Source organism: Microcoleus sp. T3_A4 (assembly GCF_036700465.1).
Lineage (GTDB): Bacteria > Cyanobacteriota > Cyanobacteriia > Cyanobacteriales > Microcoleaceae > Microcoleus.
The window spans coordinates 1-57671 of sequence record NZ_JAUBOY010000016.1; the positions used below are offsets into that span (position 1 = coordinate 1).

Genomic DNA, 57671 nt, shown 5'->3' on the forward strand with positions numbered 1-57671 from the left:
TTGAGATTGCACTCACTTTTTTCACTTCTCTATTTTATTGCGATCGCATTCCTCTTTAAAAACTGTCCGGAGTATTGATTGATAAAATGTTGAAAAAATGACAGAATACATCTCGAATCTCGCCCCAATTATCTCCGTTCAACCTTATCCGCTGCTGTTTGTTACTATCAGCGGTTCGCACTTATACGGGTTTCCTTCCGCCGATTCTGACTTCGACTTGCGGGGAGTACACATCTTACCACTACCGAAAGTAATTGGGCTGATTGCTGGAGAAGAAACCATCGAAGTTTCTGAAGTTCGGGATGGAATGCAACTCGATTTAGTAACTCACGACATCAAGAAATTTTTTGAGTTGCTGTTGAAGCGCAACGGCTACGTGCTAGAACAACTGTATTCGCCGCTAATAGTTTACACTACAAAGGAACACGAGGAATTAAAGGATCTCGCCTCAAACTGCATTACCAAGCACCACAGCCACCACTATCTCGGTTTTGCTCAAACTCAATGGAAATTGTTTGAGAAAGAACGCCCGCGTCGGGTTAAGCCGCTGCTATACGTTTACCGAGTGTTGCTAGCTGGGATTCACTTGATGCAAACGGGGGAAGTTGAGGCGAATTTGGTAAAACTTAACGAGAAGTTTCAGTTGTCGTATATTCCTGATTTGATTGCTCGCAAGCTGGCTGGGGAGGAAAAATCAGTGCTGGAAGATACAGATATAGAATTTTATCAGCAAGAGCGCGATCGGCTAATTAATATATTAGAAGATGCAAGTTTTACAAGTCATTTGCCGTCAAATCCTCATGCAAAGGTTGCTCTTAACGATTTTCTGGTAAAGGTGAGGATGTCATCTGTGAACTAAGCTGTTCCACCTCTAATTAGTCTTTTCGTGCAGCAAGCAGCCTATATATTAGTCGTTTGGTGCGCCGCCGATCACAGAATCTCCAGTCCAGGACACATCAGTACCAAAGAAAGCGGGTTTTTTATCCTGCTCAAAGGCCATAATGCAGCATTTTTGTCGTCCATCAAACCGGGTTTCAAGTGATTTACCTTGATAGGTTTCTGTTTGCGGGTTCGCTAAGGACAGGTATGCCGAGATTTTGCTCATCGGTAACTTGTGCGTTTTTTCCTGGTATGTAAATATTCCAACTTACCCCACCTATATAGGTCTTGATATATGAAATCAAGGCGTGGATAAATACAACGATGCCCACCATTTCTAATAACTCTTCAAGGGTCACTACTATCGCGTAGGATAGATCCTGCATCCCCGTTGTAGAAGCTAGGTATCCCCCTAGCAGTTCCACCCCCATTGCTCCCCCAATATAAACAGCGGATGCTGCAACAAACAATTTTCTTGTGGCAACAGGAAGGTGGAACACAAACTTACTATAGGATAATAGAAATATCGCTACCAGAAAACCGAACGGCACAACCCAAGTAAAGTAAAGAAATCCTGTGGCCTTTAGCAGGCTTCGCATCGGGTCAATCAATTTTTCGTGCAATTGACCAGCTTCGTCTATAGATATATATAAAAATATGAATGATAAAATTTTCCAGTGATGCTTGTATGGATCGCTATCCAAATTTTTCGCATAGGCGATCACACCCAGCAAGAGAGAACTAAACAGCAATGCCAAAACAGAGTAGAAGCTTGGAAGGTTCCGCTCGTAATCAACGTTGAATACCTTTGAAAAGTAAGCTGCAAACGGGGAATCCGGGAAGAAGTGCAGATTGATGTGACTTAAAGAAGATAGTACAACTAGACAGGTCACCACTCGAAGCAAAAATTGGGTTACAGCCCTAGGAGCTAAAGGGATTTGGAATTTCATGTTCTTTTAACCGTTCTCTTAAGCTTTGTTTAAGAGAATCTTATCAACAGACAAAAAAAAATCGGTCTACCCAAAGACACAGAAGACTCATCTGGGTGAAGGCCTTATTTTTGTTGTTACCGTAGGATTAAGGAATTTAGCAGACCTCGATCGCCCTTAATTTTATGGTGGCTATATAATTTTTTTTGTTTCCTGAAATGTAAATTAGATATCTCCAAAAAAGAAGCTGAAATCCTTACTACGGTTTAGTCGATATCTAAATTCGATCGATATCTGCCAGAGAAACTCGGCTTCAGGAAGCCGAGATCCCTCAGTACCGAGGATGTCTGTAATCAAAGGCCATCACTCATTAATCGAGAGTGAAAACCCTGAGAGGAAATAAGAGGTCGATCGCGATCGAGTGATTCGCCGCCATTTGTTAACCTAGACTTCCCCCAGCAAGATCAAAAAATCTCCTTGTCAAAGTTAATTAGCTTTCAGTCAATTGCTGATTTCCGAAGTTTTTGCTGCTTTACTTATTTTTCGTACCTGCGCGGCGTGTAAACCCAAACATCTCCATATTTGCGAGGAATAATCCGAGTTTGACTCGAACCGACAATCACTAAAGTTCTCATGTCTGCATCTTCCGGCTGGAATTCGCCGAGGGTGCAAACGCGCACAGATTGACCGGGCCGGCCGAGGTTTCGCCCCAATATGACGGGGGTATTAGCATCGCGACTTTGCAACAAAATCTCGATCGCCCTTGCGAGTTGCCAAATCCGCTGTTTCGAGATCGGATTGTAAAATGCGATCGCGAAATCTGCGATCGCAGCGGCCGCAATCCGCTGTTCAATGACCTCCCAAGGCTTGAGAATATCCGAAAGGGAAATCACGCAAAAATCGTGTCCGAGGGGTGCTCCGATCGCAGCAGCGGCCGCCTGCATGGCTGAAATGCCCGGTGCTACCCGAATATCGATGCCTTGCCATTCGGGTTTGGCATCAAAGTCGATCGCCTCAAACACCGCTGCAGCCATCGCAAAAATACCCGGATCTCCCGACGAAACAACGGCGACAGATTTGCCGGATGCTGCTAAATCTAGGGCAAAACGGGCGCGATCGATCTCTTCGCGGTTGTCGGAATCGTGCCGCTTTTGTCCTTCCCGCAGGGTTCCGGCTAAGTCGAGATAGAACTTGTAACCCACCCAATCCGTGGCTTCGCGCAGAATTTCCTTAACCTCCGGCGACATCCAGGGCGCGCCTCCAGGGCCGGTACCGACGATCGCGAGTTTGCCGCGGCTAAATCCGATCGCGCTAGCATTTATGGGTTCGGCGGCCAGGGCGATCGCGCAATTCAGGGATAAAGTGCGATCGCATTCGATTAAGTGACTGTTTGCACCGGCTGCTGTCAGGGCAATTTGTGCGGCCTTATTTTCGATGAATTCAATTGAGTCTAATTCGAGAAGTTCGGAGAGATTAAAAAAGCGGACGGGGACTTTAAAATATTGTGAAACTGCCTCAAGTGCCGGATTTCCCATCTCATCTTTTAATGCAAAAAATCCAGCAACGGAAGCTGCTGCTAAACCTGCATTTTCCAAGACTTGCTGCACAAATGAAACCGCTATTTCCGGCTCAATATTCGATAGTTTTGTGAGTGCAACTGCCACAATTTGCGGATGGTAAACTAAACAATCGGGCGTCGGCGCAATTGCTTTTTCGGTGACGCGGATAGTCAATTTTGCGTCGGGGGCGATCCTCTCCGAGGGCTGCGCTAACGGCAAATTGCTCTCGGAAAGCCAGCTTGCAGCCCCTTCTAGGCGTACTTTTGCCCCGGCGAGCAAATTTGAAATAAAAGTCTTCGCGTCCTCTGGATTCGCCAAATAATAGCCTTGGGGAGGACTCAGCAGCGCGGTGCGAAACCGGATATCTCCGGTGGTGGTAATTGCAGGTTGTACGCCGAGGGCTGCTGCAATCTCTCTGGCCAAATCATTAACGCCGTGCAAACCGCCCAGCAGGGGTACGACGGCGCTTCCGTCTTCGGCGACGGCTAAAACTGGCGGTTCGGCGCGTTTGTCTGACAGCAGCGGGGCGAGGGTGCGGATGATAATTCCGGCGGCGCAGATGCCGATGATTGGGGTTTCTGTGGCAAACAATTCCCGCAATGTTTCGCCGAAGTTGCTAAAGTTGATGTCTGTGTTGGAAGTGCGATCGATTAAACCGTAAATCTGGGAACCGGGGAAATGTGCGGAGATTTTTTTGGCGATCGGCAGGCTGTTTTGACCTAAGATAACTATTGCGGGAGGAATTCGATTCACGGTTTTAATTATGTGTGTGTTTGGAGTGGTTTGATTATTTTAATTTTTTGTTACTTTCAGAATAAAGATTTGACGAACCGCGAAGGCGCGAAGGGCGCGAAGGAAGAGTAAGAAGTGAAGCAAGAAGTTTTTCGGTTTTATTAGTGGCACAGGCATCTTGCCTGTGATTTTCTGCAATTAGTCTATCATTAAAAGAAGCAAATATTTCGAGGTAGGCCTGTGAAACGCATTGTCTTAATTGCAGGGTTTGAATCTTTTAATGCTGATTTGTACCGCAAAGCGGCTGAGTTGGCTGTTTCGGGGTGTCAGGGATTGGAAGTACGGGTTTTTAGCGATCGCGCCCTCGTAGACGAACCCAACGCTGTAGCAGCCGCTCTCTCGAATGCTGATGTGTTTTTCGGGAGTTTGCTGTTTGATTACGATGCGGTAATGTGGCTGCGGGAAAGGGTGCAACATATCCCGATTCGCCTGGTTTTTGAGTCTGCTTTGGAATTGATGAGTCTTACTCAAATCGGCGCTTTTAAAATTGGCGACAAACCGAAGGGAATGCCGAAGCCTGTTAAGTTTATTCTGGATAAGTTCAGCAATGGGCGAGAAGAAGATAAGCTGGCTGGTTATATCAGCTTTTTGAAAGTTGGGCCGAAGTTATTAAAATATGTGCCCGTGCAAAAAGTGCAAGATTTGCGAAACTGGCTGATTATTTATGGTTACTGGAATGCGGGCGGTGCGGATAATGTTGTCTCAATGTTTTGGATTATTACCGAAAAGTATTTGGGGCTGAAGGTAGCAGAAATTCCGCCGCCTGTGGAAACTCCCAATATGGGTTTATTGCATCCCGATTATAATGGTTATTTTGAATCGCCTCGGCAATATTTGGATTGGTATCTCGGTAATCAAGTTGGTAGCAGGCAAGATGCCCGTTCCACAAAAGAGGCTAGACATTTTGATAAAAATAGTTATAACGGGCAAGATGCCCGTTCCACAAAATTTGAGACTAATTTGTCTGAAAATTTAGACCGGGTTTTTAACGGGCAAGATGCCCGTTCCACAAAATTTGAGACCAATTGGTGTCAAAATTCAGACAGAGGTAAATCCCCTGTTGTGGGCATCTTGCTTTACCGCAAACACGTTATCACCAAGCAGCCTTATATTCCTCAATTGATTCGCTATTTTGAAGCGGCGGGAATTGTGCCTTTGCCGATTTTTATCAATGGCGTTGAAGGCCATGTGGCGGTGCGGGATTGGATGACGACTGCTGATGAAACTGCGCGCCGAAAACAAGGCAATATTGAAACTCTTTCGCTGTCTAAAGATTCTGTGGAAGTGGATGCGATTGTTTCTACTATTGGCTTTCCTTTGGTTGGCGGGCCTGCTGGTTCGATGGAGGGTGGAAGGCAGGTGGAAGTTGCTAAGCGCATTTTAACTGCTAAAAATGTACCTTATTTTGTGTCCGCACCTCTGCTGATTCAGGATATCCATTCTTGGACTCGTCAGGGGATTGGAGGTTTGCAAAGTGTGGTATTGTATGCTTTGCCTGAGTTGGATGGCGCGATCGATCCAGTGCCCCTGGGCGGTTTGGTGGGTGAGGATATTTATCTGGTTCCCGATCGCGCGAAACGCCTGACAAGTAGAATTAAAAATTGGGTGAAACTGCGGCAAACTCCGCCATCTGAAACGAAAATTGCGATTATTCTCTACGGGTTTCCTCCCGGTTACGGTGCGGCGGGTACGGCTGCTTTATTAAATGTACCGAAATCGCTGCTAAATTTCCTGCACAAACTTCAAGCAGCAGGTTATACAGTTGGAGAAATTCCGGCTGACGGGGAGGAGTTAATTCGCAGGGTGAAAGATGCGGATGATGCTGCAACCGCAGATGGGGGCGGATTAACGGGGATGAACGCAGATGGGAGGGGAGGGTTTGGCAATACTGTTAATGTTAAAACTCTGGAGAAGTGGCTGGGGTATTTGTCAATAAGTCGTATTGAAAAACAGTGGAAATCTTTGACGGGTACTGGGATTAAGACTGACGGCGACGAGTTCCAAATCGGTGGCATTCAACTGGGGAATGTTTGGATAGGTTTGCAGCCGCCGCTGGGAATTTCGGGCGATCCGATGCGCTTAATGTTCGATCGCGATTTGACACCTCACCCTCAATACGCTGCTTTTTACAAGTGGCTGCAAAATGATTTGCAAGCTGATGCTGTGGTTCACTTCGGAATGCACGGCACTGTTGAATGGTTGCCCGGATCTCCTCTGGGAAATACTGGCTATTCTTGGTCGGATATTTTGTTGGGAAGTTTGCCGAATCTTTATATCTATGCCGCCAACAATCCCTCGGAATCGATGTTAGCAAAACGGCGCGGTTACGGGGTTTTGATTTCTCACAACGTGCCGCCCTATGGCCGCGCTGGCTTGTACAAGGAATTGATGAGTTTGCGAGATTTGATTGCGGAATATCGAGAAGATACTGCAAAAAATTATGTGCTGAAAGAGGCTATTTGTAAGAAAATTTTAGATAGCGGTTTGGAGGCTGATTGTCCGTTTGATGATGCTCGCAAGTTGGGGATAGCTTTTAGTTTTGAAAATGTGGGAATGTTCAGTGCTGATGCTTTTAACCGCTATTTGGTGAAGCTTTATGAGTATTTGCAGGTGGTGGAATGTCGTTTGTTTTCTTCGGGTTTGCACGTTCTCGGAGAACCGCCTAGTTCTGAGGAAATGACCTCTTATCTTGAGGCTTATTTTGGGGATAGGTTATCACAGGAACAGGTGCAAGAACTGGTTGTTGAAGAAAATGAACCGCAGAGGCGCAGAGGGCGCAGAGAGGAAGAGAAAGAGGGGTTGGATGGGGTTTTTGAGGAGGGTTTTCTGGTTCGAGATTTGTTGTTGCAAACGACGGATGAGTTGACTAATCTTTTGCGGGGTTTGAATGGGGAATATATTCTGCCTGCACCGGGCGGGGATTTGTTGCGGGATGGGGCTGGGGTATTGCCAACTGGTCGGAATATTCATGCTTTAGATCCTTATCGGATGCCTTCTCCGGCGGCTTATGAAAGAGGCCGCGAAATTGCTCTAAAAATTATTGAGAAGCACGTTGAGGAACATGATAAATATCCTGAGACTGTGGCGGTGATGTTGTGGGGTTTGGATGCGATTAAGACTCGCGGCGAATCTATTGGAATTCTGCTGGAATTGGTGGGGGCTGAACCTCTAAAAGAAGGTACTGGCCGCATTGTTCGCTATGAATTAAAACCGTTAGCTGATGTCGGTCATCCCCGGATTGATGTGTTGGGAAATCTTTCGGGGATTTTTCGAGATAGCTTTGTGAATATTATTGAATTGCTGGATGATTTGTTTGTGCGGGCGGCGGAGGCTGATGAACCGGAATCGGAGAATTTTATTCGCAAACACGCTTTAATTTTGCAGGCAAAAGGTGTGCAGAATTATTCGGCAAGGTTGTTTTCTAATCCGGCTGGTGATTTTGGTTCTTTGGTGAACGATAGAGTTGTTGATGGTAGTTGGGAATCGGGGGATGAGTTGGGGAAAACTTGGGAAAGTCGCAATGTTTTTAGTTACGGTAGGAAGGATAAGGGGGAAGCGAGACCGGAGGTTTTGACTCAGTTGTTGCAAGGGTGCGATCGCATAATTCAAGAAATTGATTCTGTTGAATACGGTTTGACTGATATTCAAGAGTATTATGCGAATACTGGCGGTTTGAAGAAAGCCGCAGAAAAGCAGCGCGGCAAAAAGGTTAACACGAGTTTTGTAGAAAGTTTTTCTCAAGATACCACTCCGCGCAATTTAGAAGATTTGCTGCGCTTGGAATATCGAACTAAGTTGCTAAATCCTAAGTGGGCTAACGCGATGGCAAATCAAGGTTCTGGCGGCGCTTATGAAATTTCGCAGCGGATGACGGCGTTAATTGGTTGGGGCGGAACGGCTGATTTTACTGATAGTTGGGTTTACGATCAGGCCGCTGATACTTATGCTTTGGATCAGGAAATGGCGCAGAAGTTGCGGGAGGTCAATCCTGAAGCTTTTCGCAATATTGTCGGCAGAATGTTGGAGGCTAACGGGCGGGGTTTTTGGCTGCCGGATGCGGATAAGTTGCAGCAGTTGCGCGAGTTATACGAGTTGACTGATGAGAAAATTGAAGGGGTGACAGTGTAGTTTTTTTAGTCTAAATATTTAGGGGCGGGCTAGAAGCCCACCCCACAATAGTTTCACAATTTTTCAGGTGCAAGTTAGAGGCGCGGCTATTAAATACCTCGATCGCCCTGCGGTTTTGCTACAGGAACTGACGGTTTATTGTTTGGAGAATTAAAAGCTCGATCGACCAGATCTCCAAAGGGAACAAACTGCGGTGCAGACGATGGAGCTCCGGTTCTGAACGTTGTAACTGGCCCGCTGCCGTCTTGGGCAAAATTAATCAATCTCGTTAAAGCATCACCGGGATTTTTAGCATTGCGCTTGTCTAGGGTGAACAGCAGATTTTGAGAGTTGCAACGCCCCTGTCCGTTCACGTAACAAACTACGGGCAAGTTATTAACAATTCCTGTTGTTAACTGCAAGTTGCTCAATCTTCCACCATTCTGGGCAACAGCTTTTGTCAATCTATTGGAAACAATTTGACAGCGCTGCCAAGGTGTATATTCGCGGCCGAACTCGGTAGATTTCCACAGAATCATCGGATCTGTTGTGACATTTCCCCGGCGCGCAATTGTGACAAAATTCCGACCGGAAGTAACGCACTGAAATGTTGTTCTAGTGCTATTCCAAGAATTGCTGGCTGGAGCTGCTTGCACTTGGCTTGCGAAGGCGACAGTACCGGCAAAAACTAAAGCGGATGCTAATAAGGGTGCAGTGAATTTCATAATAACTCCTGCCGCTAAGGCAGCTAAATTTATGTAGGAAGTCATAGTTTTAGGGACAGGGCAGTATCATGTCCCTACCTATTCAGATTCGGCTGGTTGGCTGTCGCACCCGGATATTTTTCAAATATTAAATCAGGTTAGTTGCACCTCATGTCTGTAGGTACATAGCAGTGTGGTGTGTTTATTTCAACACTTGGGAACGTGGCTTTAGGAACACGGCACAGCTTTTTCTTTGTTTCCAACACTTCGAGACTGTGGCACAAGTATCATAGATAGTGTTTTTAGCTACATTCTGCAAAGCCAGGACAGTCAACAATGGTAAGTAAAACTACAAAGCACAGCTCGGAAATCGGCTGGCAAATAAATTTTTATGAAACCTCGAATCATTGTTTGCGGGTTGGGCCACACGGGACACAAGATTTTTTGTTTGTTGAGGCAGCAAGGAGCGATTGTGGTAGGTATTAGCGATCGCCCAATTCGCGGCGAAACTTCTGATGTGGTTGTCGGCAATTTGCAAGCAGCTTCTACCTTGTTGGCTGCTGGCATTCAAAACGCTCACACTTTAGTAATTGCAGGAGACGATGATGCTGTAAATTTGGCAATTTTGATGCAAGCGAGGATTCTCAATCCTCAGATTCGCATCATCAACAGATTGTTCAATACTAGCTTGGGCGACAGGATTGACCACACTTTGCCCGATCACGCTTCCATGAGCGTTTCATCATTGGCGGCTCCGGTTTTTGCCTTTGCGGCTCTCGGAAGTCAGGCGATCGGACAGTTGCGTTTGTTCGATCGCACTTGGCCGATTCACGAAGAATATATCGATGAAACACATCCTTGGAAAAATCAAAAACTCAGCGATTTGTGGGACGATCGATCGCGAATGTTGATTTATTATCTGCCGGCTGCTAACAAAACTGATTTAGTATCGGCGGTGCTTGCCGATCGGCAGTGTCAGCAGGGCGATCGGCTAATTGTTGCCACTCAGCCCACTCTCCACAGCCCCCAAAAAACTTTAACTCAAAAACTGCTCAAAACATTAACTAGACTGCACAGATTTCAGCAGCACAGCCAAGCAGCAGTAATTGTTGTACTGACGCTGCTGGCAATGATTGCCGTTGCTACTGCCACCTATATTTGTGTTGACGAGCATATCTCAATTGTTGATTCTCTGTATTTTTCAGTAGGGATGATTACCGGAGCTGGAGGCTATGAAAAAGTGGCCGAACAAGCTCCTGAAAGCATTAAACTATTTACAGTTGTCATGATGTTAGTTGGAGCCGGCATCATCGGCATCTGCTACGCACTGCTCAACGATTATGTATTGGGAACTCGCTTTACCGAATATTGGGATGTGGCGCGAGTTCCGCAGCGCAATCATTACATTATCTGCGGACTCGGAGGAATAGGTATCCAAATTGCTAAAGAACTGCACACTAACGGTTACGATATTGTGGTAATCGAGCAAGATCCCAACTGCCGATTTCTGAACACGGCTCGCTCAATGAAAATTCCGGTCATTCAGGGAAGTGCCAGTTTACCTGCAACTTTGGAAGCTGCTAATGTTAAGCAAGCGGCAGCACTTTTGGCGGTAACTAGCAGCGATATGTCTAATGTCGAAATTGCCTTGAGCGCTAAAGGATTGGCACCAAAACTATCAGTTATTGTTCGCAATCAAGACCCACGTTTTGCTTTGATGGTGCAGCAAGTTTTTGAGTTTGAAGGAGTTTTGAACCCGACGGAATTGGCGGCTCCTGCTTTCGCAGCGGCGGCGATTGGAGGCAGAATTTTGGGCAACGGAATGACGGCTGATAGTCTATGGGTTTGCTTGGCCACATTGATTACGCCAAACCATCCTTTCTGTGGCCACCGTATTCAAGATGCTGCTAAGTCTGCGGATTTTGTGCCTCTGTATGTGGAAACTAATTGTCAAACTCTCCACGGCTGGGATTTACTGAATTGTTGTTTGAGTACGGGGGATGTTTTGTATTTGACGATGCCGGCGAATCGGTTGGAGCAACTGTGGAGAACGACCTCGGAATTAATTAAAACTTAATGGTTTGATGCGGTAATTTATTTTGCCGATCGCTCAATTGCAACTACAAACCTGATAAAATGGGCCCTGTATAGTAAATAGGACTTACGGCTAATCCTCAGAAATCCGGTTTCTTAGGCCAAGTTCTAGTATAAATAACCAACAGAGTCTCAATTAGTTGCGGTTTAGAATGAGAAAATTTTTAGCATTATGTGTGTTTGGGCTGATAATGGCGATCGCCTCTGTAGCTGTCGCGGCTCAACCTTTGTTTCTCGCTTATCCTCCCGCCAACCACAAAACTACAGCCGATCGCATTTTTTTAATCGGTACAGCGCCTGCACCGGGACAAGTGTTGGTAAATGGCAACCAAATTTCGCGCACCGCATCCGGGCATTTCGCCCCTACTTTTCCGCTGCAACCCGGCGAAAATATCTTTACCTTGCGTTACGAAAATCAGGAAGTCAAAATTAAGGTGACGCGCGAGTCAAATCAGCCGGAAGCCCCTGTAGGATTGGCTTTTGCTAAAAATTCCCTGACGCCGAAAGTCGATGTGGCGAGTTTGCCGGGAGAATATATTTGCTTTGGGGCGATCGCACCTGCGAATGCTCAAGTTTCGGTAAAATTGGCGGGCGTTACTATTCCTTTAAAAGCGCGATCGCAAGTCGAACTACCCGACAACGCATCTGTACTGTTAGATGCAAATTCCCCCATCAAAAAAGGCGGCAGCCAACAGTATCAAGGCTGTGCTAAAACTCCCCCCACCCCACCCTTGGCAACGGGAAGCAATGAGTCTAAATCTTCCCTACCAAAGGCTGAAAAAGTTGAATTAGGAGTGCCTGTATTTGAGCTAACAATGAATGATAAAACTATCAGCCAACAAGGTACTGGCAAGATTACTATTCTTTCTCCGGCTGACTTAGAAATAGCCGAAGTAACAGCAGATCCTGGTGTCGCCCGAACTGGGGCGAGTACAGATTTTTCTCGGATGACACCGCTGCCGAAGGGAACGCGAGCAACAATTATCGGGCGCGAAGGAGAATGGCTCAGACTCGATTACGGTGCTTGGATTAAAGCAGCGGAAGTGCGAATTGTCAAGGATACAGTGCCTCCGCGCTCGATTATTCGCAGCGCCAGCTCGCGTCAAGTTTCCGGCTGGACAGAGGTATTATTTCCCTTAGAAACACCCGTCCCAGTCACCGTGCAGGAAGGAGAAGGCACTTTTACTTTAACGCTGTACAATACTACTGCTCAAACTGACATTATTCGCGTTTCTGATGACCCGGTAATTTCACGTTTGGAATGGCAACAAATCTCGCCACTGCAAGTACAATACACTTTTAATCTCAAATCTGCCCAGCAGTGGGGTTACAAGTTGAGATACGATGGCACAACTTTAGTGTTGTCTTTAAAACACCCGCCTGCGAATACAAGCATGATGCCGAATTTGCAAGCAAAGCCCTTATCGGGAATTAAGATTCTCATCGATCCGGGGCACGGCGGCCCGGAGGATGGAGGTGCTGTGAGTCCAGTGGGGATTAGAGAAAAAACAGTAGCTTTAACAGTGTCGAAATTGGTGCAACAGGAATTGCTAAATCGGGGCGCGAATGTGGTAATGACGCGGGTTGAAGATGTCGATTTGGATTTGCCACCGAGGGTGGAAAGGATTCAAAAAGAAGAACCTGCGATCGCAATTTCAATTCACTACAATGCTTTGCCAGATAACGGCGATGCCATTAAGACTAAAGGCGTCGGTGCTTTCTGGTTTCACCCGCAAGCGCACAGCTTAGCAGTGTTTTTGCACAATTATTTAGTTGCCAAGTTGAACCGTCCGAGCTATGGTGTATTCTGGAACAACTTAGCCATGACTCGTCCTGCCGTTGCTCCATCTGTTTTAATGGAATTGGGATTTATGATCAATCCCGAAGAGTTTGAATGGATTGTGAATCCGACAGAACAAAAGAAATTAGCTGAGGCGATCGCCCAAGGTGTTACCGAATGGTTTGCCTCGGTCAAATAATAGTTAGTAGTAAGAACTGAAATCCTTCTCAAAAAATTCATAGTCAGGACTTCAGTTCAGTCAATCCACGGAAATGAAATAATGCTAATTTTTACTCAATCAAAAGCCTTTTTTATTGCAGCCGTCGTTGCAAGTTTTAGCTTCTCACTTTACAGTTTTCCTGTTTTCGGCAAGCAGCAAAGTCTTTCTCCCGCAAAAGCAGAAGCTTTAAAAAAGCAAACTCATTGCTCGTTTATTACAGGTGAAGGTGGCGCTGTTAACATTCGCAAAGGCCCAGGCAATAAGTACGCGGTTGTAGCTAAACTCAAAAGAGGAGACGGAGTTAGAGCTGTCAGCAGACAAGGTAATTGGGTGAAAATTGCGGCCAGATTTTCGGGTAATCCTCCTAATGAAACTTTGACAATCCTTGACGGTTGGGTGAACAATCAATTTATTAATGGCTGTTCCGAAGACCAATTTGACAGGTGGCGGCAATAGGGAATTTGGTTTGTAGTAAGGATTTCAGTCCTTAGTTGAGATGAAAACTAAAGTCCTCACTACAAACCACACCAGGAGATTTTTAAAAGTGGTACAAAAAAGGATCTCGCCCTGATTCATTGTTGCATTCTCAACCAGCTAAACACCTGTTCAGCGGTGATATTCAGGGGAATCATTTCGGGAACCGGAACGACATCGCTACCTTCGCAGAATTGAGGTTGTTGGTTGGGTAAAAACGCTAAAATCGATCGATCGTCTGGATCGATTAGCCACCCCAACTGACAATTATGTTGCAGACAGTGAATAATTTTTCTAGTTACGCGATTTGAGCTTTGCTGTGGCGACAGGATTTCGATCGCCCAATACGGTGCAATTCGCACATCATCCACTGGTTCGCCACTGTCATCAAATTCAATTTGTTCCCATAATAGTACCGCAATATCTGGAACAATCGATCGACCGCCAAAGGTACACCGCAACTCTGGAAAAGCGTAAGCTATCTTGGGTTCCTCTACCACTTCATTAATGACACGCAGGAATTGCCCCTGGAGACGAGAATGTTTAGTTTTCGGCATAGGTTTTTGGATAATCTCGCCCTCAATGTATTCGCTAGCCGGTTTAGTTTCTGGCAGTTTCAGAAATTCTTCCAGGGTGAGGCGCCCAGTTGCGATTGTCATAAATAAATTCCTCGATTATACTATCTCCAGTGTAAGAAAAAAATATTTATCTTGCATGAAAATGGTGCTATCTCACCTAATTTTCCGGAACAATCTGCTGTTTAAACTCAAACAAATTAGGATTTGTAGGGTCATAAAAAGCCCGCAACCAATGCACGTTTGGAGATCCAAAAGTTTCAACTCTAGTAAAGTTTTTCATTCTAGGTAATTGAGTCTCATCGGTAAAACGGGGTAAAGGTTTATCGATGCGGAAATAGTGAGTATCGCCGTGGACGAATACAACTTGTCCTGGGAAATTACCTGTTTCTGTTTCGAGAGTTGCTATAAAATCGTTGTAGCCACTTCTTCTTTTGTCCGTCGGATCGAGTTCAAATCCCGGATTTGCCTGTGCAATTAACACAATTCCTTTGCTGTTGCTGCGTTTGGCTAAAGCAAAACATTCTTTTATCCAGGCTAAGTTAGCCCAATTGCGATCGGCATATTCTGCATCTGCTTCGGGAGTGCGGCCAAAATTGTTGTTGCTTCCCGGCATATTAATCGCGAAAAACACAACGCCATGATAAATCCAGCGAACATTTTCGCGGAATTTAGCAAACTGCGGGTTTTCGCTTTGACGGGTGAGAGTTAAAGTGCGCTTTCCCAAACTTTGATTACCTTGGTTGAAAATTTCCCGCAGTTTAGCGAGTCTTTCTACTGGATCGTAACTGCCGTTTTTTGAACGGTGGCAATCCGTCCATTCATTGTCACCATAAACTAGAATAAATGGAATTTCAAAATTATCAAATAACTGCTTGCGACTGAAAAAAGTTGCATCATCGCAGACACTAGAACCGTTTTTAATGTCGCCGTCGTGGACTACAAACGCTGCGGGCGATCGATTGATATCTGCAATCAAACTCGGAAATTGTGCTTCCTGTTCGGCACTGTAGGGCAAATCACCAATCAAGGCAAATTCAAAAGGTCGATTCCCCGAAGTTTGAGCATAAGTTAAAATACCAAAACCCGTAATTGATACAAAAACAATAAAGGCAAGAATTAGATAGTTTTTTTTCATCTATTTAACCGTAACTAAATCAGTTATGATACCATATAAGCCGACAAGTCACTCTCAAAAATCATGGATTTTCGTCGGTTGCTCTCGCTAATTGCCATGCTTTCGATCGCAGGCTGCAATATCCAAACGCCACAAACCAACACACAGCCTACAGAAAGTCGTAGCTTGCGGGGCGGGACGCCATCGCCAATTGCAGCCCCTGTTCCCGCCGAACCAAAGTCGGAGATCAAAGAAGCGAAACTAATTGCTGTCGGCGACATCATGATGCACAGTACCCAAACGCGATCGGGCTACGATGCAAAAAAGAAAACATACAATTTTGACAATTTCTTCGCACCAGTTAAAAGTATCTTATCAACAGGCGATTGGGTCATCGGAAATCTCGAAACACCTTTAGCGGGGGAAGATGCGGGCGGATATACGGGATATCCGCTATTTAACGCACCGGCTCAATTAGCAGATGCTGCTAAAAAAGCCGGATTTAATATCTTGACAACCGCGAACAATCATGCTTTAGACCGTGGAGAAAAAGGGGTAATTAGGACGATCGCCAATCTGAGCGATCGCAAAATTGCGTTCACAGGAACAGCCACATCAGCCGCCGAAGCTTCACGCACTTTAATCAGCACCAAAAACAACATTTCATTAGCCAAGCTAGCCTACACCTACGGCACAAACGGCATTCCCATACCCAAAGGCAAAGATTACTTAGTTTCGCTAATAGACGAAAAAAAGATAGTCAAAGACATTGCCAAAGCCCGAAAGCAAGGAGCAGATATTATCGCAATTTCCCTGCATTTTGGCGACGAATATCAGCGACAGCCAAACACCCAACAAAAACAATTAGTTGAAAACCTATTAAAAGCTGGTGCAGACATCATTCTCGGCAGCCATCCCCACGTCGTTCAACCTTACAAAATTTTTAAGTTTCCCGGAAAAAATGGCAAAACTCGCAAAGCTGTAGCAATTTATTCAATGGGAAACTTCATTTCCGGTCAGAATAAAAAATATACAGACTTAGGCGTAATTTTGCAAGTAAATATTCGCAAAAAACTTCCCGAAAAAACCACCGAAATTACAGATGTGAAAACATATCCTACTTGGGTACAAAGCTACAGCTTGAACAACAAATTAAACTACCGCGTTTTGCCCTTAGCAAAAACTGTCACCGATAAAAAAGATCCACTCTTAGCAACTTCGCAATACCCAATTTTATCAAAATATTTGCAGGATATGAACAATCATCTTAACTCTTTAAATAAACCTCCAGATAATAAGAAATCCCTCCCTTAAGGCGGGGGGACTGAATAGCACTCTATCTAAGTTTTAGGTTTTAGGTTGGATACTTAGTCTATTCCACCTACCACCTACCACTTATTTTGGAGAAGTGTTTTTTACACGTAACTGAACAAACCTAGAGCGCTCTGAGTTAAAAATCTGTCCTGCAAAACGGCAATTAATTCGTAATTTGAATTTTTTTCGCGGTAAATAGCAGTGCCAGAAATTCCCTGAATTGGAGAGCCATCTAAGAGGTAGTCAGACGCACTTCCTGGCAGTTGAATTGTGTCTGCAAAGGGCAGATAATCAGTAATTAATGCGTAGTCACCATCGCCGCCAACATTGTAGAAAGCCTGACCGGGCGCACCGAGAACGAAGGTATCCAATCCTGTCCCGCCAATCAGCGTATCTGCATCAATTTCCGCCCCGTAACCGTAAGCAATTATTCGGTCATTTCCGCTACCGCCATCTAAATAGTCGCTGCCATCGCGGCCTACGCCACTATCAGTTAGGATGTCGTTTCCATCGCCGCCGTAAAGAGAATCATTTTCCGTGCCACCGATGAGAAAATCATCTCCAAACTCGCCGTCTAATTTATCGTTCCCGCTACCTCCAATTAGGATGTCATCCGCATACCCGCCCCGCAGTTCGTCATTACCGGTACCCCCATTTAATTGGTCGTATCCATAGCCACCGTCGAGGAAGTCATCGCCATTTTCACCAAATAGTTGGTCGTTGCCAAAACCGCCATAGAGTGTATCGTCATCTTCGCCACCGTACAGAAAGTCGTTTCCGCCCACGCCGACTAGAGAATCATCCCCTGCTAAGCCGTAGATGACATCATTTTCTAGGGTTCCTTTCAAGCTGTCTGCTTCTTCAGTTCCAGTGATAACCATTGTTTTAGTTCCTGAAATTGCTAGTCGGGAGCGCAAATCGTGCGAGCGAAATTGCCATCGAGGTGGGATGGCAAAATCTAAGAGCGCGATCGCTCTCCCTTAATCAGTTATATCTACTTTAACTATTTTGAAAATTTTCGACCAGTCGCTTATTTGAGTGACACTCATTTTAGGGAACTCAACTGCTGAATGAGCCAATCAATCTCCCCTTCCACATCAGCAACCTGCTCAACATCGGGAATCTGCTGGCGCTGCACCATCACCACCGGAATTCCCAGTTCTCTAGCCGCAACAACTTTAGCATAAGTAGCAGATTCTCCGCTGTTTTTACTAACAATTATATCAATCTGGTATTTTAATAGTAATTGCCGCTCGTATTCCAATGTAAAAGATCCCTTGCTAATAACAATTTACCGTTAGGTATAGGAGTATTTAGTGCAGGAGGATCGATCGCCCGCATCAAAAACCAAATAGTCATTGATCTAGGGTGCGTCAGGGAAAACGATATTACCCGAAATCGCGGTACGGCAGTGCCGTTTCCCTACAAATCGGGCGATCGTTACATCCGACCCGGTTGATTTTACCCGTTACCCGAAATTAGGACACCGCACTGCCGTTTTCCTACCATTAACCGGGGAATCGTTATATCCGATCGCGCGATCGCCCTGGACTCCGGGAGATTCTGATGGAGTTCTTCTGTATAATTCTCACCGTGAGGACAAACTATTCTTGACGCTAAAACACGAGCGTCGAAAGTAAATTTGTCTCTCAAGTTGAGTACAAGTTTCCACCTTGACTCCCGGCAAGTCGGGAGCATCTCAATGAAAACAGGCAAGCTAGAAATTGAGATTCTCCCTACATACCTTCGGGCTCTGATGCGATCGGGCGATCGACAAGATTGCTGTAGGGAAACCGCACTACCGTTTCCTGACTGCTGTTTCCTTACCCCCAGTTTTTTTTAAAGTCGCATAAATTTTCCGTAAATACCGATCTACACACTTCCCAAACCCAAAGTTAAAATATAGCCAATAAAAAAAATAGCTCTTCCTAGCTGTTTTTTTGGCAAGCTAAATATCAGGGAGTTCATCTACGTGTCAATAAATAAAACGCTTAAAGGCAGAGCCACTACACCTGCTGCAGGTTTTACAATGATTGAGCTATTGATAATTCTTTTAATCATAGGAATATTTTGTGCGATCGTCGCCCCCTCTTGGCTAATGTTTATCAACAACCACCGTTTAAAGCTATCGCTCGATAGAGCTTATTGGGCAATGGAACTTGCCCACAGCAACGCCAAACGATCCAAAATTTCATGGCAAGCCAGCTTCAAACAAGTAGGAGAAAATGTACAAATAGCCGTTCACCCAGCCGACATTCCCCCAGCTCAAATACCAGACAGTCAATGGAAAAACCTAGAACCGCAAATTCATATAGATCCAGATGAAACAACAGTGCTCCAAGTAAATGAAAGCAACGAGCAAAAAACAAACGGCACAATCCGGCGCGTCATGTTCAACCACAGAGGTTGCCCCGTATCTCGAAGCGACCACGATTGCACGCTAACGAGTATAAGAGCCAAAGGAACCCTAACGCTATATCATCCCAACTTAAGAAACAGCCAACGCTGCATCATCATCTCCACTCTTTTAGGACATAAACGCACCTCCAAACGACAATCAAAACCCAACGAAAACAAAAGATATTGTTACTGAGTCACTGATGTAGGGTGCGTCAGGGAAAACGATATTACCCGAAATCTGGACACGGCAGTGCCGTTTTCCTACAAATTGGGCGATGCTTACATCCGATCACCCGATGAATTATGTTGGGGGTAGGGAAACGGCATTGCCGTCTCCTCCATCGCCTTGTTGTCGATAGCTATATTCGATGTCAATTTCTGACGCCACATCTCAGATATAATCAACTACTTCTTACTCGGCGCAATCTTCTCAATAGAAATCAGCGCCTCCATCACCGACTCCACAATGGGAGCCGCCACCGTACCCCCCGAAGAACCCTGATTAGGCTCATCAATCACCGCCAGCACCACATACCGAGGAGCCTCCACAGGCATTATCCCCACAAAGCTAGTAATAATCGCGTTCTTAGAATAACCCCCACCAGCATTAGCTTTTTGAGCCGTGCCTGTTTTTCCAGCAATCCGATACCCAGGAATTTGTGCAGCTTTCCCCGTACCACCATCAACCACAGTTTCCATCATTTCTAACACCTGCTTAGTAGTTTCCGGCGAAAAAACCTGCTTTGGAACCGCCCTCGGAAGCTTCCAATAAGCTTCACCTTCCCTATCAAAAAGTCCCCGCACAACGTGAGGAGTCACTAACTTGCCACCATTAGCCAAAGCGCCGTTAAGCTGCACCAACTGCATCGGAGTAATCGAAAAACCTTGCCCAAAGGCCGTAGTAGCAACTTCCACCGGAGAGTTAATAAATTGCTCTCGATTTTTAAGTTGACTGCTTACTTCAAAAGGCAAATCAGTTCCCGCAGTTTGTCCGAGTCCGAGTTTTTCTAAAGCTTGATAGTAAAGAGAAGGTTTCATTGTTCTCATGATGTGCACCATCCCCACATTACTAGAATGTTTCAAAATCTCAGTAACAGTCGAAGGGCCGCGCGCGCCTGCTCTTTGGTAATCGGAATTTTGGATAGTCCAGGGATTCATATAAATCCGACCTTCATCGTTAAACACAGTATTAGGTTTCACCGCACCCGCTTCCAGAGCGATCGCCACATTAATCGCTTTAAAAGTCGAACCAGGCTCATAAACATCAGTGACAGCCCAATTTTTATAGCGCGACAAATCGAAATTAAAATATTGATTCGGGTCATAAGAAGGTTCCGCCACAACTGACAGCAATTCCCCGTTACGGGCATCCATCACAATCACTGTGCCCCGCTTCGCATCGTGTTGCTTCATTTTTTCCTTGAGGGCACTTCGGGCAGCCCGCTGCAAGCGACTGTCGATCGTCAATTGCAATTTCAAGTCATCAAGCTGTACAAATCCCGCCGTCAGCCGATCTGGAACCCAATTCCCATTGCTCGACCTGCTAAACTGAATCGACGGCATCGATCGTTCCAACAAATTCTGCTGGCTGTATTCCACCCCGGCTTGTCCCTTCCGTTCCCCGTCCACATAACCGAGGATATCCGCCGCCAACTCCTGCTGCGGGTAAAAACGCTGCTGCTGCCGCAGCAACTCCAAGCCATCGACCAGACTCTCTTTAATTTGCATCCCAGCGACGCGATCGGCAACCTCTTGAGGCAGAGACTCCGCAATTGTAATACCGCTTTCAGCAAGATTAAACCTGCGTATCAGTTCAGTTTCCGACGTAGTGCCCGGAGTCAGTTCGATCGCCAGCATCGGAGCCAATTTAGCAGCAATTTCCGCCTTTGAGTGGTTAAACAACTTCGGGTGAGCGTAGAGCGTGTACACCTGTCTGTCGATCGCCAAAACATTTCCTGCGCGGTCAATTATCGGGCGTCTCGGTACAAAGGGCTTCGTTTTGAGAGTTTGCTGCTGCTCGGCCTGTTTACGCAGCGCCGGAGCTCGCGTCACCTGCAAATAAAACAAATTCACAGCCAGCCCCAGCCCCCCCAGCATCAACACCGCCCACACCGCCCACAAACGGAACTTGCTGCGCTTTAAACGCTCCACCGGTCGCCCCCAAGATGCAGCCGTCTGTTGTGGCGATCGGCCGAAACTGCCGGAATATCTAGGCTTTGCTGGTTTTTCCCACCCAGTACGCGCGGCGAAGCTATCCCGTAGGGAATCGCCCGCCTGTTTTTTGCGTTTAAAATTCGGCGATCTGTAGCGGTCAAAACGGGGGTCGTAGCTCATGGCATTAAAAATTCAATAGCAAGTTAGAGCGTTTTAGAATTTAGAATTTATAACTTAAATCTTAAAAGATAAAATTCACGACTTGGGAATGAGCATTCCCTATCAGGGTTTGGATCACCTACAGTTGCATTCTATTTTTTGAAGTGGTCTTAATTATTTTTAATCTGTAACTTACGGTGGGAAGCAGAAAATCGATCACGACTTGCAAAAAAGTCAACAAGGAAATTAGATCCTCCAATTCTCAAGCCCTCGGACACTCAGGCCCTCGGGCGCTCTCCGCTTTGACACAGGTTTAATAGCCCAGCGGTGTTTCCACACCGGCTCGACTCTTGAGAGCGGGCTCAGAATTTGGTGCCGCAACGGGCGATCGAGTTTCAGGGGCCGGCTGCAAGAAAATCGTGTCCCCAGGATTCTGTGGAACCAAACCGGTTTCGGAATTTTGGGCTTCTTTAGCAAGTTGGTGTTTCAAGACTTCGCTAGAAGCACTCAATTGCTGTTCCCGGAGGCGCAGAGTTTCCAGTTTTTGATACTCCTGACTCCAGCGCTGCTCGCCGTAAACTGTCAAGCCGTAGAGACTCAGAGCACCGCCCAAAAGCATAAGCGCTACCACTGAGGAGGCGCGCTGTGCCTGCAGGAGCGATCGTAACCACACTGGCTGCTGCTGGCGATTGGGCAACACTTTCAGCACTGATGCCGACGATCGAGTCTGAGCCTGTTCATCTGCTGGCGAGTAGTTGGGCAATACCGGCCCTGTCTTCGCCCGCCTAGCTTTGGCAATAGAAGTAACTTTGCTTTTGGCAGCGCCAGCAGCGGGCTTGCGGGTCGATCGGGAGCGGGGAGAATCGGGGGATCTGATAGCAGCGGTCATAGAGTTCACCAATACGTAAAATGGGGTAGCTTCAGCTTGATTGAGGTTAAAAGTTTTTTGTCTCCGAGATCGCCAGTGGTGGCTATCTGCGTTCGATCGGCTATCCTTACCAAGGATACCTCACAAGCCAACCAACCCATCCTACCACTGGTCTCTTTGACTTCAGGATTTGCCAAAAAAAAGAAATCTTTGCTGGTTAGCGATAATCTATGTGAAATTTATTAATAAATGCAGTATTGTAATCAACGAGCGAATCGTTGAGCTATTCGTGCCAGCATTGTTTCTCAAGTACACTATTCCCTTCCTTGCGATGGGTTTTCAATGTTAAGGAGTTTTTATGAACAAGGGATTAATTCGTTTGACTTTGGTAGTGGGCTTGGCAGCCGCCCTCGGCGCCTGCGGAGGTGAGACCACCAGCCCCACCAGCCCTTCTCCGGGCGGACCTGGCACTACTACTACTCCTCCTGCTGCTTCTTCTCCATCTCCAAAGGCCACTCCCACTACTAGCCCTGCCCCTACTCCTAAAAAGCCCTAACAAGGGCTCTGTCCGAGTCGGTGCCCAACGAGCCTAGCCTCGGGGTGAAAAATGGTTCGCTCCTCGCATTTTTTCATCTCATCGGTCTAGGTCTCAAGTTGGGTGGTAGTGATTGTCTGATGCTTTTACTACTAAAGTTCAGTACGTCCCGTTACCGCAGCAAAGTCCGCTGATTCGCTGCGTTACAAAAACATTCCCTTTCAACTAGAAAATTTGACCAATAATTTCTTGATGGTACCCGCCACGTGATTTATCCGTGGAATCAATCCCAAATCCAAAATCCTTGCATCCTCAAGCCCCCGGATTTATCCGTGGTGTCAATCTCAAATTTAAAATCTAAAATCTCAAATCGAATGACTCCCGGCCTGCAGGTCTTGAAACTCAAACCTGTGACAGGATGTTTGAGGACATTGCCACTGCTGCTGCCTCAACTGAATATCCACCGGAGGCAAGCGAGACTCGACGCAAATTTTGCACTCTATCCAGTCTCCCTTGCCTTCCCCGCAACTGTTCCCACAGACGAGAGGAAAGCAAGCAGACACTTGGATGCTCGTCGAAAACTGGCTCGATGACAGCATCGGCATTGCTACTCGATTTGTTGACTACGAGTTTCGCGTCTGTGCGGTCGAGCACATCGAGCCGTCTGTTTTGAGCAAGTTTAGTGATTCAATTGGCGCCGCACCAGTTCGGTATTAACCCTGCCTCGGCAAAACTCGCTCCAGTTGCGCCTCAGTGCTGCTTTAAACCTATTGCACCGTCGCTGGTAGGATGGTGCTAGTTTGGTAGGCAATTCCTTGAGGATGGCAGATATTGCTTGCTGCTGTCGCCATGCTGAGTGCTTTAGCTTTGATTCCTCAATACCGAGTTAAGCATCCTTGGCTGTTTGAGCGTATTGCCCAAATTCATGGACTTTGTGGGGAGACCCAGCCTCCAGAATCTGAAAGTCTATCGATCAGGCTATCCTCCCTACCTGAAAATTCCAGGTAAACTATTAACTGCTGACCGACACTTACAGGCTTGACCCTCCTGTCGCGGCAAATCGACAATAGTTGGAAAATTTTCCATATCACATATTAAATAATAAGTCAAGGATATTTCGGAAAAATATAAATTTTTCAATTTGTTTTAATATTTCTATACTTAGATGTTAGCAGCAAAACCCCAGCTCTGCCGCCGGCAAGGCAACAGCCTGCCGTGTGTGCAAGGGCGCGCGCTGGAGCTGCAGCAGTCAAGATCATGCTAATCAGTGGTAGGATCAGCGATCAAAAATGTATCCAAATGTAAAGTGCAGCGCCGCTCTAGGTTTTGAAAGCCATTTAGTTAAAAGATTGAGGTAAGTAGTTTTATGCCCGCGACCGTCCCCTTTGAACAGATTGACCGCATTGTTTGGAATCAGCACCACGATCCATTTGAAGTGCTAGGCCCTCACGCGATCGAAGAAAATGGCAAAAAAGTCTGGGTCGTCCGAGCTTATCTGCCGAATGCGGATGCGGTATCCGTAGTTTTGCCGGAGGCCAGGGCCGAATACCCGATGAAATCAGAACATCACCCTCACTTTTTTGAATGTACGATCGACACCCCAGAACTAGCAAACTATCAATTGCGGGTCAAAGAAGGGGAACACGAGCGCTTCATCTACGATCCCTACGCCTTTCGATCGCCCAAACTCACAGAATTCGACCAGCACCTATTCTCAGAAGGCAATCACCACCGCATTTATGAAAAACTCGGGGCGCACCTCACCGAAGTAGGCGGCATCACAGGAGTATATTTTGCCGTTTGGGCTCCGAATGCCCGCAACGTCTCTGTTTTAGGAGATTTCAACTATTGGGACGGCCGCAAACATCAAATGCGGAAGTCGCAAAACGGCATCTGGGAATTATTTATTCCGGGACTATCCGTGGGAACTTCCTACAAATACGAAGTGAAAAACCAAGACGGACATCCCTACGAAAAGTCCGATCCTTACGGTTTCCAGCAAGAAGTGCGGCCTAAAACAGCATCAATTGTCACCGACTTAGACACCTACACTTGGCACGACAGCGCTTGGATCGAAAAGCGGCGGCACACAGACCCACTGACGCAGCCGATTTCGGTTTACGAATGCCACATCGGTTCTTGGCTGCACGCGGCTACTGACGAACCCGCCGTGCTAGCAAATGGGGAAATAGAACCCCCCGTGCAGGTTTCGGAACTCAATCCCGGGGCGCGCTTTCTGACTTACCGGGAATTAGCCGATCGGCTGATACCCTACGTCAAAGATTTGGGATTCACCCACATCGAAATGCTGCCCATCGCCGAACATCCTTTCGACGGTTCTTGGGGCTATCAAGTAACTGGCTATTTCGCCCCAACTTCCCGCTACGGCAAACCTGAAGATTTCATGTATTTTGTTGACCAGTGCCACGCCAACGGCATTGGCGTACTGGTGGACTGGGTACCGGGACATTTCCCCAAAGACGGCCACGGCTTGGCTTTCTTTGACGGAACTCACTTGTACGAACACGCGGACTCCCGCAAGGGCGAACACAAAGAGTGGGGAACCCTAGTATTTAACTACGGCCGCAACGAAGTGCGGAATTTCCTAGTATCAAACGCTCTGTTCTGGTTTGACAAGTACCACATCGACGGGATTCGCGTGGATGCCGTAGCCTCGATGCTTTATTTGGATTACTGTCGCGAACCGGGAGAATGGCTGACCAACCAGTACGGGGGCCGGGAAAATATCGAGGCGGCAGATTTTCTGCGTCAGGCGAATCACGTCATTTTTAGCTATTTCCCAGGGGCGCTGTCGATCGCCGAAGAATCTACCTCTTGGCCGATGGTATCATGGCCGACCTATGTAGGCGGTTTGGGTTTCAACCTGAAGTGGAACATGGGTTGGATGCACGATATGCTCGACTATTACCACATGGACCCGTGGTTCCGCCAGTTCCACCAGAACAACATAACTTTCAGTATGTGGTACAACCACAGCGAGAATTTCATGCTGGCTTTGTCCCACGATGAGGTAGTCCACGGCAAAGCCCACATCATCGGGAAAATGCCAGGGGACGAATGGCAAAAGTTTGCAAACGTGCGGTGTTTGTTTACTTTTATGTTTGCTCATCCCGGAAAGAAAACGATCTTTATGGGGATGGAGTTCGGCCAGTGGCAAGAGTGGAACGTTTGGGGGGATTTGGAGTGGCGTTTGCTGCAATTCGAGCCGCACCAAAAGTTGAAGCTGTTTTTTAAAGATTTGAACAATTTGTACCGCAGCGAAACGGCACTTTACAGTCAAGATTTTGCTGAGGATGGGTTTGAGTGGATTGATTGCAGCGACAACCGACACAGTGTCGTGGCATTTGTGCGCCGAGAGAAGGATGGCGACGAGTTTGTGGTGACGGTGTGCAATTTTACGCCGCAGCCGCACTCTCACTATCGCGTAGGAGTGCCGGAACCAGGTTTCTATACGGAGTTGTTTAACAGCGACGCGCGGGAATACGGCGGCAGCAATATGGGGAATTTGGGCGGTAAGTGGACTGAGGAGTGGTGGTTCCACAACAGTGCTTATTCGATCGACTTGTGTTTGCCACCTTTGGGGGTCTTGATCTTAAAGCTCGATCGGGCAAAAACAACAGCAAAATCTCAACAGTTTTAAGTTGTGAGTCATGAGAGTTTTGAGTTAAACATCAAAACTTTATTAAACCTAAAACTTTGAGGGTATTTAGAAACCCGGTTTCTTGCAGAAACCGGGTTTTTTCTGTTTTGTTGTTGCGAACAAAGGAAGTTCTGCAACGGATTCGCTTTCTTCGGATTTAAGGAGTTTAATATTAATTCCGGTTGCATCGGAATGATTTAACCGCAGAGATCGCAGAGATCGCAGAGGAAGAGAAGAGAGAGATGAATAATTTCGATGCACACAGAAAGGATATAATAACTCTTCTAAATACTTAGGCTACCCCTCGAGTCCGATCGGCGGGGGAACCGCGAGGGTATAAGTTCCAAATACTACCGCTAGGCGAGCGTACCTCTTACCAATTTTTAATTTCGAGTATCGGAAGCGCCAAGATTATAAGAAACTTTTGACTGCTCAACTGTTACTACTTCCGAAAGAGATTGTTCTGTCGATACCTCTAAAGCTGGCAGTGGTAGATGCTTCATTTCCCAAACTTTCAGCAAAATTAGATATTCATAAAAAGCTTGCAGCGTGCACCAAGCCAATCCCGCTTGGCCGTCAAGAAATCCGCCGAGTAAAATATACATATAGAAAAAGCGCACCACAGGCCGCAAAGGCAAGCGCAAAGAAAAATCTTTCAAAGCGCGGCGCCTTTCCACCTCCGACGCGCCAAACAATAAATCCCACCAATTTACTTGACCTGCTTCTAATTGACGGAGAGTTTCAGCCGCCTCGTCAGTCGAGTAGCGGTTGTGCTTTTCAATCCAGCGGGAAAGACCTTTGCTGCAAGTATAGTGAGGGTAAGTTTCCTTCAAAAAGTGAGTAGGCCCGTTGCAGACTTCCCGTTCAGTGTGACCGTAGTCAGTAAACCAAACTCGGTCTTTGCGAAAGAGACGCATTTGATAACGGGGATATTGAGTGCTGCGGCGAATCCAGCGCTCCATAAATATTACTTTTTCAGCTACGTAATAGCCGATATATTCTTGACTTTCGATCGCCTTTAAGCATTCAGCAAACAGTGCAGGCGTCATCCGCTCGTCAGCTTCGAGGATGTAAACCCATTCGTACTTGCACGGCACTTCTTGGAGCATCCAAGTCCGCTGGCGTCCGTGAGTTTCAAAGCGGTGCTGCACTGTTTGCACGGCATAGTTCTGAACAATCTCAAGGGTTCGATCGGTGCTGAAAGAATCAACTACAATGATATCGTCACAAAGCAGCGCCGATTCAATGCAAGCGGCGATATCAATCTCTTCGTTGTAAGTCAGAATATAAATTGAGAACATTCCCAGCTTTCAGTAAGGGCAAACTATTTGGTAAACAAACTATTTCTCAGGGATGTCTCGACCAGCGCGATCCCTGCCAGCGCTGGTCAATTTTTGCGGCGGCCGAACCGCAGAATTCCCATACTTCTCAATCCCGTCCAACCAACAGTAATGTAGCCGATTGCTAACAGCAAACTGGTGATTCCCGTCTGCAAACTCGAATTTCTCGATCGAGTTCTTAACTCTTTCTCTTTTTGTTGCTTCCGGGTGCGAATCTCATTACGAGCTTGAGTCGGAAGTGCTTGAGCTTGCTGTTCCAGGAACTTGTCGAGGGCTTTCGGGTCATTTTTCGACTCCTCCAGCACAGCTTTCAATTCCTTGGGCACCTCTGGACTCTTGAGTGCTTGTTGCAGCTTCCCGTTGTCTTCCAGCAGCGCCCCTATCTGGCTGCGACGCTGGCTTTTGAGCTGTTCTACCTGAGCTTTAAATTGAGGGCTTTTAAGTTGTGCCTCAAGTTGACCTTCCGCTTGTCCGGCTTCTTGATCGACTTGAGCCAGAGCATCCTTGAGTTCCAAACGAGTATTGTTGAGGTGAACGGGAACCAGAGATAGGTAAACTAGACCTAACAAGCTGGAAATCAACAGCGCCCAGAATCGCAAGTCCAGCCAAACGTTGCGTCGCTCAATAGAGACTCCACTGCTGCTGTCCACCCAAAAGCCAGTCATCAGGAGGGCGATACCGATCAAAGGAATAACGCCCTTGTCAACTATCTGAGTTGCTGCAGTCAACTGCCAGCCTCGATTGAGAAGGTCTGAAGTTTCTCCCGGCAGCGACAGAACAATGCAGTCAAGCAAAGCAGAGAGAATCAAGATAATCCCCACTACTTTGAGAGTTCGAGCAGCTACTGAAGAAAATTGACGGCTATTACTTGCTTTCATAATTCGTGTTAGATAATTCTACACCCTTAGATTCAAGGGGGTAGTTGAGTGGATTTTGTTGAACGAGTTTAGCTATTTTCCACCAAAATAGCTGCTTCGAGTACCGAACTCGACTTTCCTCTGGGTTTTCACAGGCTGCGGTTACGACCCAAAAGGTCGAGTTTTTGCACAGCTATATAGAGTTGGACACAGAAGGCTGTGCGCTTCTGGGTTGGCTGTAAAGCTTGGTCAAGATTGCGCCCAGACACGGCAGCAAGCAACTGCTGGCTTCTTCTATAGTCTGACGAATCCAGCGTAAAGATGAGTTCTGCACGCTTGGGTTCGGTGCTTTTAACTAGCTTTCGCTCGCGCGGCGGTGTCAGAAATAAGAGACACAGGAGGAGCGCGTTTCGTTGGGTCTCACCCCCTAGGGCTCTCACTCCCCGATCGCCTGCCCGATGCGGGGGAACTAAATCCCTTGTCTTATAGTAATTGATATAAGAGAGGGCGGGAATAAATAATTGTTTACCAACTTTTTTAACGTCCAATTACCAACAGCAGGATATGGCAGTTACCGATAGACGACTAGCTGTTTTTTACGGGAAATTATGTTTTCCAAATCTGCTTCGCCGTTGGTAACTTTTACTTATATTTTTTAGTTTAGCAGTTACCAATTACTAATTAATAGTAAGTCAGAGATAACTATTAATTCGTGGAAAATTGACTGATTTATTTTTTAATAACGAAAGTGCAAACACTCACATTTTTTGGTAGGATAATTTTGAGTGCTGTTCAAATTGGGTGGTAATGACTGCAATGATTTCTGATGTTTATACGTTGAGAGAACTTGAAAGATTGATCGCATCCGATCCGGACAAGTGGCGTCCGATCGTGTTTACTAACGGCTGCTTTGATATCCTGCACTGCGGTCACGTCCGCTATTTGCAGGCGGCAAAAAATTTGGGGCGATCGCTCGTGGTGGGATTGAATAGCGACGCCAGCGTGCAAGCTATCAAACCGCAGCAGCCGGGATTGCCACCCCGCCCGATCGTACCGGAAAATCAGCGAGCCGAAGTGTTGGCCGCCCTCAAACCAGTAGACGCCGTAATAATTTTTGCCGAGATTACAGCAATTAAACTGATAAATATCCTGAAGCCTGATATATACGTTAAAGGAGGCGACTATCAAGTCGAAACTCTGCCGGAAGCACCGGCTGTTATCGCCGGAGGTGGCAAGATTTCCTTAATCGAAATAGAAGTTCCGAGTTCTACCAGTGCGATCGTCAAACGCATTTTACAATTAGGTACTTAACCCTCGATCGCAAACAGCAAACAGTGAGCTAAACTCAGAAGTTGCCCCATCATCAAAAAACACGCTTGGTGCGCGCGTGCGAAGCTATCCCTTAGGGAATCGCTCGTACAACTTCATTCCAATTGCTAAGCAGGAGATAATTTTAATGGAACTCACAAGCAATAACACGATCGCGGAAATCCTACAAAGACACAAAGCAGAGTTACTAGCAGACTGGCTCAAAGAACTGCAAAATACCGGGCTGCGGCGGGACGACTTGATGAGAGCCAAAGAATTGCGCTCCGAGTGTCAAGAGTTCCTGCAATTGCTCCACATTGCAGTGGGGCACGGTAACTTTAGCGACATCCAGACACCCGAATGGGAAAATATGCGGGTGTTGCTAGCAGAAGTTTCGCGATCGCGCGTTCAGAGAGGCTTTACTCCCTCAGAGATAGCGAGTTTCATTTTATGCTTCAAAAAGCCATTGTTCGATCGGCTTTGTCATGAACTGACACAAAACCGCGACGCACTTGTCGAACAACTTTGGCTTTCCACCAGTTTATTAGACCAGCTAGGCCTTTGGGTGACAGAAATTTTTCTCAAAGCTCGCGAAGAAGTAATCGAACGCCAGCAGCAAGAAATGCTCGAATTGTCAACACCCGTAGTCAAACTTTGGCAAGGCATTCTCGCTTTACCCATGATCGGGACTCTCGACAGTGCCCGCACTCAAATAGTAATGGAAACTCTGTTGCAGGAAATCATGGAAACCGGCTCAGAATTTGCAATTTTAGACATTACAGGCGTGCCGACTGTTGACACTTTAGTTGCTCAACATTTATTAAAAACTGTCGCCGCCGCCCGTTTAATGGGTACTGAGTGCATCATCAGTGGCATTCGTCCGCAAATAGCTCAAACCATAGTTCATTTGGGAGTTGACTTGCAGGATATTCTCACAAAAGCTACTTTAGCAGATGCTTTTAAGGTCGCGTTGCAGCGCCAAGGTTTAACTATAAAAAATATTAAAGAGGAAAGATAAACATATTGCATTCTGACAGGTAAACCCAAGTAAAATTTAACGAATAGGTGACTTTGTGGAACGAATACCGATTCTTCAAATGGGAGAATTCTTGCTAGTAACAATTCAGGTAGATATGCACGATCGCTTAGCAATGACGCTGCAAGATGACCTGACGAACCGCATCGTCAAAACAGGTGTTAAAGGTGTGTTAATAGAAATTTCTTCTCTCGAAATTGTTGATTCTTTTATCGGTCGTATTATCAACAATATCGCTAGTATGTCGCGAATTTTAGATGCGGAAACAGTTGTGGTCGGGATGCAGCCAGCGGTTGCTATTACGCTCGTTGAGTTGGGCCTTTCCCTGACAGGAGTTCGCACAGCTTTAAGCGTTGAAAAGGGCATGATTTTGTTGCGAAAATCCTTGGGTTTGTCTCTTGACGAGCAAGCGTAAGCAGTCGATTAATTGTCCCCTGACTGAGGCACAGGCAGTCAAGAAACCTAGTTTGTTTGTAGATACCTTGTTGACAAACTGAAGATTTCTTAGGAGAGGGCTTACGCGCTCAAGGGGGTTAAATCAAGGGTTTGAGATTCCTGCACTATGTTCTCTTTTGAGAGAAAATCGTAGTAAGTGCGTAAGTCCTATTAGGAGAAACTAAGTTGATGAGCGTAAGTCCTATATTTTGGGGAGAAGTTCTATTTTGGTACAGTAGCCGCCATGTCAAAACGTGAGACACTAGAAATCCGATCGTCATCCGATATAGTCCACGTCCGACAGCAAGTGCGAACTTGGGCTGTAGCAATGGGATTCGGTTTATTAGACCAAACTAAAATCGTTACCGCAGCCAGCGAACTCGCCCGCAATACTGTAGAGTACGGCAAAGGGGGAACTGTAACTCTTGAAACGCTCGAATTAGGAACGCGCAAAGGGCTACGACTGATATTTGAAGACAAGGGGCCGGGAATTCCAGACATCGAATTGGCTATGACTGACGGTTATACTTCTAATCAGGGTTTGGGTTTGGGGCTCAGTGGTTCTAAACGGTTGATGCACGAATTTGAGATTGTTTCCAAAGTGGGTAAGGGGACTAAAATTGCGATCGTCCGCTGGCGGTGAACCAGTAATAGGATTTGAGAGTTGAGATTTTTGATTAAACCATTGGGAATGACCCAAAGTATCCAGGATACAAGCCCCCGGATGAATCCGTGGGGTTAATGCTTCAATTCTAAAATCTAAAATCTAAAATCTAAAATCTAAAATCGATTGAGTGAGGACGATCGGGGTTTGGAGCTTGCGTATAGTTGTATTATTTTTTTAATTGGTATAAAGAGTAACCAGCAAAGCCAAGAAGTGATTCTTGGCATCCCACAGCATACCCGGAGAGGGTTGGCGTAGGGAGGATTTCATTATGAGAACTGATAAAAAATGATAGATGCCGTAGCCCTGCCCGTTACAGAAGAAAGTCAAGTCGGAGAAGCGCGGCGAATCGCAGTCGCCCTGGCGGCCGAAGTCGGATTTAACGAGACCGATCGCGGTAAAGTGGCAATTGTTACCACCGAAGCCGCAAAAAACCTGGTCAAGCACGCCCGCGAAGGAGAAATTTTGCTGCGAACATTAAAAACAGCGGCAGGATATAGCATTGAAATAGTAGCGCTAGACCGGGGTCAAGGAATGGCAAATGTCGCGCTGTGTCTGCGGGACGGTTTTTCTACAGCGGGAAGCCCTGGAACTGGACTGGGGGCAATTAAACGCCTCTCTACTTTTTTTGATATTCATTCTGTACCAAAACTGGGGACAGCCTTATTAGCGCGGCTGGAACCGACCCAAAATAGCCGGGAAGCATCCCAAAACAGCAATTACTTGGAATTTGGGGTCGTCCACTTGCCAAAAGCAGGAGAACAAATTTGCGGCGATTCCTGGGCGGTAGAAAATCACCTTGACAAAAACCTGATCTTAGTTGCAGACGGGCTCGGCTACGGGGATTTGGCGGAGGAAGCGTCTGGCGAAGCAGTGCGGGTATTTGAGGAAAACGCCAAACTCGGGCCGAAAGCAATTTTAGAGAAGGCGCACGTTGCTTTAAAAAATACCAGAGGAGCGGCTGCGGCGATCGCCCAAATCGATCGTACCCAACAAACAGTTTGTTTTGCCGGAATTGGCAACATCAGCGGTGTAGTTGTCACAGATAACCAAAGCCGTAGCATGGTTTCCTACAACGGCACAGTTGGACATATGATGCGAAAAGTAGCAGAATTTGTCTATCCTTGGTCGCAGCAGTCCCTACTCATCATGCACTCCGACGGTTTGGCGGCGCAGTGGAATTTAAACCGCTACCCGGGTTTAGCCTCCAGACATCCTGCTTTAATCGCAGCCGTGCTCTACCGGGACTTCAAACGCACTCGCGATGACATGACAGTTATAGTAGCCAAGATGAGAGAAGCAGCGTGAGTTACCCAATCCTGACGACGGAAGTCCGTTTTGAACAAGACATCGTACAAGTACGCCAAAGAGCTCGCCAAATTGCTAAAGGGCTGGGATTCGATTCCCAAGTACAAACCCGCATCGCCACAGCAGTTTCCGAAATTGCCCGCAATGCTTTCAAATATGCAGGCGGTGGCAAAGTAGAATTCATTGTGGAAGGGGAATCGCCCCAAATTTTTCGGACTCGGATTTCCGACACGGGGCCGGGAATTGCTGATTTAGCGGCTGTGTTAAGCCCCAATTTTCGATCGCAAACCGGCGCGGGACTTGGTTTAGCAGCAGCGAAACGCTTGATGGACGAAGTGCAAATCGACTCGGCGCCCGATCGCGGAACGGCTGTACAATTAATTAAACAGTTTTCCAAAAATATGCCGGCGCTGAGTGCGATCGAACTCAATCAATTAGTTGACAAACTAGCGCGCCAAATTCCCGAAGATCCCTACGCTGAAATTCAGCAGCAAAATCAAGAATTACTACGCACTTTAGACGAACTCCGCCAGCGTCAAGAAGAACTCGTACAATTAAATCAACAACTAGAAGATACCAATCGCGGAGTCCTAGCACTTTACGCTGAATTGAACGACAAAGCCGAATCTCTCCGCCGCGCCAGCGAACTCAAAACCAGCTTTCTCTCCAATATGAGCCACGAGTTTCGCACTCCGCTAACGGCAATTCTGAGCCTTTCCGAAATATTGTTACATCGCCTAGACGGAGAACTTTCCGCCGAACAGGAAAAGCAAGTAAATTACATTCATAAATCTGCCGAGTCTCTCGCAGAACTTGTCAACGACTCGTTAGATTTAGCCAAAGTGGAAGCCGGAAAACTAACTGTTCGCGTGGCTGATTTTGAAGTCGAAGATTTGTTCAGCGCCCTGCGAGGAATGATGCGCCCCCTGCTTCCCCAAAACTCTGCCGTGTCTATAATTTTTGAAGATCCTCTCGAACTTCCAATCCTCACAACCGACGAGGGCAAAGTTTCTCAGATTTTGCGAAATCTGATTTCTAATGCCCTCAAATTTACCGAAGCAGGGGAAGTTCGAGTTGCTGCGGAAATAGGAGAGGAGGGAACAGTTACTTTTTCAGTAGCAGATACGGGCATCGGCATTCCCCCAGCCGACCAAAGGCAGATTTTTGAAGAATTTGTCCAACTCGAAAACCCCTTGCAGAAGCGCGTCAAAGGCACGGGATTGGGATTGTCTCTGTGCAAAAAACTGGCGGAATTTCTGGGGGGAAGCATTGAAATCACAAGTTCACCCGGAGTGGGTTCGACTTTTTTTGTTACACTGCCGATTCTGTATCCTGGAGAGGAAGAAAACCCTTTGGAAATATCTGCTGCTAAGGCAGATGAAATATCGCTGGCGATCGTAAATTCTCGTAGCTTGAGGGGTTCCGGGCCATCGCCAGCGGCGGATTCAGCAGCCAAAGTTTTGAATGGGGAGGATGAAGATAGTTTTTCGGTATTTGCTGAAAAACTTGCCACCAATTCATTGTACTGCGATATAGGTCGCCAACGGTGGTGAAGGTTGGGTGCGGCTGCTCTTTGAGCAACCGCCAGCAATTTTTATCGACATTATGATACTGACTCTGACCGAATTTGAGGTTTTGGAAGGGTTGAAGTGCGATCGAACTACTTGTCAAATATCTGCTATCGTGATGAATTCAAAACATTTTGGGTTACATCACTTTTTTGCTGTACGGGATGCTAGGCCTGCACGGTGAAACATATTATTCCGATGCAAAGGGAAACGATATCAGGCATTGTAGCTTTTGAGGACTGAAGTCGGATGCTGCGAACGTAATTATATTTTTTTCACCGAATTTTATATGGTTCGTAAGAGAGTTAATTTATAGCAGGCAATATTTATTTAATTTGCAACAGAATTTAACCTTTGTGCTGTAAAATGTAGCAGTTCTCAGTTGCCGACTATATAGTAGGGACTTACCGAGGGCCTGTTTTCGTGTCGGCGATCGGCTAAAATCCCTGATAAATCTCGTTCTTAGCAAAGTCTCGATTAATAAAAATAATGCCACAGTAGGCCCGTGATCCAAACCCATACAAAATAAGCCATTCCCAATTCTAAAATCTAAAATCTAAAATCTAAAATGGTATGACTTTCATCTCCCTTCAATATGCCCTGTTTCTGTTAGTTTTGTTCGCGGCTTACTGGTTGGTTCCGGTGCGGTGGTGGCGGCTGTTTATCATGCTGGCGGGTAGTTTAATTTTTTACGCTTCGCTGCAAATTTGGTACATTCCTCTGCTGTTAGTCGGGGCTTTGTTTAATTACTGCTTGGCGATGGCGATTGGGGAACCTCTGGATTGGCGGATTGCTAATGAATCTTGGAACCGCCGCCGTTTGTTGCTGCTGTGGATAGGTATCTGCCTGAATGTGTTGCTGCTTCTGGGCTTTAAGTATGTGCCTTTTTTATTGAGTTCGATCGGCACTTTGTTCAATTGGCCTGTAGCTATCGACGGGGCTGACTGGGTAAAAAGTCACGTCATCGCACCTTTGGGATTGAGTTTCTTTTGCTTTGAGTGCATTGCTTATTTGATTGACGTGTACCGAGGCGCGCCTGCTGCTACTTCGCTGCTGCACTTTGCTGCTTACAAGTTGTTTTTTCCCAAGCTGATTTCCGGTCCGATTACTCGGTATCACAACTTGATCTATCAACTGAAAACCCAGCAATTTCCGACGCCCGATCGCATTTCTGAGGGACTTTGGACGATCGCCTTTGGTGCAGTAAAAAAAGGTCTTTTCGCAGATAACTTAGGAATCTATGTCGATTTAAGCTTTACCAACTTGCAGCGGGCGGGTAGCGAGGATTTGTGGCTAGCTATTTTTGCTTACGGGCTGCAACTTTATCTCGATTTTAGTGGCTATGTCGACATGGCGCGCGGTACTGCTTTGCTGCTGGGTTGGTATTTGCCGCCAAATTTTGATTTTCCTTATTTTAGTGCCAGCATAGCTGATTTTTGGCGACGCTGGCACATGACTTTAGGCGATTGGCTACGCAATTATTTGTATTTTCCTTTGGGCGGTTCGCGAGTCGGTTTGTGGCGCACTTGTCTGAATTTGTCGATTGTCATGTTAATTGCAGGAATTTGGCACGGGGCAGCTTGGGGATTTATTGTGTGGGGGGGTTTACACGGTTTAGCTTTGGCGGTTCACAGGCTGACTGATGTGCTGTTTAAGCGGTTGCGGATCGAGTTTTTGTGGGAAAATCCGATCGGGATTGCGATCGGTTGGCTGTTGACTCAGGCGATGGTTTTTGGTAGTTGGATATTTTTCCGTCTTCCAGATTTAAAGGATTCTGGATGGGCGATTTCGCATTTGTGGGGACACGCTGCTGACGTGCAGTTTGCTGAGAAAGTTTATGGCGAAGCTTTGGGTTTGGAAAGAGTGCATTTAACTTGGATGTTGGCAGCTTTGGCGGCGGCGATGTTGGGGAATTATGCGTTGAGTCGGGGTTTGAAATTAGAGTTAAATTGGCCGCTGAAATTGGTGTTAGTGCCGCTTTGTTTGTATGCCGTTTGGGTGTTGGCTCCCGAAGGGGGTTTACCTTATATTTATTTTGATTTTTAGGGTATTATTTAATTCGCCGTAAGGTGCAGCGCACCCTACAACTACATTGAGGTGCGCGGAAGTGATTCCCAGCTACCTATTGGTGTCAACTTAAGGTTTTAGTTCGCCAGTCCTCCCGCTCACCCAACAGTCCGCCAGGGAATGAATTCCCTGTCTCATAGCTAAAGTCCTCTCAAAGAGGACTGAAGAACTCATTAGTCCTAATAGCCAGGAATTTCGCTTTGAGGAAGGGGTTGAAACCGCTGCCGGACTGAGGGTTTAACGTTAAGTTGACATCAATGCCTGCTACCCTAAAACTCACAGTCAACAGTCAACAATCATCTCCCTCCTGTACCCTACAACTGATAAGAACACCAGTCACTCCAGCTACCGACATAAAGTTTAGCATCGGGAATTCCGGCGATTTCTAAAGACAGTAAATTAACGCAAGCCGTCACCCCGGAACCGCAATAAACAATTATTTCTTCCGCTTTTTCTAATTCCGTCCAGCGCTGTTTTTGTTCGGATGCCGATCGCACTTTTCCAGTTTCATCTGTCACCCCTTGCCAAGGATAGTTAACCGCACCCGGAATGTGGCCTGCAATGGGGTCGATCGGCTCCCGCAAACCTTCATATCTCTCGCTTTCTCGCGAATCAATCAAAACCTTTCCCGGCAATTCTTTACGCTCTTTCACAGCCTCAATATCTACCGCCAAATCCTGCTGCACATGAGCAACAAATTTACCCTCGCGGGGGTCTGGCAAAGTATTTGTTACCGGATATCCCGCCGCTTTCCAGCCGCTGAAACCGCCGTCTAACAAAGCGACTTTGCTGTGTCCCATATATCGCAGCAGCCACCACAAACGAGCCGCAAAAGCCAGCCGCGAATCGTCATAGGCGACGACTAAAGTTTCTGCTGAATTAATACCGATAGCGCTCAATTTATCAGCTAATTCTTCAATATTTGGCAGCGGATGTCTACCGCCGTGTTTGTCCACTGAACTCGCGAGATCGCGGTTTAAATCTAAATAGAAAGCTCCCGGAATGTGACTTTCTTGATATTGTTTTTGTCCCAATTCAGGGTCGGCAAGGGAAAACCGACAGTCAATAATTACAACTTGCGGATTGTCGGTATTGGTGGCTAACCATTCAGGAGAAACGATTAAAGTATTGTCAGTCATAATTTTTCACATCTATCTTTTAACATTTATCTGGAAGGACTTTTTTTATCTGGTTCTGCTTTGTCGGTACGAGATTTTTTAGCATTAGCTTTCTCCGAAGCTCTTTTTTCAGAATTGGATTTTTTAGGAGTTGCTTTTTCCGAAGGTGATTTTTCGACGGGTGCGGGAGTTGGAGTTAGCAGAGGGGGAGTTACGGCTGCTTCTTGAGCGTAAAGCAGATATTTCTGATACTCGATTACTTTTGATTGAGCTAGTTGATGGTTGGGGCTAGAAACTGGTACTCTTCTCATTAATGAGACGGCTTCTTGCCAACGATCGATAACTGTAGTCCAATCGGCCTTGGTTTTTGCCGATCGCCCTAACTCTGCTGCTTTGAGTGCGCTGTTAACGGCTTCTCGAAAAGTATCAGGTGCAGCATCCGGTGCAGTTGCTAAATTTGCTGTTTCATCGGGATTATTCCCCGCAGTTGCTGCTGGCTGGTTCAAAATTTTACCGACAAACGCCACCACCGCGATCGCCAACATACCCGTTACTAGCCCCACTACAATGAAAGTCGATCGCAGTCGGTTCTCAAATGCAGCAAGTTCCGACGGTTTTTCCTCCTCAATATTGTTCTCCATGTCTGTGCGATCGTCCATATTAACAACAGCAGTATTTGGTACAGATCCTACAAAGCTCTGGGGTTCAAAAGTGCTGTTGTCCAAACTAAACTCTTGACTCCAAGCAGCAGCAATCTGACCGCTTTCTCTGCCCTCAACCTTCACTTTGCGAATCGAATCAGGCTGCAAATTCGTCAGCTCGGTGCGAACAAAATCAACTAAGGTATTTTCTATGGGTACTTGCTCGGCCTCAAGAATTACATCCAAACAGTCGCCGTCGAGATTCGCGGAGGCTGTGATGCCTTCAGATTGCAACTGGCTGTTTAGCCAAGATGCGATCGCAGTGGCGAGATTTCCCTGCTTGGCAAGTTCCTGAAAATTAAGCTCTGTCATAGCTGGACACCTGATAATGCAGAAGGTAGAAGGCAGAAGGAATGAAAAAGTCAGAAATAGTTTTTTTAAAGTTGAAAACACCCTAACTGAAATTCAACAAATAGTATAATGTATCGTGGCAAATCCCAGCCCAAAGACGCAAATTATCACTCTCGCTCCCCCTCCCAGCCCTTGAGAAAAGACTCGCAGTCCTTACTCCCAAACCAACTCAGGTTTTTAGTGAGGAATGTAAGTCGTCTTGCTCAGCCGCCAAATACTGCTGCTGCAACCAGGTTTTTGATACCGGGCGCGCCAGTCCAGATATTGCAAGCATCGCCCCTACAACCAGCATCCGCCTGGAAAAATCCTCGATCGCGCGGATGCGAGATGGGAAATTTTAGATGAAAAATTTGTGCGAGCGCAGTGCTATCGGCGGACAGCGAGTGATATCATCAGTTAGTCAATATTCAAGTTTTTATAGCAAATAACTCGATCGCACAATGGTAGCAATAGCAATTTTAGCGGCTGGACGTGGCACGCGCATGAAATCTGACTTGCCTAAAGTTCTACACGAATTGGGCGGTCGATCGCTAGTTGAGCGAGTCCTCCAAAGTTGTCAAGAAATTCAAATTACGAGGCGACTTGTCATCGTCGGTTATCGAGGTGAGCTCGTTAAAGAATCCCTGATTCGAGGTCAAGAAAGATCAGGAAAAAATCTTCAATCTCCTCCCCTAGAATTTGTAGAACAAACCGAACAATTGGGAACAGGTCATGCCATTCAACAATTGCTGCCTCACTTAGAGGGATTTCAAGGAGACTTGCTGGTATTAAATGGGGATGTACCTTTGCTGAGGGCAGAAACTCTCAAACAATTGATGGTAATTCACAAACAGCACCAAAACTCTGCTACTTTATTGACAGCTAATTTACCTAATCCTCAAGGGTACGGCCGAGTATTTACCGACAGTCAAAACTTAGTCCAGCAAATTGTCGAAGACCGCGACTGCACACAAGCTCAAAAGCAAAATCACCGAATTAATGCAGGTGTTTACTGTTTTCACTGGCCGGATTTAGAGAAAATTTTGCCAGAATTGAAGGCAGACAATGACCAAAAAGAATATTACCTAACTGACACGGTAAATTTCCTCAATCCGGTAATGGCGGTCGATGTGGAAGATTATCAAGAAATATTGGGAATTAACGATCGCAAACATTTAGCCACAGCTTGCGATATTTTGCAAACGCGGGTAAAGGACAAGTGGATGACGGCGGGAGTCACGCTGCTAGATCCCAACAGCATTACGATCGACGATACCGTAGAGTTGCAGCCGGATGTGGTAATTGAACCGCAAACTCACTTGCGGGGAAATACTTCGATCGCCTCTGGGAGTCGCATCGGCCCCGGCAGTTTGATCGAAAACAGTCAGATTTCAGAAAATGTGACTGTGCTTTATTCGGTGGTTTCTGACAGTACCGTTGCTGAAAATTCGCGAATTGGCCCTTACGCACATTTGCGGGGACACGCAGAAATTGGGGCGAACTGCCGCGTCGGCAATTTTGTAGAATTGAAAAATACTCAAATCGGCGATCGAACTAATGTAGCTCACTTGTCTTATTTAGGCGATGCGACTTTGGGAGAAAAAGTCAACATCGGTGCTGGGACAATTACGGCGAATTATGACGGAAAAAACAAGCACAAAACTCAAATAGGCGATCGAAGTAAAACTGGTTCTAACAGCGTGCTGGTTGCACCGATAACTGTGGGGGAAGATGTTACTGTAGCGGCGGGTTCTGTGGTGACAGAAGATGTGCCGAATGATTGTTTAGTAATTGCCCGTTCCCGGCAAGTTGTCAAACCAGGTTGGAAGTTGAAAGAACCTAAAAAGTGAACCGTTGTTCACTTTTTAGATGATCAGTTTCCACCCAATCGCGAGTTTCGCACTGGATACCAAAGAAACCGGGTTTTTATAACGGAAGCGATGGCCATCTAGAATAGATTTTGGTGAAAAACCCGGTTTCTGCGTAAGTCCGCAACCTTGAGAAATCGGGTTGATCGCGATCGGCTATTTTTGGTTATTTTGCTGGTGCAGATAATTGTTAATCGCTTTAGCGATTTTTGCTTGCTGGTATGGGTTCATCGTGCGGGGTAGGGAGATGCGAGAGCCTCCACAAACTAACAGTCTGATTTCGTACCAAGTGTCATTATCCCGATCTTTTGTTCGATCGACTTCCACGCCATAAATATCGCATAGAGAGTATTCAATTACTTTATGTGCCAACAAACCCCGCTGTTTAACAGTCAAGGTGTTTAAAGTTCCATCGAAGCTGTAGATTTCATTATTTCTCAAGACGATCACTGCGATTCCTGCGAGCAAAAATATGCCTCCTGTCCACCCCAACCAGCGCTCGTCTTGGCTTAAGCGCAGCAATCGATTTTTTGCATTTTTAACAAAAAAATTGATGTCAGAAGCTACAGCGTTTTGGGTTCCCCAATTAGTGGAGTTAGCAGTGAAAGGAACATTGCCAACAGAAGTCAAAAGTACAACTCTGGTTTTATAGCCGCATCTTTCAACTTTAGCTCCCCGCAAAGAATCCAGCTCAATTTCTTTGATGTTCGATCCCAGTAAATTCGATCGCACAATCTGGCACTTTCCTTGTTTTGCCTGCAATCGCTGGCAGCTCAGACTTGCTGCATGATAGTCAAAAGTCAGCGATATCAGTCCAAATGTCATGAATAAACAACTAGGGAACCAAAAATCAAATATGCTTTGAGTCTGAATTATTAATTCACTTGCTGTTTCCTTGATTTTTTTCATTTATCTCACCTTTTTATTCCAAAAATGAGGCTACAGATCGACTTCCTGACCTGGATGAGCCGAATTGTTAACTTATATATTCTTTGAAGTCGTCCTTTGCCATGACCCCTTTTATTTTGCTAATAGATTAGCACTAAAATCTCTGGCAGACAACCAAGGTCGCGAGTTTACCTGTGGCTGAGTTTAAAATAGCTTTCCATGATTTAAAGTAGATGAATCTTAAAAATATATTAATTATGTTATGGGTAATGAAACGTTTGTTTCGCGCTCCGTAGGAATGTAATCACCCAGGTGAGTAGAGGTTTACATTTTGTTACATTGTCAGGTTTATTTGCGCCTACTGAATTATCGTTAAGCTAATCCGCATTTAAATTGCATGGTCAAACAAACTTTCAGTGGCGTTGCATAATTAGAGTATGAATATAGGGAATCACCATGCACTGTCCTGAGTACAAATCAACCCATTTCCGTAAAAACGGTAAGAAAAAAGGAAAACAGAACCACATTTGTGTCAAATGTGGCCGTCAATTTATCGATGATTATGAGTACCAGCGAGGTTACAGTGAGACTGTGAAACGGGAATGCCTAAAAATGTACGTCAATGGTAAGCTGTTCTACATTTAAATTGTCTCTTAAAAAAGATGAAAGTTTTGTGGGGTGGGCGTCCCGCCCGCCCTGAATATAAAATTTAAATGCGCGACAGCTTATGCGTTTTCGGGCAATTAGCGAATCAAGGGAGTTCATCACACCAGCCTAATAACTTGGGTAAGACTTGTGGGAAAACTATTACCAGATGTTTATGACCCCGAAGTCATGCCAGAAGTCGGTGAGCTTGATGAATTACAGACTGATATAAAAAACACACAAAATCTGGCTGTGGACAGCCGTTGACCACTTTCGGTCAGGAATTTTAGGATGGGTATTAGGAGATCATAGTTCCGAGACGTTTGAATCGTTGTGAGACAGGGTAAGTGCCTGGAAATGCTATTTTTATGTCACGGATGGATAGCCAGTCTATCCGATGTTTATTCCTGATGAAGATCACATCATTAGCAAGACTTATATGACACTCCTTAGAAGATGAAAATACGAGGTTGAGACATTATCTGGCAAGACTACATCGGAAGACTCTTTGTTATTCTAAGTGCGCGGAAATGCTCAGGCACTCTATTAAAGTATTAATACATTACCTAAAATTTCAGGATGTTCCCGTTCCGGCAGTATTCATATCTTGATTCAGCAACGCCGAAAATGTATAGAATGCCGTAGCAGGAAGCGTACTACCATTCGGAATTTCTCTGGAAAAAACTATGAATAAAGTCAATACAGTCATCAAACCACTAAGCAGCAAAGCAATATAACAAGCAATTCGTCGTTTAGTGTAAAAGTAGGCAAAAATTGGAACTGTAAAGGCAAGCACAGCAGTTACCCACAGACTGCGCCCAGATAACTTGACCAAATTTTCTAATTTCTTTGGAGCGATCGGAGGTTGAGCGATCGCATTGAGATTCTCCTGTTGAGTCATCGGTAGTGGCGGTGAGGAGGATTTAAATTAACATACCACACCGCCAATACATAGATAGCTATCCTAAATGAATTGTGTAATTGTTGTAGGGGCAAACCCCCCGTGGTTGCCCCGATCCCTGGGGGTAGGCATGGGAGCAATACCCCTACATATTGGTACTGATTTAGGATTGCTATATTCAGCAATTTGTCAAAAATGTCCTAACTTTTAGGAGGATAATTTCGATCGCCATTTTAAGCAATAAAAATCAACGTTCCCTTGCTCATTTCCAAAGTATCGCCCATTTCCATACCATTGTGAAAAGCACCCAAAATCACCTCGCTAGTTTTGCCTAAAGCGATCGCCCCGCTAGCATCAATTCCAATTGCGCCAAAATCCCGTTGACGTTCGTCAGCTTCAGTAAAAGAACGCTCAAAAGCAGCTTTCAAACTCAAACCATCCGTTACCCGAATCACAATTCGCGCCGCCAAACACTCGTCCATAATGTGCTCGCCAATCCCCGTACAGCTTACCGCCGCACTTTGGGCCGCGTAATTTCCCGCCGGCATCGCCGAGTCGCTAACCCGCCCAATCCGCTCAAAACCCTTGCCACCAGTCGAAGTCCCAGCAGCCAAGCGTCCATGCACATCCAAAGCTACGACTCCGATCGTACCCACACCGGCCGGTTCGGCAACCACGTCAGCCATTGCTTTGCTAAAATTGCCTTGGCGTTCCTGCATCCACTCGTGCAAACGCAAATCCGTCATCGGATCGTAAATCGGCAATTGAAGTTCTCGCAGCAATTCCGCCGAACCAAAATCAGAGAGAACCCGATCGTCCGAATTCTGCAAAAATTGAGCAAGTTCGATCGGATGTTGAACGCGAGAAACATTAATCGCCCCGCTGAAACGCTGCATCAAACCATCCATCAGCGAAGCACTCATCCGAATTTGACCGTCCGACTGCACTACAGAACCAGTACCGGCATTGAATCGCGGGTCATCTTCCAACAATTGGCACCCCCGCACCACTGCATCTACGGCACTTGCACCGTCTTTCAGCAGCGGATAAACTTCCTCCAAAACATCGTAAAGCGATTTCCGCACCGCCTCAATTCCGCCTTTACTGTGTAGAGAACTGCCGGCACCGCCGTGAATAACTAGCTTTGGTTGCACTGGTTGCGATGCCATAATTTATAACCTAATAACCTAAAATTTTTCCTTTGCAATCTTAGCTTTGATCGAGCAACTTGCCCTACATTCTTAATCTTGAGCCGCCAAACGGCGGCGACGACAACGTTCGGAACAGTATTTGACCTCATCCCAGCAGTCCGCCCATTTTTTGCGCCAAGTAAAAGGTCGATCGCACACTGGGCACATTTTTGTCGGTAAATCAGATTTAGATCGTTGCTTAGCCATGCTAATTTTGACAATAGATTAACTAATTCACATCTTGTACCATTTTTATGAACAGGCAAGATGCCTGTTCCACAATCAAATTTAACTCTTGTGGAACAGGCATCTTGCCTGTTGCTAAGGAAACAACCTAATTTCTGCCAAACACCTCCCGAAATAAAAATGCTCGAAACGGCCGACGCCAACATCCGAATAGTCTTAGTCGAACCTGCAGGCCCATTGAATGTCGGTTCTGTTGCCCGCGTCATGAAAAATATGGGTTTGCACCAATTAGTTTTGGTAAATCCCCAATGCGATTATTTAGGGGAAGAAGCCCGACTGATGGCAGTTCGCGCCGCCGACATATTGGAAACGGCCAAAGTAGTCGAGAGTTTGCCCGCTGCTTTGGTTGGGTGTGTCAGAGCGATCGCAACTACAGGAGATGATTGTCGATCGTTGCCAACACAACTAGAAGAACCCGCAGAGGCCTTGCCTTGGCTCCTAGAAGCCCCCAGCGCCCTAATTTTCGGCCGAGAAGACTGCGGCTTAACCAATGCCGAATTAAACCGCGCTCAACGCCTGATCCGCATTCCCACCAGCGATGCCTACACTTCTCTAAATCTCGCGCAAGCCGTCGCTATCTGCTGTTACGAACTATACCGGGAAGAAGGAAGAAGGAAGAAGGAAGAAGGAAGTTCGGCAACGAGCACTGTACAAGATGTAACGGATGTAACGGATGTCAGTCCGATGGAAGTCGGAAGAGGGAAGAAGGAAGAGGGAAGAGGGAAGAGGGAAGAAGATGCCTCGTTCCCCGGCTCAGCCGGGGAACGCATATCCAGAGGCTCTGCCTCTTCAATACCCGATGCCACAGATAATTTATCAACTTGTTACCAAGAACAACTTGCAACCAGCCAGACAGAAAATCCCTCAATTCCCCTCGCCAGTGCTCCCTTGGAAAATTTAGAGGGATATTACCAGCAATTAGAAACGCTGCTACTCAAAATTGGATATTTACAGCAGCACACAGCAGCAAGTCGGATGGAAAAATTTCGGCGTTTGTACAACAGAGCATATCCGACAGTTGATGAAGTCGCTATGCTTCGGGGGGTGCTGCGCCAAACAGAATGGGCAATCAAAAGTTACCCACGAGAGACAAATTCTGATACTCTGGATGGAGCGTTGCCGGAAAATCCAACGGATAGCTAGGAGAACTTTCCTGAACCCACTTGTCACCTTCATAACCGGGTTTCTTGACTAAAAACCTAAGCTTTGGGATAATTTTCGAGCAATAAACCCGGTTGCTGATACCATGCAGCGTCTGGGATAAATCTAAAATCTAAAATCTAAAATCTAAAATTGATTGGCTGGCAAGCTGAAAAATCTTAAACTTGAACTTTACATTAGTGATGAAGGAGTAAGACGTGGCAGAGCGGTTTCCCAAAGGATCGATATTATCGGTGATATCCTCGTCGATATCCTCTCCCAACTCCGGCTCAAAGCAGCCTAAGTCCGGCAAAGCAAGTCAGTCTGGCAACTCGGGCCGCCGCCGTCCTCCCCAACCGCAAAAGGGCAATTCAGAAATTCGATCGCCCGAACCTGCGACTTTGCCACCGCAACAGGGCCGCGGCAGCAGAAATGGAGCCAATTCTCCCACATCTTCGGAAGAATTTACCACACAAGACTTTTTATCTGATCCTCGATCGGCAATTAACCCCAGAAAACCCAGAACCAGCAAAACTCCGCAGTCGAAGACTCGCCAACCGCGCAAAAAAGGCCTCGCTGCTGTCGATATGTTTGAGTTTCCAGACCCGACTCTGGAGCGGGAAAACCTGAGTTCGATCGCCAGCAATCCCAACAGCCAGCTCCCAACAGCCACTCCCCCTACCACCCGTGGAAGTCGTCCCAGTTCGCCCCCAGTTCGCATTCCAGACACGGTAATCCCCCCAGATGCGAAAAAAACCCCCGTGCCTAAACCGCGTCCGCAACCGAGCCAGAAACCGGGCAAACGCTCTGCACATCGGAGCGTGCCGCCGTTGGTGTATGCTACTCGCTTGCTGATTCTGGGAGTTGGGATAGCGGTGATTTGCGGTACGCTGCTGTCTGTGGTAAATGCTGTGAGTCGAGCATCCACTGTAGCGCCAGAAGAACAAACCACCGCAGGGCAGAAAAACCCAGATGCAGGCGACAGCGCATCTGCTGCAGCGGTGACAGGAGAAGTGCTGCAACTGAATCAAGAATTAGGAGCTTTGAAAACCCAAGTTCAGGTTTTAGCAACAGAAAATCCTAGTTTGACAGCGGGAATATTTCTAGTCGATTTAGATACTGGAAGCTACCTAAATTTTAATGGCGATACTGCTTTTGCTTCAGCTAGCACGATTAAAGTGCCAATTTTAGTAGCTTTTTTCCAAGCAGTAGATGAGGGCAAAGTGCAGTTAGATCAGGTGCTGACGCTGAAGTCCGAACACATTGTCGGCGGTTCTGGGGATATGCAAGACCAGGCTCCTGGCAAGAAGTATTCGGCTTTGGAAGTTGCCCAAAAGATGATTGTTGTCAGTGACAATACGGCGACAAATATGATGATTGAGTTGTTGGGAGGTGCTGAGGTGTTGAATCAGCATTTTGCCAATTGGGGTTTGAGGGCGACGGTTCTCCGCAATAATTTGCCTGATTTGGAGGGAACTAATACTACCAGTCCGCAGGATTTGATTAATATCATAGCCCAGATTGATCGGGGTAATTTGGTATCGGTGAAATCGCGCGATCGCATTTTGCAAATCATGCGACAAACTAGAAATGATTCTTTGCTGCCGAAAGGTTTAGGCGAAGGTTCAGTTATTGCTCACAAAACCGGCAACATTGATACAATGCTTGCGGATGCGGGGATGGTGGATTTGCCGAACGGTAAGCGTTATTTGGTGGCGGTGATGGTGAAGCATTCACCGGAAACGGAGAAGCCAGCTCAAACATTGATTCGGGAGATTTCTCGGATGAGTTACCGCTATTTGTACGGTGGGGAAACGCCAGCCGATTCAAAAGTGAAAATTAAAAATTGAAAATTTAACCGGGTTTTTTCGGGCAAGTGTTGTAGACTTTATCAAACTATAAATCAGTTTGTATTATGAAACTAAACATTCGACTTGCTTGTCTAGTAGCGCTCTCAACTTTAGCCGTTGGAGTCTCCCCCGCCTTGAGCAATCCTGCTCCTGAATCTGAGACGGACGGCGTGAGAGTGATCAACAATAATATCGAACTCAATCGGGCAAAAAACTTAGCCCGTCAAGCAGCAGAAAGGGCTAATGGGGGTTTAGGCAACTATCGAGCTGAAGCTTCTATGCACGGTACTTCTAAGGAATCGCCTTTTGTAGACAATGGCGATGGAACTTGGACTTTTACTTTTAAGGGTAACAAGCCTGGTTCGTCTGTCTTTACTGTAGAAACGGTTGTTACGGTTTCCCAAGATGGGAGGGTGAGAGTTGATTACAACGGGCAAATTCGCGACTCAAACGGAATTTAACAAGACTTAAGACTTACTCATCGGTGCTCAGAAACCGGGTTTTTCACGAAATACTTTGTTACAGCCCCAGAAACTGTAAAAAACCGAGTTTCTTGCTGTTGATGGGTCCAGGACTGAACTTGTGAAATAGCGATCGCCCGATTAGAGAAATCATTGATTAAGCTTTCGTCGCGGGTGATCCGCGCAACATTCTTTCGGTACTGAGATCGCGATCGATTTTCTTTGTTAAGCCGAGAGCCGGAGCTGTCAAATAAACGAACGAGCGCCCTCCGGTCACGCTTTCAAGTTGCTTGTTACCGCGTCAGGCAAAATAGAAGCAGATTGATAAGTTTGCTCGTGATAAGTAGTTAGATCTAAAAAAGTGTAATATAAATAGAGAGAGACTTTACTAGATAGAGATTAGCAAAAGCTATGAAAGTCAAGCACTTTATCAATCTGCACAAAGGACTCAGCTTTCCATTTATTTTGACACTGATGCTCATTTACCAAAATTTTAATTTGGGTGCTTGGGTTTATCTCGCTCTGCACGGTACTTATGGTTTGTTGTGGCTGCTCAAAGACCAGATATATCCAGATAAACAGTGGGAACAAGAAATCTCTGTCGGAACGGGAATACTCGGCTTTGTGTTGGTTAGCCTCTATTGGGTAGCACCTTTTATTTTGATTAGCAGTGGCTCACAACCACCTCTGCCGTTAGTGGCAGCAGCAATTTCCCTAAATATCATCGGTGTCTTTCTACACTATAGTAGTGATGCACAGAAGTATTACACCCTTAAGTACCGTTCGGGACTAATAACTGAAGGATTTTTTGCCCGATCGCGCAATACGAATTACTTAGGAGAAATCCTCATCTACGGATCGTTTGCGATGCTAGTTCAGCACTGGCTACCTTTTTTAATTCTGGCAGCTTTTATTGCTGGTATGTTTATTCCTAACATGATAAAAAAAGATCGTTCACTCGGACGATATCCTGAATTTGCCGACTACAAAACTACGTCTGGACTTTTACTACCTCGACTATTTGTATCGACAGCTCTCGAACCAAAAAAAGACAGTTTAGAGGAGAAAGTTGGTTAAAAATAGTAATTTAGGGCGTTGCGGAATTACAATATGAGTTCATGAGGGGTAATAAGGCGATTTTTTAGGAAATGCCCTGAAAGCAGCTCAACTCATATCCGCAAAATAAGATAAAGCTTCTAATAATAAATTTCCCGGCTTTGCAGCACAGCCTTAGCGATTGCCCCATACCCCTTTGGGAACTTTCACCGTCACGCTTGTAGGCGATTTAAAGCAGTCGGTAGATACTTTTAAACGATCGTTTTTCAAGACAAAGAGGCTCAAACCCTTGCCGCACCAGCCATACAGCCGAAAGATTTGACCCCTCAAAAAAACAGCTACCCATTCACGGAAATTCCCGGAACCAGAAAGCGATTAAACACTCGCGACTGCTAACTGTTCCGCGGCCTCTTTTTCGTTCATCTCGTCGAGTTTCTGCCAAACTTGCTGCATCAATTCATCCAATCCAAGTCTACTAACGGCGGAAATCAACAAAACAGGAGCGCCACTAATTTCTTTAAGTCGGCTGATTAAATTACCGATTTCTTCGCTTTCAAGATCGATCGCATCTACTTTATTAAAAGCTAAAATCTGCGGTCGATCGGCTAAACCACGCCTGTAAGCCTTCAATTCTTCCTGAATTGTGACATAATTGGCGATCGGATCTTCATCCGTAATATCGATCAAATGCAGCAACAACCGAGTCCGCTCAATGTGCCGCAAAAACTCGTAACCCAAACCCGCGCCTTCGTGAGCCCCTTCAATTAATCCCGGAATATCAGCAAAAACAGTACCGTCGCCGCTGGGTTTTCTGACTACGCCCAAATTCGGGACTAAAGTTGTAAACGGATAATCTGCTATCTTGGGGCGGGCCGCAGACAAAGCTGAAATTAAGGTGGATTTGCCAGCATTCGGCATCCCCAGAATTCCCACTTCCGCTAATAGCTTCAATTCCAAACGCAAAAATTTGTGTTCACCTTCTTTTCCCGGCATCGCATAATCGGGAGCGCGGTTGGAATTGGTTAGAAAACACTTATTCCCCAAACCGCCTTTGCCACCTTTGGCTACACAAAAAGTCTGTCCGGGCGTCACCAAATCTGCCAATATGGCCTGAGTTTCCGCGTCGTAAACTACTGTACCGCAGGGAACTTCGATCGTGCGATCGTCCCCACCGGCACCAGTCATATTTTTCGGCGCGCCCCGCTTCCCGTCATCGGCTTTAAAAATCCGGTTGTACTGAAAATCTAGCAGCGTTTGCAGGCTTTCCACCGCCACCATATACACGGAACCGCCTTTGCCGCCCGTCCCGCCAGAGGGGCCGCCCGCCGGTACATACTTTTCTCTGCGAAAAGCTACCATACCGTCGCCGCCTTTGCCGGCTGCGACTTGAATATCTGCTCGATCGATAAATTGCATAATTTAGTCAGTAGTCAATAGTCAATAGTCAGTTGTCAGTTGTCAGTTGTCAATAGTCAGTAGTTATTATGATACCAGATCCAAGTACCATATTTCTCTTTTTCTTTAGTCCGGGTCGGCAGACGCCAGCCAAGTTTAGTTGCGACTTACAGTTGCCCGAAAATTATAATTATACCAATTTTTAAAAGTAGTGCAGAGCGAGAGATTGTAAGCGAGCATTTGTAGAGAAACGGCAATGCTGTGTCCGGCTCCAATATTTGCGATTTTTAATAATTTGTATAAGATTGAGGATTGTACTAAGACTTTTATTGAAGTAGTATCAAAGCAGATTTTCTCTTAGCAAGACTTACCTACAAACACTGAGGAAACCGGGTTTTTCTACTGGCTTTTTCTACGGGTGCGGATGGGTGTAACGATGTTTTGTCCTAGAAAAACCCGGTTTTTGCATCCTGGACTAATTAGTAGTCATTGGTTAATAGTTACAGTCATTAATCCAAGATTTCACAAGAATGACAACTGACTACTAACAACTGCCTACTGACAACTGCCTACTGACAACTGACAACTGACAACTGCCTACTAACTACTAACAATATGACGATACATCTTCCTTACATTCATCTGCCAAATAGCAGAGAGCTCGAAAGCGCATCCCGACTAACTGTTCGTAAAGTGGGTTAATCTGGCACATCGCCGGAATGTGGACGATTTTGCGACCAAATAACACGACATCTCGCTCAAATGGACACTGGGGCGGAATAATTTTACAGACAAAGTGTGCCAATTTTGGGTCGTGAATTTCCCAGCCGTCAAGCCAGTCTTTGACGGGTTGCAGGACATCTTTGTGGTGAGGTTTAGGTAGCCGAGATGAAAGGGGTGTTCCGGCGGGGGCGACATTCGCATCAAAAACTATTTGGCTGCTGGGCCCCTGCGGATCATCGCACTTGCAGTCTTCGATGGTGTGTCGCAGAGCTTCGAGCGCCTCTACATTGTGCCCCAAAGCTCTGCAATAATTATAGATTACCTCGTCTTCGCTGAGCGAGTAGGTACCGTCTGCCAAAGCTACCATGACTGCTGTCCTCAAAAAATCCTCGCCTTTGGTGGTGTCTTTCCCTAACACAGCGGCTAATTCCTCTGGGGTAATAGGTTCAAAACTCTCCTCAAAAGATACCGGGTGTAGTTCATCCTGAGTTAGATTTGCAATCATTTTTTGCTCGTCTTCGTCAAAGTTGCCGTCTGCCCAAGCAATTGTCAGCAATCCCCGCAGCCAAGCAGCAATCTCTTCATTGGTGCAGGAAGATTTAGCGTTACTCATTAGCATTTCCACTTGGATGTACCAGTCAATTTGTTCGTTTACAGCGGACTCAATATTCCCCTCCCAATAATTTTTACTGGTTTTTTGGTCGATGGATGATCTATTTGTGGAAGGTTTGTGCCTGAAGATTGCTCCAAACGCTTGTAGTGGAAGTGTTAAAAGCATATTTGTTTCTCAGCAGCATCGCTGACTAGCGAGCTAATCTATTGGCTAATCCTATTCCCTAAAAAGTCATCTATCGAGAGGAATAGGTTTGTTGAATTCATCTTAACTTTAGTTGCACCCATCAAGATGACGATCGAATTTTATGCAAGCCCGATTGCCATTAGCAACCCGATTTTTCGCAAGAAACAAAAGGTTGGCAAGCGTTGGATCTAATCAGACACTGGGTTTGTCACCCAGGGGCGATCGAACTTCGCTCTCTTTACATTTTAATATATATTTTTGTAAATTTTTCTGTGCCGGCAGCGTCATATTAACAGCTAGCCGGATTTAAGCTGTTGAAATAAAAATATCTGAGGAAAATGTTACTGCCGGTTAACAGTTGTGATTGCTGTGTCCGCCTAAAAATGAGAAAATTTTTAACTTCGGCGGCACAAAATCCAGCGCAATTCCATGGGCGGACGTGCGTTTGCCATTGGGAAGACATCTCGACCGGTTGCCCAACTGGGAAACCAGGGCGTCGGTGGCCAGGCTCCTTCCGGCAGGTGGTGGCGTTCATATTCAAACACCAATTCGTCGGATATTTGGACTAAGGGCAACCCTTCCATTGCGGTGGCGAGTTCTTGGGGGGTAAATAAAGTAGACCAGGAGAGTTGGGCAACTTGTCGCACGAGGGCATCTGGCTGGTAGTCGCCGACGGTTAAAAAGGTGCTGAACAGCAACAGGCCTCCGGAACACAGGGAATCGCACATTTTGGCGAGGAAAAGCCGTACTTGATCGCTGTCTCGAAAATGTGAGATGACTTCGGCGGCAACTGCCAACTGGTAGCGGGCTGGTTTCATCCGCATTAAGGGATCGAGCACATCGCCTTCAGTCACTGTCACGGGAAGGTTTTCGGCTGTTACTGCGGCTTTCAATTGTTCTGCAAAAGCTGGAGCTAGTTCGATCGCATCTACAGAATAGCCCAATCTCGCCAGCGGCAAGGTATTGCGGCCGGTACCGGCCCCCACGTCCAAAATCCGCACTCGATCGGGTGTACCCAATTTAGCAGCCGTGGTCATTAATTTTGCATCGGGATGAGAGCCGAAAAGCGGAGGTTCTCTGGTGTCTACCCAGCTTTTGTACTGTTCTCCAACTGTTGAGCTAGTAACAATGACTTTGCAAGCTAAACCGGTTTGCGGCGGCTGCACTGATTCGTATTGCAGGATCAGCATCGATGCTGTGGAGGTGCGGTAGCCTTGTTCTAACTTGGTGGCTAAGAGCTTGCTGAGTTCGTCTCTGCGGTCTTCGGGCAGGGGTCTGTCGAGAGTGCTAAATAGCTTTTCTATGGACTTGAGATAGTGGTTTAGCATTCCTGGGACGCAGGGGAAAATTAATTCTCCGCGAGCGTTTATGCGAGTATTAATTTTGTAGAGGATTGCTTGCTGGAGAATGTCGGGATTTACTACCAGCGGTAGCTGTTCGGTCTGGTCGATCGTACTTTCGGCGCCCATAGATTCCGCGAAGAAGTCATTAGTTATTAGTTATTAGTCATTAGTCAGAGGGAAGGCTGTTGAGAGCTGACTGTACAATTCAAGAGTATAAAAAAGCCGATTTTAGATTTATTTGGTTTGGTTGCTTAGTCTTTTTAGATTGTATTAAATCAGATTTGAGAGCTTTATTTTGGATAAATCTCAAGTCTAAAATCTCAAATCGACCTAGCCCAAAACCCCAGTAGGTTCCAAAATCGGAGTTAGTATCAAGAAAAGCTGTAGCGGATTTAAATTGTATTTTTCACGGCGAGGTGGAAAAAGCGTCAAATCCTCTCGCCTTCTCCCCTCTCTCCTTCCCCTTGTCAGCCATAACAGGCAATTTATATGGGTAGCAAATTAAAGCTGGGCTTAGTTGCTGCCGGTAAAAGTCACTAGGGGGAATCTTGACTGAGCTTCCGTCATTGGGCGTCGTCTGCCTTCCTCTTGCCAGTAGTTGATGACTTCTGTGGCTTGGTTGAGGATTTCGACACGATCGTTATCAGCAATCCAGTGTTTGGCTTCGAGTTCGTTTTTGAGGTCTTCCCACGCATCTTTGCGGGGCCAGAAAAAGTAGGATGTCAGCGGGCTAGTTCCTTTGCCGACAACTTGGTCAACGGCGAGGGCAACATTCTCTTCTAGCCAGAGAACTTTTAAGATGAACTTGGACAAGCAAACCTCCAGGGTTCCGATCGAACTTGTTAAAAATTTCTACAATCGCTAAGCGTAGCACACTCTGTTCGATAATTGGTCATCGGCCATGAAAAGTTTTGTGGCGCGGCTGGTTTTAGCGCCACTCAGGGGCTGGGAACAGATAAAATTTGGGTTCTCACCGGCCCTAGGTACAAGGATAGTTTAAGTTGTGAACAGAGTTATTGTAGTTTTTGACATTGACGGTGTGGTGCGGGATGTGTCCGGTTCCTACCGGCGGGCAATTGCGGATGCGGTGGAACATTTCACGGCGGGCGCTTTTCGCCCGAATTCTCTCGATATTGACTCTCTGAAGTCTGAGGGAGTGTGGAATAATGACTGGCAGGCGTCTTTCGAGTTAGTTTGCCGTTATTTTGAGGGAATTGGGCGATCGAGAAACGAACTCGCTCTCAACTATGACGAATTAGTGGCTTTTTTCCAAAGTCGCTATCGCGGGCCTGATGAGAAAAATTGGACTGGTTACATTTGTGATGAACCGCTGTTGTTAAGTCCGGCTTACCTGGAAAATTTAACGGTTGGGGGCATGGTTTGGGGCTTTTTTAGCGGGGCGATGCGGGATGAAGCTGCTTATGTTTTGTCAGGGAAACTGAGTTTAAATTCCCCGGTGTTGGTGGCGATGGAAGATGCACCGGGAAAACCCGATCCGGCTGGACTTTTCGCGGCAATTGAACAGTTGGAAAATCTGCACGGTTTAGAAGAAAATTTGCCGGTGATTTACGCGGGAGATACTGTTGCGGATATTTACACGGTTGTGAAGGCGCGGGAAGTGCAAGCAAATCGGGTTTGGCTGGGAATCGGAATTTTGCCGCCTCATGTTTTGGATGATGCTGTGCGCTGCGAGGCTTATGCTGCAGGGCTGGAAAATGCGGGTGCTGCAGCGGTTTTCAGGAATGTCGAAGAGTTGACCGCTGCGCGGATTCGAGAGTTAGTTCAGTAGGCCAGTCAGTCTGTAGGCTACGCATTCGGCACCTTATTTTGTTGACAAACAATTCCTGTAGAGTGCGCCTAGCGAACCGGATATTATATCAAATCCGTTCGCATCGGAATTATTCATCTCTCTCTTCCCTTTCTCTGTATCCTCTGTGTCCTCTGCTGTTTAATCATTCCGATACAACCGGCATGGATATTATTGACAAACAAATGTAACTTTGTTAAATAATATTGCACCTTATTTTATTGACAAGTAAATGTAGTTTTGTTACATTTATTTGTCAATTTTTGCATCTTTGAGTTGACAATATCTGCTGCGGCGGCTTAGTACAGAGGAGAGGTCAATCTCTAGGAGAGTGCCACTATGTTAGTTTCGCGATCGAGTGATAAACAACCTACGCCGGAAGAAACTCGGCAACTAGAAAAGCTCCAAGTCAAAATCGAGCGAGCTGTTGCTGACGGCAAGATATCTAAGCATGAAATGGAAGACATCAAGAGAGCGATTTGGGCTGACGGAAAGGTTACTGTTGAAGAACTGGAACTATACAGAATGTTGGTGACAGATAGGATTGTTGCTGGAGATGTGGAATACGAGTTTTGAGAATAAAGAAGTTTAGCAATGAGCGGTGTACTGGTGAATATTGAGGAAAGAAGAAACAGGGAAGAAGAGTTAGAATTGTTCTTCAATAGTTTATTTCTTGCTATAGCAATTCTTGCAGGAGTCGTAAAGGTTTGACCCCACCCCAACCCTCCCCTTATCAAGGGGAGGGAGTAAGAAGAAATTCACAAATGATGCGAGGATTGCTATATATCTTCGGGTGACATTTGACAAGTTTTTGGATCATCCCTTTGAGGAATTATATGCCACAATTATCGGGATGCTCGCAATTTTTCATTGGCGTTGTGAGATTATTTTAAGTGCAAGAATTTGTCTAATGCACTGACTGCAAGTGGTGGCCAGCGGCGGTTATTGGCAACCCAATCGAGGTCTTTGTAGCGGGAGTCGAGGCCGATCGCGGCTACCCAATTGCTCTCAGCTTCGCCGCGCTTTCCTGCTTCCCAAAGACAGGCGCTGAGGGCGGCTCTCATGTCGGCAAATTGGGGGTATCTGCGGACGATGTTTTTCATGTTGCGAATTGCTTCTTTGGTTTGCCCGTTTTGATAAAGTGCGAGGGCGTGGTTGGCGCGGGCAAAGGCGTATTCGGGGGCTAATTCAAAGGCTTTGTTGTAGTCGGCAATTGCTTGTTCCCATTGTCCTAAACCTGCTTCGGCGTTGCCTCGGTTGTTGTAGGCGGCTGGATCTTGGGAGTCTAATTCTAGTACATGATTGTAGTCGGCGATCGCCTCTTCCCACCGTCCTAAACCTTCTAAGGCGGTGCCGCGGTTGAGGTATGGATCGGGGGCGTCGGGTGCTAGCTCGATCGCTCTTTCGTAGTCTAAAATAGCTGCTTGTAGTTTGTTTTGGCTGACTCTAGAGTTGCCTCGGTTGCTCCAAGCGGCGGCTTGTGAGGGAAATTTGTCAATGATTTGAGTCCAAAAAGTTTCTGCAGCGGGAAATTTGCCTTCATTTGTAGCTTCAAAAGCTTTTTGAACGAGTTCTCCCAATTCCTGTTGAGGATCGGTGATATCTGTTGGTTGTACTTGTGCGGCAACGGGGCCGATATTTCCCAACCATACTAACCCGGTTACAATTAATACTGTGAAAAATGTCAAAAGTGAGCGAATCATTGTTGTTGGCGGTTTAAACTTTATTAAACATATTATTAACCGAATTTGCGGGCGTTGCTTGGATAAGTTATACCAATTTTTTATGAGGTTGCATAGAATCCGATCACCCTGGCGCCCCCCTTAATAAAGGGGGGACAAGATTCTTCTCAAAGTCCCCCTTCTTAAGGGGGATTTAGGGGGATCGAGATATGTGCAAATTCACATTAAATTGGTATTAGGACTAATTTTATGAAAAAACGGTTGCTAATTTTGGGGGGGACGGGGGATGCTGCTGAATTGGCGGTCAGAGCGTCTCAAATTGCTGAAATAGAGGTGGTTTCTTCGCTAGCAGGACGCACTCAACAGCCTTTTACCCCAAAAATGGGTACGGTGCGAATTGGGGGGTTTGGTGGGGCGGCTGGGCTGGCGGAGTTTTTGCTCGATCGCGCAGCCCGCCCCTACGGGGGCTACGCCAACGGAGAGGATCGCCCGATCGACTTTTTAATCGATGCTACTCATCCGTTTGCGGCTCAGATTTCTGCTAATGCTGCTGTTGCTGCTGCTGAATGTAATGTGCCCTATTTGATGCTGGTGCGTCCCGCTTGGGAGAGGGTGGAGGGCGAT

At 46.3% G+C, this 57671-nt stretch carries 49 protein-coding genes and 1 pseudogene (1 of these 50 running past the window's edge); 26 read left to right on the plus strand and 24 right to left on the minus strand.

All coding sequences use genetic code 11. The features are described from left to right. Positions 1–97: 97 nt before the first annotated feature. Entirely contained in the window at positions 98–859 is a 762-nt protein-coding gene (locus QUA07_RS10910) for a nucleotidyltransferase domain-containing protein (RefSeq protein ID WP_333324894.1), read from the plus strand. Between the two features lie 184 nt (positions 860–1043). Here QUA07_RS10910 and QUA07_RS10915 read toward each other — a convergent pair whose 3' ends face one another. Continuing rightward, positions 1044–1829, minus strand: a complete 786-nt coding sequence (locus QUA07_RS10915) for a hypothetical protein (protein WP_333324896.1) — start codon at positions 1827–1829, stop codon at positions 1044–1046. A 515-nt stretch (positions 1830–2344) separates the two neighbouring features. Next, entirely contained in the window at positions 2345–4120 is a 1776-nt protein-coding gene (gene cobJ / locus QUA07_RS10920; protein ID WP_333324898.1) for a precorrin-3B C(17)-methyltransferase, read from the minus strand. A gap of 219 nt (positions 4121–4339) precedes the next feature. Between cobJ and QUA07_RS10925 the strand changes: the two genes are divergently transcribed. Then, entirely contained in the window at positions 4340–8287 is a 3948-nt protein-coding gene (locus QUA07_RS10925) for a cobaltochelatase subunit CobN (RefSeq protein WP_333324900.1), read from the plus strand. Positions 8288–8376: 89 nt separating this feature from the next. Here the strand turns inward: QUA07_RS10925 and QUA07_RS10930 are convergent, their stop codons facing one another. After that, positions 8377–8991 carry a COP23 domain-containing protein gene (locus QUA07_RS10930; RefSeq protein ID WP_333324902.1) on the minus strand — a complete coding sequence of 205 codons (615 nt, stop codon included), beginning with the start codon at positions 8989–8991 and terminating at the stop codon, positions 8377–8379. Positions 8992–9361: 370 nt separating this feature from the next. Here QUA07_RS10930 and QUA07_RS10935 point away from each other — a divergent pair, with 370 nt between their 5' ends. The 3 genes from QUA07_RS10935 (at position 9362) to QUA07_RS10945 (ending at position 13520) form a co-directional block, all read left to right on the plus strand. Continuing rightward, positions 9362–11047 (plus strand): NAD-binding protein, encoded by a 1686-nt coding sequence (locus QUA07_RS10935; protein ID WP_333324904.1) that lies wholly within the window; start codon positions 9362–9364, stop codon positions 11045–11047. Positions 11048–11216: 169 nt separating this feature from the next. Continuing rightward, on the plus strand, positions 11217–13043 hold the full coding sequence (locus tag QUA07_RS10940; RefSeq protein WP_333324906.1) for an N-acetylmuramoyl-L-alanine amidase: 1827 nt from the start codon (positions 11217–11219) through the stop codon (positions 13041–13043). 81 nt (positions 13044–13124) lie between these two features. Continuing rightward, positions 13125–13520: an SH3 domain-containing protein gene (locus QUA07_RS10945; RefSeq protein ID WP_333324908.1), complete on the plus strand. Its 396-nt coding sequence runs from the start codon at positions 13125–13127 to the stop codon at positions 13518–13520. 116 nt (positions 13521–13636) lie between these two features. On the opposite strand, the gene QUA07_RS10950 is transcribed toward QUA07_RS10945, so the two are convergent. Then, entirely contained in the window at positions 13637–14197 is a 561-nt protein-coding gene (locus QUA07_RS10950) for a Uma2 family endonuclease (RefSeq protein WP_333324910.1), read from the minus strand. Positions 14198–14273: 76 nt separating this feature from the next. After that, positions 14274–15251 carry a hypothetical protein gene (locus QUA07_RS10955; protein WP_333324912.1) on the minus strand — a complete coding sequence of 326 codons (978 nt, stop codon included), beginning with the start codon at positions 15249–15251 and terminating at the stop codon, positions 14274–14276. Between the two features lie 63 nt (positions 15252–15314). Here QUA07_RS10955 and QUA07_RS10960 point away from each other — a divergent pair, with 63 nt between their 5' ends. Beyond that, positions 15315–16544, plus strand: coding sequence for a CapA family protein (locus QUA07_RS10960; RefSeq protein ID WP_333324914.1), 1230 nt, complete (start codon positions 15315–15317; stop codon positions 16542–16544). 101 nt (positions 16545–16645) lie between these two features. Here QUA07_RS10960 and QUA07_RS10965 read toward each other — a convergent pair whose 3' ends face one another. From QUA07_RS10965 to QUA07_RS10975, 3 genes are all read right to left on the minus strand, one after another. Beyond that, complete coding sequence (locus tag QUA07_RS10965) at positions 16646–17425, minus strand: calcium-binding protein (RefSeq protein ID WP_333324915.1); 780 nt, start codon at positions 17423–17425, stop codon at positions 16646–16648. A 164-nt stretch (positions 17426–17589) separates the two neighbouring features. Then, a complete protein-coding gene (locus QUA07_RS10970) occupies positions 17590–17808 on the minus strand; it encodes a precorrin-6A/cobalt-precorrin-6A reductase (protein WP_333324917.1) in 219 nt (72 codons plus the stop codon). Between the two features lie 197 nt (positions 17809–18005). Beyond that, positions 18006–18197, minus strand: a complete 192-nt coding sequence (locus QUA07_RS10975) for a hypothetical protein (RefSeq protein WP_333324919.1) — start codon at positions 18195–18197, stop codon at positions 18006–18008. A 49-nt stretch (positions 18198–18246) separates the two neighbouring features. On the opposite strand from QUA07_RS10975, the gene QUA07_RS10980 reads away from it, so the two are divergent. Further along, positions 18247–18387, plus strand: a complete 141-nt coding sequence (locus tag QUA07_RS10980; protein ID WP_333324921.1) for a hypothetical protein — start codon at positions 18247–18249, stop codon at positions 18385–18387. 129 nt (positions 18388–18516) lie between these two features. Beyond that, a complete protein-coding gene (locus QUA07_RS10985) occupies positions 18517–19137 on the plus strand; it encodes a prepilin-type N-terminal cleavage/methylation domain-containing protein (RefSeq protein ID WP_445305881.1) in 621 nt (206 codons plus the stop codon). A 212-nt stretch (positions 19138–19349) separates the two neighbouring features. Here the strand turns inward: QUA07_RS10985 and QUA07_RS10990 are convergent, their stop codons facing one another. Beyond that, the gene (locus QUA07_RS10990; protein WP_333324923.1) at positions 19350–21278 is read right to left on the minus strand and encodes a penicillin-binding protein 2; all 1929 of its coding nucleotides are present in this window, start codon (positions 21276–21278) and stop codon (positions 19350–19352) included. 292 nt (positions 21279–21570) lie between these two features. Then, the gene (locus QUA07_RS10995) at positions 21571–22146 is read right to left on the minus strand and encodes a hypothetical protein (protein ID WP_333324926.1); all 576 of its coding nucleotides are present in this window, start codon (positions 22144–22146) and stop codon (positions 21571–21573) included. Positions 22147–22483: 337 nt separating this feature from the next. On the opposite strand from QUA07_RS10995, the gene QUA07_RS11000 reads away from it, so the two are divergent. Then, entirely contained in the window at positions 22484–22681 is a 198-nt protein-coding gene (locus QUA07_RS11000) for a serine protease (protein WP_333324928.1), read from the plus strand. A 381-nt stretch (positions 22682–23062) separates the two neighbouring features. Here the strand turns inward: QUA07_RS11000 and QUA07_RS11005 are convergent, their stop codons facing one another. Then, on the minus strand, positions 23063–23314 hold the full coding sequence (locus QUA07_RS11005) for a hypothetical protein (protein ID WP_333324929.1): 252 nt from the start codon (positions 23312–23314) through the stop codon (positions 23063–23065). A gap of 712 nt (positions 23315–24026) precedes the next feature. Between QUA07_RS11005 and glgB the strand changes: the two genes are divergently transcribed. Then, a complete protein-coding gene (gene glgB, locus QUA07_RS11010; protein WP_333324931.1) occupies positions 24027–26321 on the plus strand; it encodes a 1,4-alpha-glucan branching enzyme in 2295 nt (764 codons plus the stop codon). Between the two features lie 383 nt (positions 26322–26704). On the opposite strand, the gene QUA07_RS11015 is transcribed toward glgB, so the two are convergent. Both QUA07_RS11015 and hpsJ-B read right to left on the minus strand, forming a co-directional pair. Next, positions 26705–27622 (minus strand): glycosyltransferase family 2 protein, encoded by a 918-nt coding sequence (locus QUA07_RS11015; protein ID WP_333081351.1) that lies wholly within the window; start codon positions 27620–27622, stop codon positions 26705–26707. 86 nt (positions 27623–27708) lie between these two features. Next, on the minus strand, positions 27709–28539 hold the full coding sequence (gene hpsJ-B / locus QUA07_RS11020; RefSeq protein WP_333324934.1) for a hormogonium polysaccharide biosynthesis protein HpsJ: 831 nt from the start codon (positions 28537–28539) through the stop codon (positions 27709–27711). A gap of 786 nt (positions 28540–29325) precedes the next feature. Between hpsJ-B and rfaE2 the strand changes: the two genes are divergently transcribed. The 7 genes from rfaE2 (at position 29326) to QUA07_RS11055 (ending at position 36883) form a co-directional block, all read left to right on the plus strand. Next, positions 29326–29829: a D-glycero-beta-D-manno-heptose 1-phosphate adenylyltransferase gene (gene rfaE2 / locus QUA07_RS11025; protein ID WP_333081354.1), complete on the plus strand. Its 504-nt coding sequence runs from the start codon at positions 29326–29328 to the stop codon at positions 29827–29829. Positions 29830–29974: 145 nt separating this feature from the next. Continuing rightward, complete coding sequence (locus QUA07_RS11030) at positions 29975–30844, plus strand: STAS domain-containing protein (RefSeq protein WP_333324936.1); 870 nt, start codon at positions 29975–29977, stop codon at positions 30842–30844. A gap of 55 nt (positions 30845–30899) precedes the next feature. Beyond that, entirely contained in the window at positions 30900–31277 is a 378-nt protein-coding gene (locus QUA07_RS11035; RefSeq protein WP_333081356.1) for an STAS domain-containing protein, read from the plus strand. Between the two features lie 264 nt (positions 31278–31541). Further along, a complete protein-coding gene (locus QUA07_RS11040) occupies positions 31542–31940 on the plus strand; it encodes an anti-sigma regulatory factor (protein WP_333081357.1) in 399 nt (132 codons plus the stop codon). Between the two features lie 309 nt (positions 31941–32249). Beyond that, on the plus strand, positions 32250–33269 hold the full coding sequence (locus tag QUA07_RS11045; protein WP_333324938.1) for an ATP-binding SpoIIE family protein phosphatase: 1020 nt from the start codon (positions 32250–32252) through the stop codon (positions 33267–33269). Continuing rightward, positions 33266–34822: an ATP-binding protein gene (locus tag QUA07_RS11050; RefSeq protein ID WP_333324940.1), complete on the plus strand. Its 1557-nt coding sequence runs from the start codon at positions 33266–33268 to the stop codon at positions 34820–34822. Before QUA07_RS11045 ends, QUA07_RS11050 begins: the two co-directional genes overlap by 4 nt. 588 nt (positions 34823–35410) lie before the next feature. After that, positions 35411–36883, plus strand: a complete 1473-nt coding sequence (locus tag QUA07_RS11055) for an MBOAT family protein (RefSeq protein ID WP_333324942.1) — start codon at positions 35411–35413, stop codon at positions 36881–36883. A gap of 335 nt (positions 36884–37218) precedes the next feature. On the opposite strand, the gene QUA07_RS11060 is transcribed toward QUA07_RS11055, so the two are convergent. Then, entirely contained in the window at positions 37219–38043 is an 825-nt protein-coding gene (locus QUA07_RS11060; protein WP_333324944.1) for a sulfurtransferase, read from the minus strand. Positions 38044–38069: 26 nt separating this feature from the next. Further along, positions 38070–39035 carry a hypothetical protein gene (locus QUA07_RS11065; protein ID WP_333324946.1) on the minus strand — a complete coding sequence of 322 codons (966 nt, stop codon included), beginning with the start codon at positions 39033–39035 and terminating at the stop codon, positions 38070–38072. Between the two features lie 479 nt (positions 39036–39514). On the opposite strand from QUA07_RS11065, the gene glmU reads away from it, so the two are divergent. Then, on the plus strand, positions 39515–40903 hold the full coding sequence (gene glmU, locus QUA07_RS11070) for a bifunctional UDP-N-acetylglucosamine diphosphorylase/glucosamine-1-phosphate N-acetyltransferase GlmU (RefSeq protein WP_333324948.1): 1389 nt from the start codon (positions 39515–39517) through the stop codon (positions 40901–40903). A 174-nt stretch (positions 40904–41077) separates the two neighbouring features. On the opposite strand, the gene QUA07_RS11075 is transcribed toward glmU, so the two are convergent. Then, complete coding sequence (locus tag QUA07_RS11075) at positions 41078–41830, minus strand: hypothetical protein (protein ID WP_333324950.1); 753 nt, start codon at positions 41828–41830, stop codon at positions 41078–41080. Between the two features lie 435 nt (positions 41831–42265). On the opposite strand from QUA07_RS11075, the pseudogene QUA07_RS30030 reads away from it, so the two are divergent. Then, a pseudogene (locus QUA07_RS30030) lies at positions 42266–43065 on the plus strand (IS1 family transposase). Here QUA07_RS30030 and QUA07_RS11090 read toward each other — a convergent pair. The 3 genes from QUA07_RS11090 to QUA07_RS11100 form a co-directional block, all read right to left on the minus strand. Beyond that, a complete protein-coding gene (locus QUA07_RS11090; RefSeq protein WP_333324952.1) occupies positions 43029–43355 on the minus strand; it encodes a hypothetical protein in 327 nt (108 codons plus the stop codon). The pseudogene QUA07_RS30030 and the gene QUA07_RS11090 sit on opposite strands and share 37 nt — an antisense overlap. Positions 43356–43588: 233 nt before the next feature. Beyond that, positions 43589–44524 (minus strand): isoaspartyl peptidase/L-asparaginase, encoded by a 936-nt coding sequence (locus QUA07_RS11095; RefSeq protein WP_333324954.1) that lies wholly within the window; start codon positions 44522–44524, stop codon positions 43589–43591. Between the two features lie 72 nt (positions 44525–44596). Beyond that, positions 44597–44752 carry a DUF2256 domain-containing protein gene (locus tag QUA07_RS11100; RefSeq protein ID WP_006631540.1) on the minus strand — a complete coding sequence of 52 codons (156 nt, stop codon included), beginning with the start codon at positions 44750–44752 and terminating at the stop codon, positions 44597–44599. A 159-nt stretch (positions 44753–44911) separates the two neighbouring features. Between QUA07_RS11100 and QUA07_RS11105 the strand changes: the two genes are divergently transcribed. From QUA07_RS11105 to QUA07_RS11120, 4 genes are all read left to right on the plus strand, one after another. Beyond that, entirely contained in the window at positions 44912–45934 is a 1023-nt protein-coding gene (locus QUA07_RS11105) for an RNA methyltransferase (protein ID WP_333325037.1), read from the plus strand. 215 nt (positions 45935–46149) lie between these two features. Beyond that, on the plus strand, positions 46150–47781 hold the full coding sequence (locus QUA07_RS11110) for a serine hydrolase (RefSeq protein ID WP_333324956.1): 1632 nt from the start codon (positions 46150–46152) through the stop codon (positions 47779–47781). A gap of 65 nt (positions 47782–47846) precedes the next feature. Further along, on the plus strand, positions 47847–48242 hold the full coding sequence (locus QUA07_RS11115) for a hypothetical protein (RefSeq protein ID WP_333324958.1): 396 nt from the start codon (positions 47847–47849) through the stop codon (positions 48240–48242). A gap of 411 nt (positions 48243–48653) precedes the next feature. Then, positions 48654–49319 (plus strand): DUF1295 domain-containing protein, encoded by a 666-nt coding sequence (locus QUA07_RS11120; protein WP_333324960.1) that lies wholly within the window; start codon positions 48654–48656, stop codon positions 49317–49319. A 354-nt stretch (positions 49320–49673) separates the two neighbouring features. Here QUA07_RS11120 and obgE read toward each other — a convergent pair whose 3' ends face one another. The 4 genes from obgE to QUA07_RS11140 all read right to left on the minus strand — a co-directional run bounded on the left by obgE (position 49674) and on the right by QUA07_RS11140 (position 54383). Beyond that, entirely contained in the window at positions 49674–50714 is a 1041-nt protein-coding gene (gene obgE / locus QUA07_RS11125) for a GTPase ObgE (protein ID WP_333211907.1), read from the minus strand. 586 nt (positions 50715–51300) lie between these two features. Then, on the minus strand, positions 51301–52194 hold the full coding sequence (locus QUA07_RS11130) for a Mo-dependent nitrogenase C-terminal domain-containing protein (RefSeq protein WP_333324962.1): 894 nt from the start codon (positions 52192–52194) through the stop codon (positions 51301–51303). A gap of 416 nt (positions 52195–52610) precedes the next feature. Then, entirely contained in the window at positions 52611–53684 is a 1074-nt protein-coding gene (locus tag QUA07_RS11135) for a class I SAM-dependent methyltransferase (RefSeq protein ID WP_333324964.1), read from the minus strand. 387 nt (positions 53685–54071) lie between these two features. Continuing rightward, a complete protein-coding gene (locus QUA07_RS11140; protein WP_333037125.1) occupies positions 54072–54383 on the minus strand; it encodes a 30S ribosomal protein PSRP-3 in 312 nt (103 codons plus the stop codon). Between the two features lie 178 nt (positions 54384–54561). On the opposite strand from QUA07_RS11140, the gene QUA07_RS11145 reads away from it, so the two are divergent. After that, on the plus strand, positions 54562–55347 hold the full coding sequence (locus tag QUA07_RS11145; protein WP_333324966.1) for a TIGR01548 family HAD-type hydrolase: 786 nt from the start codon (positions 54562–54564) through the stop codon (positions 55345–55347). A 357-nt stretch (positions 55348–55704) separates the two neighbouring features. After that, positions 55705–55941 carry a hypothetical protein gene (locus tag QUA07_RS11150; protein WP_333324968.1) on the plus strand — a complete coding sequence of 79 codons (237 nt, stop codon included), beginning with the start codon at positions 55705–55707 and terminating at the stop codon, positions 55939–55941. Positions 55942–56249: 308 nt separating this feature from the next. On the opposite strand, the gene QUA07_RS11155 is transcribed toward QUA07_RS11150, so the two are convergent. Then, entirely contained in the window at positions 56250–57068 is an 819-nt protein-coding gene (locus tag QUA07_RS11155; protein ID WP_333324971.1) for a tetratricopeptide repeat protein, read from the minus strand. Positions 57069–57296: 228 nt separating this feature from the next. On the opposite strand from QUA07_RS11155, the gene QUA07_RS11160 reads away from it, so the two are divergent. Next, positions 57297–57671, plus strand: partial view of a cobalt-precorrin-6A reductase gene (locus QUA07_RS11160; protein ID WP_333324973.1) — the 5' portion only. It continues 414 nt past the right edge of the window; the window shows 375 of its 789 coding nt (coding positions 1–375); its start codon is at positions 57297–57299; its stop codon lies off the right edge, out of view.

Bases quoted from the DNA above. Each gene is read 5' to 3' on its own strand.
- QUA07_RS10910 (WP_333324894.1), top strand. From the start codon at position 98: ATGACAGAATACATCTCGAATCTCGCCCCAATTATCTCCGTTCAACCT.
- QUA07_RS10915 (WP_333324896.1), bottom strand. From the start codon at position 1,829: ATGAAATTCCAAATCCCTTTAGCTCCTAGGGCTGTAACCCAATTTTTG.
- QUA07_RS10930 (WP_333324902.1), bottom strand. From the start codon at position 8,991: ATGAAATTCACTGCACCCTTATTAGCATCCGCTTTAGTTTTTGCCGGT.
- QUA07_RS10935 (WP_333324904.1), top strand. From the start codon at position 9,362: ATGAAACCTCGAATCATTGTTTGCGGGTTGGGCCACACGGGACACAAG.
- QUA07_RS10940 (WP_333324906.1), top strand. From the start codon at position 11,217: ATGAGAAAATTTTTAGCATTATGTGTGTTTGGGCTGATAATGGCGATC.
- QUA07_RS10945 (WP_333324908.1), top strand. From the start codon at position 13,125: ATGCTAATTTTTACTCAATCAAAAGCCTTTTTTATTGCAGCCGTCGTT.
- QUA07_RS10950 (WP_333324910.1), bottom strand. From the start codon at position 14,197: ATGACAATCGCAACTGGGCGCCTCACCCTGGAAGAATTTCTGAAACTG.
- QUA07_RS10955 (WP_333324912.1), bottom strand. From the start codon at position 15,251: ATGAAAAAAAACTATCTAATTCTTGCCTTTATTGTTTTTGTATCAATT.
- QUA07_RS10960 (WP_333324914.1), top strand. From the start codon at position 15,315: ATGGATTTTCGTCGGTTGCTCTCGCTAATTGCCATGCTTTCGATCGCA.
- QUA07_RS10965 (WP_333324915.1), bottom strand. From the start codon at position 17,425: ATGGTTATCACTGGAACTGAAGAAGCAGACAGCTTGAAAGGAACCCTA.
- QUA07_RS10980 (WP_333324921.1), top strand. From the start codon at position 18,247: ATGAAAACAGGCAAGCTAGAAATTGAGATTCTCCCTACATACCTTCGG.
- QUA07_RS10990 (WP_333324923.1), bottom strand. From the start codon at position 21,278: ATGAGCTACGACCCCCGTTTTGACCGCTACAGATCGCCGAATTTTAAA.
- QUA07_RS10995 (WP_333324926.1), bottom strand. From the start codon at position 22,146: ATGACCGCTGCTATCAGATCCCCCGATTCTCCCCGCTCCCGATCGACC.
- QUA07_RS11000 (WP_333324928.1), top strand. From the start codon at position 22,484: ATGAACAAGGGATTAATTCGTTTGACTTTGGTAGTGGGCTTGGCAGCC.
- glgB (WP_333324931.1), top strand. From the start codon at position 24,027: ATGCCCGCGACCGTCCCCTTTGAACAGATTGACCGCATTGTTTGGAAT.
- QUA07_RS11015 (WP_333081351.1), bottom strand. From the start codon at position 27,622: ATGTTCTCAATTTATATTCTGACTTACAACGAAGAGATTGATATCGCC.
- hpsJ-B (WP_333324934.1), bottom strand. From the start codon at position 28,539: ATGAAAGCAAGTAATAGCCGTCAATTTTCTTCAGTAGCTGCTCGAACT.
- rfaE2 (WP_333081354.1), top strand. From the start codon at position 29,326: ATGACTGCAATGATTTCTGATGTTTATACGTTGAGAGAACTTGAAAGA.
- QUA07_RS11030 (WP_333324936.1), top strand. From the start codon at position 29,975: ATGGAACTCACAAGCAATAACACGATCGCGGAAATCCTACAAAGACAC.
- QUA07_RS11040 (WP_333081357.1), top strand. From the start codon at position 31,542: ATGTCAAAACGTGAGACACTAGAAATCCGATCGTCATCCGATATAGTC.
- QUA07_RS11045 (WP_333324938.1), top strand. From the start codon at position 32,250: ATGATAGATGCCGTAGCCCTGCCCGTTACAGAAGAAAGTCAAGTCGGA.
- QUA07_RS11055 (WP_333324942.1), top strand. From the start codon at position 35,411: ATGACTTTCATCTCCCTTCAATATGCCCTGTTTCTGTTAGTTTTGTTC.
- QUA07_RS11060 (WP_333324944.1), bottom strand. From the start codon at position 38,043: ATGACTGACAATACTTTAATCGTTTCTCCTGAATGGTTAGCCACCAAT.
- QUA07_RS11065 (WP_333324946.1), bottom strand. From the start codon at position 39,035: ATGACAGAGCTTAATTTTCAGGAACTTGCCAAGCAGGGAAATCTCGCC.
- glmU (WP_333324948.1), top strand. From the start codon at position 39,515: ATGGTAGCAATAGCAATTTTAGCGGCTGGACGTGGCACGCGCATGAAA.
- QUA07_RS11075 (WP_333324950.1), bottom strand. From the start codon at position 41,830: ATGAAAAAAATCAAGGAAACAGCAAGTGAATTAATAATTCAGACTCAA.
- QUA07_RS11090 (WP_333324952.1), bottom strand. From the start codon at position 43,355: ATGACTCAACAGGAGAATCTCAATGCGATCGCTCAACCTCCGATCGCT.
- QUA07_RS11095 (WP_333324954.1), bottom strand. From the start codon at position 44,524: ATGGCATCGCAACCAGTGCAACCAAAGCTAGTTATTCACGGCGGTGCC.
- QUA07_RS11100 (WP_006631540.1), bottom strand. From the start codon at position 44,752: ATGGCTAAGCAACGATCTAAATCTGATTTACCGACAAAAATGTGCCCA.
- QUA07_RS11105 (WP_333325037.1), top strand. From the start codon at position 44,912: ATGCTCGAAACGGCCGACGCCAACATCCGAATAGTCTTAGTCGAACCT.
- QUA07_RS11115 (WP_333324958.1), top strand. From the start codon at position 47,847: ATGAAACTAAACATTCGACTTGCTTGTCTAGTAGCGCTCTCAACTTTA.
- QUA07_RS11120 (WP_333324960.1), top strand. From the start codon at position 48,654: ATGAAAGTCAAGCACTTTATCAATCTGCACAAAGGACTCAGCTTTCCA.
- obgE (WP_333211907.1), bottom strand. From the start codon at position 50,714: ATGCAATTTATCGATCGAGCAGATATTCAAGTCGCAGCCGGCAAAGGC.
- QUA07_RS11130 (WP_333324962.1), bottom strand. From the start codon at position 52,194: ATGCTTTTAACACTTCCACTACAAGCGTTTGGAGCAATCTTCAGGCAC.
- QUA07_RS11135 (WP_333324964.1), bottom strand. From the start codon at position 53,684: ATGGGCGCCGAAAGTACGATCGACCAGACCGAACAGCTACCGCTGGTA.
- QUA07_RS11150 (WP_333324968.1), top strand. From the start codon at position 55,705: ATGTTAGTTTCGCGATCGAGTGATAAACAACCTACGCCGGAAGAAACT.
- QUA07_RS11155 (WP_333324971.1), bottom strand. From the start codon at position 57,068: ATGATTCGCTCACTTTTGACATTTTTCACAGTATTAATTGTAACCGGG.